The following is a 57473-nucleotide window of genomic DNA, read 5'->3' as shown; positions in this document are numbered from 1 at the left end:
ATTCGCGATGCGCTGCGAACTCGACCGGACACCCGAGGTGTGATACGCGACGGGGCCGGCCTGAGTCGCCGAATGCACAGTCGGGACACGAGGAACCGGCACCGGCGGGCGCAGCAATCCGCGGGTGTCTGGGTCGGATACCCCACCGGAATACACCGGCGCCGCGCTCCTACCGGCCGGCCCGGCTCACCCACCGGCTGCGCGCTCCTGTTGCGGCACGCGGGGCGGATCGGATCACGAGCCCCCTCCGGGGTATCGACGGGAACGACACCCGCGCGAGGAGGCCCGGCACACCGACAGACGATGGGTGCCCGGCGAAAAGGCCCATTCACAACGCGGCCGCCGGCCGCACCGGGACCGAGAGCGGGAAACACAAGGCGCTGATATGGCGATGGCTCGGACCCCATCGGTCCGAGCCATCGACGTATCAGCGCACTGTGCGCGGTGGACTCAGGCGAACACCTCGGAGAGATCGCCGTAGAGCCGCTGTTCGGTGCACTGGGTGTCCGCGTCGAAGCTGGCGTACACCGCCCCGGGGATATCCAGCTCCTTACCGCTCTTCAGCCAGTAATGGATACGGATCTCGAAGGTCACCTCGGCGGTGCCGTCCGCGGCGATCTGCGGCTCCATCCAGTGGAAGATGGTGTGCCGGATCGCGGTGGTCTGGTCGAGCACGTACTGGATGGAGGCGGCGGCGGCTTCCCGGCCGACCACGGGTTCGGCATTGGCGAAGGTCAGCTTCACGTCGTCGGTCATCAACTGCACGGCGTCGGCCAACCGGCCGGAGTCGATGTGCTCGTAGTATTCCTCCACGGCCTTCCGTACGGACGTCATCAAACCACTCCTTGCTGAGTTTCCCGAATAGGGAACGGTTTTCGATTACTGCGAGCACACAGTAACGGAAGACCACCTCGTCCGCCGGGGATCGCGAGACGCGCTGGTTCACGGTCCGGCAACGGTTTTCAGGGCCGGCGGCGCGTCTGCAGGCCCACGGATCACCGCGCCTCGGCCGGGGCCCCGAGCGAACCGGACACTGCCGCCCGGATCGCCGCGGCTTCGTGCTCCAGCAGCACATCGCCACCCTGCGTGGCGACGATCGGACTGTACGGGTCCGGCTCGTACGGGTCGCCGAGCATTTCGCGCAGCACCGCCAGCCCGCAGAACGGAACATAGTGCGGGCTGTAACCACCCTCCTGGACGAAAGCGATCCGCCCCTCGCAGAGTTCGGCCGCTACATCGAGCACACGGCGGGTGAGCTGGGCGAATCCGGCACTGGTGACCATCTGACGGGCCAGCGGATCCATCATGCTCGCGTCGAAACCGGAGGCCACCAGGATCAGCTCGGGCCGGAACTCGCGCAGTGCCGGCAGCACGACCTCGTCCATGGCGTGCACGTAGGCTGCGTCACCGCTGGCCGGTGTCAGCGGGATATTGATCGAGTAGCCCTCGCCCGCGCCGGTACCCCGTTCCTCCAGGTAGCCGGAGTTCGGCGGGAAGCACAGGTGCTGATGCAGCGAGATGGTGAGCACCGACGGGTCGCTGTACCAGATCTCCTGGGTGCCATTGCCGTGGTGCACATCCCAATCCACGACGGCCACCCGTTCCAGCCCGAGGACGTCCTTGGCGTAGGCGGCGGCTATCGAGACATTGTTGAAGATGCAGAACCCCATCCCACCGGCCCGGTACGCATGATGACCCGGCGGGTTGACCAGCGCGTAGCCGGTGTCGATGGTTCGCGCGACCACCTGATCCACGAGCTGGATCGCACCGCCGGCGGACAGCGCCGCGATCTCGTAACCGCCGCGCCCGAACGGCGAACAACCGTCACCGGCGTCGCCGCCTTTCGGCTGCAGGCTTTCTTCTTTGATCCGGGCGAGATGCTCGGCGGTATGGACGCGGAGAATATCGGCTTCGGTGGCCGGAACCGCCCGCACCGGTCGCAACCGGTCGAGCAAACCGGAGACGGCGACCAGTTCGTGGAACCGGCGTTTGGTATCGGGGTGGGCGAGATGGTGACCTATCGGCTGGAGTCCGGTGGTCGCATCGGCGGGAAACAGACTTCCCGAACCGGTGTCGGCCCATCCGAACACCGTGTTCCAGACATATCCGATTGTCATGGTCGAACTCCTTGGTATCCCGCTACCCGTTCGCACGGGTGCCGGACGGCAAACCGCGCGCAATCGATCGACAGCGCCCGCTCATCGAGCCACAACCGATCCCCGGCCGCAACCGGAACGCGATACCTGCTGCCACCGGACCCTGCCACGAGCGGTCCACCCGCGCGACCTGCGAGCACGAATCCGGTTGGTACCCATCACCAAGGGCGGCCTGTACGTTCCCATGCTCGGGATGGTTCGAGACCACCGCGGGCAGCGACGCGTCTCCTATGCGTCGCGATCAATCGAGAAAGCCGTCTCGGCTGCCGATCCGACATCAACTCCGAAGCAGGCTGTGGACGGTGGGTTCGGTTTCCGCATCCCTACAGGCCGCGGGCCGCGCAGTCGACATCGCGTTGCGCGAGGCGGCGCGGAAGAGTCGGGCAACGTATCGCTCGACCGGTGCGGAGTTGCGATCCGCGGCCGGTCGGCTACGAGATATCAATGGCCGGTCGGCGCTGAAGATCGGCGCCTTGGCTGCCGCGACCGGAACAGGTCTTGTCGTCCTTCACGGCGATGAGAAGGAGGAGTACGCAGTACCTCCTCGTCGAGGAACCGCCGAAGACGCGAAACGGATCAACAAGTGGTGGAACTCGCTCTCTTCCGCCGAGCAGGAGAAGCTCCTGCACAAAGAACCCGAGCGAATCGGCAATCTGAACGGCATCCCGGTAGCGGTCCGCAGCGAGGCGAACAAACGTGTCAGGAACGCCGATATCCAGCGGGTGGAACGAATTGCCGACGCCGAGGGCGTATCGGCCGAAGCGGTGGGATACTCTGCCGGCGCCATGGTCGTGGCGGACTCAGCGGCAGCGAGTCGATTGCAGGCCGACGATGTTGTGTTGCTCGGGCCGATCAATGCCGATCAGGCGCGAAGTGTGTCCGATTTCCACCTGGGTGATCGCGGAAACGTGTATGTCGGGCAAGCCTCCGACAACCTGAATTCCTCCGGCGGACACTTGATTTCGAATGTCGTTGCTGGTGGTTCCAATCCGCTCGACCCGAATTTCGGAGCGACCCGCATCAAAGCGGAAGCACCGGAGACCGCGCAGTACTCCTCGCCGATCGGCTACAGCGACCAGGCCCATCTGCACTACTTCACCGCCGGCAGTGAGTCACTGTATTCCACGGCGTTGATCGCGTCCGGTAATGCCGACCGCCTGGGAATGAGGGCCGATCAGATCGATGAGCGCCCATTCTGGCCGGACGACGACCCCGAAGCAGATCGGGCGTGCGAGACGATCACTATCACTCGCCCGAGTAGCCGCGCGCCCACCTGGTCCCGCCGCGGAACCATCCCATCCCCGCGGAACGACAGAACGTCGCGTGCACGAACCCGCCGGGTTCGCGGTCCGTGCCGGTCGTCGCCCCGGCGCGGCCGGGCCGCACTGTCTTCGTACGTCCCACAGCGGGGCGGCGGCCGAGTATCTCGGATTTACCGGCCGCCGCCCCGGTAGCTATCGACGAGACAGGCGGCGCGAACTCATCGGTACCGCCGAAATTCTTTCGAAAGCGGGGATCTGCCCGCCGTGGAACGGCGAGAGCAAGTCCGCGATTCTCTCGGTCGCCGGTATCTCCTACGCCTACGACGATTCCGCGGTCCCGGGTGCGAAGGTGATCGACGATTCGGTGCGGATCGGCGGGCAGGCGCTGAACGAGGTCGTGACCTACCCGGTGGCACCGATGATTTCCGGGCCGCCGGCGGGGACGGTCTCACGGTCTTCACCCGCGGCACCGATACGGCGGTCGGTCCCACCGCTCTCGACGCATTGGAGACCTACCTGCACGAGGGCCGCGCCCGAGCCCCGCCTACAGCGTCGGTGAATCGGGTATCGCACGTCGCGAAATACCGGGTGAGCGTCCTCGGCACGTGGATATCGGCAGGTAGGCGCGGCGTCTTCGGAGGCACTCGCCGACCCGACCGGCCTGCCACGGACCGCCCGCGGCTCCCCGTAGGGTCCGGAGTGCTCGATCCGCACGCGTACCACTTCCCACCCGTTCACCGAGAGAGAAGGGGTTACACATGTCGATCCGCACCACCGCCACCGCCGCGCTCGCCGCATTGGCCGTCCCCACCGCGGTCGCCCTCGCGGCTCCGGCGGCCACGGCCCAGCCCGCCGAGGGAGCCGTGGATCAGCAGGACAGTCAACCGGGACTCTTGGGTCTGCCGGGCCTGGTCGACCTCCTGGCCGGCCTCGGTCTGCAACTCCCGGAGGGCGAGGAAGGCGAGCAGGAACCCGGCGACGACCGACAGCTCCCGGGCGACACCGACCAACAGGCACCCGGTGACACCGATCGACAGCTCCCGGGTGATACCGATCAGCAGGGCTCCGGTGGCGTCGACCAACAGAGCCCCGGCGGCGTCGACCAGCAGAGCCCCGGCGGCGTCGACCAACAGGCACCGAGTATCGACCAGCAGAGCCCCGGTGGCGTCGACCAACAGGCACCGGGTATCGACCAGCAGCAGGCGCCCGCCATCGATCAGCAGGGCGCCGCGCAGTACTACGGCCCCGCGGCGTAGCGCCGGAATCGGGATCGGTTCATCAGCCGCCGCCGGGCGGGCGCGGGGCCCCGCCCGGCGGCACTACCCGCCGCGCCGGCGGTGACGACGGACCCGGGCGAGCGTGGACGATATCGACGAGGAAAGGTTCCCGCGGCGGGCCTCGCTCCTCGGTGCCTACTGGATACGGGCCCGCCCGTCCGCGCCCGCACCGACTACTCGGCCGCGACCGCCGACGAGCCGCGCGCCGGATCAAGCGACCGGCGCCGGCCTGCCGCGATCAGGTCGGTGAACCCGCCGCCGCACCCGTCGCCAGGTCCGCGCCCCAACGCTCCACGGCCGCATCGAGGTCCAGGTGGCGGGGCCGCATGTCCTCGGTATCGGGCCAGTCGGCGCGGGGCACCCGCCACATCACCTCGAACTCGTTGCCGTCCGGATCTTTCGCGTAGAACGATTTGGACATCAGATGGTCCGAGGCGCCGACGAGCGCGTCCCGGGAGCGCAGGCGGCGCCCGGCTTCGGCGAGTTCGCCCAGGGTGCCCACCTCCCAGGCCAGGTGGTAGAGGCCGACGCTGCCGGATTGCGGGCCCGGGGCGCGGTCACCGAGCGCGAACAGCCCCAGGTCGTGGTCGTTCTCGGTTTCCGGTGCCCGCAGGAAGGCGGCCCGGCCGGGGATGAGGTGAGCGACGACGAATTGCAGGGTGGAGGTGTAGAAATCGACTGCGCGGTCCACATCGCGGATGTAGAGAACGGCGTGGTTCAGCCTGCGTACGGCCATGGCGGACCCTTCTGTGCGTATCGCGGAAGTCAGAGCGCGGCGACGACGGCGTCGTGCAGGGAGGTGGCGGGCCGGCCCAGCAGCTGAGCCAGCTCGGGGGTGACGGTGGCGAGCGCGCCCTCGGCGATCCGCGTGTCGGCGTCGACGAGTAGTTCGACCAGGAAGCCGGGGAGGCCCGCACCGGTCAGTATTTCAGCGTACTGCGCGGCGGGAAGGTCGGTGTAGGTGACGTTTTTTCCGGAGACGGCCGTCGCTTCGGCGGCGAGATCGGCCGGAGTCCAGGCCGTGTCGCCGGTCAGCTCGTAGGTTCTGCCCGCCTGGTTCTCGGGCGAGGTCAGGACGATCGCGGCGGCCTCGGCCAGATCGGCGCGAGTGGCCCCGGCGATGGCACCCCGCCCCGCGGCGCCGACGAGGGTGCCGCGCCGCACCGCATCGGCGAGGGTGGCGGTGTAGTTCTCGGTGTACCAGCCGTTGCGCAACAGGACGGTGGGCAGGCCGGCCGCGGCGAGCCGGGACTCGGTGTCACGGTGGACCCGGGCCAGGGACAGCGGGTTGGTATCCGCCTCGACGATCGAGGTGTAGGCGACGAGCCCGGCCCCGGCCTGTACCGCGGCGTCGACCACGGCGGCGTGCTGGACGAGCCGGAGGTCGTCGGGACCGTTCGCCGAGACGAACAGCAGTTTGTCCGCGTCGGCGAACGCAGGAGCGAGGGTTTCGGGCCGGTCGTAGTCGGCGACGCGCACCGTCACGCCCCGCGCCGCGAGATCACCCGCCTTGGTCTCGTCGCGGACCGCCACCGCGAGTTCCGCGGCCGGTACCCCGCGCCGCAGCAGGGCCTCCACGGCGAGGCGGCCGAACTTTCCGGTGGCACCGGTGACGACGAACATGTCGAACTCCTTCAGGGGTCGGGTACGCGGATCCGCCCACCAAAGGTACACGGTGAATAGTTAGTGCAAACTATTGGTAAGTGCCCTCCGGTGGTTACCATTGCGGTATGGACGTAGCGGATCCCTCTCCCCCGGACACCTCGACCGCGGCGTTGCCCTTCGATGTCTTCGCCAAGGCGTGCCCGTCGCGGCCGGTACTCGAACACCTCACCGGACGCTGGGGCACCCTCGTGCTGGCCGGCTTGGCCGACGGCCCCCTCCGCTTCGGTGACCTGCGCCGCCGGATCGACGGCGTGAGCGAGAAGATGCTCGCGCAGACGCTGCAGCAACTGGAACGCGACGGTTTCGTCCATCGCGAGGTCCGCCGTGCCATCCCGCCCCATGTCGAGTACAGCCTCACCGGGCTGGGTGCCGAGACCGCGCCACGGCTGCTCGACCTCATCGGCTTCCTGGAAGCGCGCATGCCCGAGGTACTCGCGGCGCAACGACGCCATACCGAGGCACGCACCGACGCCGCTCCCTGACCGGCGCCACCACCGCGGAATCGCCGGGCCGGTCACGACCGGAAGACGGCGCACGCAGCGGCTCCCGGGACTTCGGGCGCCTGTGCGCGAGGCACGACGGAACCACCTTCTGGGGTGGAGTTTGCCGAGTCGGACCGTCGAGCGGGACGAGAACGCCTTCCCGCGGTTCAGGCCAGGTCGATGCGCATTTCGATCAAGCGCAACTCGGGTTCGGAGAAATGCGGCCCGGAGTCCCCGGTCGGCCGGAACCCGCTGCGCAGGTAGAGGTTCACGGCGTGCTCGTTGTTCTCTCGCACCCAGAGCGTGACCGCCGAACACTCGTGTCTCCGGGCCCATGTCAAGGTGGCCGCCATCAACTGATCGCTGATCCCACCGCCACGCGCGTCCGGGGAAACCCATACTGCCTTCATCTCCGGGACGCGGGGGTCGTCGCCGTGCAGAAGCCGGATGCGCCCCACCGGCCTCCCGTCCCGGAAGGCCACGAACGACTCGAGTCTGTCGAAGTCGGCCAGGAATTCCCTTTCGGTCTTCTTCTCCATGTCCGCACGGCGCGACGGGAAGTCGAGTCCATCATGGTCGGCCATGGCCAAGGCGATCTCCCTGTTGATCCGCCATTCGTTCGGCTCCAACCGGCGTATCGCTACCGGGTCGGCCGGTCCGGTGTCACCGGACGGGCGCGCGAGCACCGCACGACCGGATGGCTGCGGATGGTGGCCGACCCCTTTCGCGGCTTCGTCGGCCGCGTCGCCCACCTCGTCGGCCGCCTTCCGTAGCCGACCACTGAATTCCGAATTGGTCTTGCGATGCAGCTGGGCGAGACCGTCGATCGTGTTCTTCACGCCCTGGAACAACTGGGCTCTGGCCCGGGACCACCCCGACACCGGAATCCTTCCGCCGCACGAACGGTGCCTACTGTACTGGTCTGAGAGGTTGGGAACGCGGGCCGCTGGTGGGTGTCCACCGAGTGCGGTGTGGCCGCAGTGGTGGGTGGCCGGACCGAATCCGTGCTCGAACGCGTCTCCTACGACCCCGGCCGCGTCCCCATCGAACACCGCCGCTCCCTGTACCGCGGCGACCGCATGACCTTCACCGCCATCCAGACTCCCTGAAATGGTTCCGCGCGGCATCGATACACACCGATGAAGCATTGATAGCTTTCGCGCATGAAATCGAGAAGAGCATGCGGTGGCACCCTGTCACTCGTCGCCCTGATCGCCGGCCTGCTCGTCGTGTCCCATGCCGCGGCAGCGCCCGATATCGAGTTGACCGTCGCGGAGCCGGTGCGACGCGGCCCGGTACCCGTGATCGCCAACGGATTCCCCGGCGGCAGGTTCGCCCTGCGCAACGAAGAAGCCCGGCTGTGCCTGGCCAGCGAGCCCGGCCGGTACTACGAATTCGACGGCACCTGGCAGCAGCGGGAGTACACCCGGGGCAGCGACCGGGCGAGCGTCACCACCGATCCCGGCCTGGCCATGCGCGGCTGTGACGGGTCGGTGCGGCAGGGCTGGTTCTTCGACTCCAGTGGCACCACCACGTTTTCCGGCGCACACAACCAGCTCGTCAACCTCGTCGCCGAGCAGTCCCGTGGATACTTCGCCCTCTCCTACGGCAGCACCCCCTTCCACGGAGGTACCGATGCGCGGCTGGTCGGCGCCGCGTCGACTCTCGCGGTGAAATGGCAGATCGAGGACGGTTACCTCTTCGAGCAGGGATATCCGAAATCCGTACTCACCTACCTGCCCGAGACCGGGGCACTGAAGATGACTCCGCGCGGGGGTCCGTACCAGCGCTGGCAGCTACAGGCGACGCCGTAGCCCGGCCCGCCGCCGGTCGGGCCCGCAGACCGGCCGGCGCCCTCCCCGAGTAACCTCCCGCGCGCCGCGGGCCGTACTCGGGACCTACGACGCCGATCACTTCACCGTCTACCGCCCACCGGTGGTGGAGCAGATCGTCGCCGACCAGATCAGCTTTCTCACCACCTTTCTCGCACGTCCACGCACCGTGACAACTGACGAGCCCGCGGCCGGCCGTTCCACTAGAGTGCCGAACCGAGGCCGGCAGGCCGTGGCGGAAGTGCAGAGGGTGGCGTCGTGCTGATCCGGTCGGAGGAGATCACGCAGGTCCTTCGACAAGCCGCCCGGAATCTGAGCGGTTGCTTCACGAGAATGGAGGGCCCTGGTGCCATCCACGGCATCAGGCCGTTCGCCCGGCGATTCGAGATCGCGTCCGCCGAACTCTCCCGTTCCGACAGAGGTTTTCGGCCTCTCTCCGGCTCCGACGACCCCGCGCGCTCCTCGCCGGCGCGTTCGAACCGCCGGCCCGACGAGGACGCCGGCGGCGGTCCCGGTGGGGCACAGCTGCCGCGTAGTGGCTCCGCCGACCCGTATCCGAAGATCGAACTGCATGTCCATCTCGAGGGCACGATCCGGCCGGCGAGACTGCTGGACATGGCTCGTCGCAACGGGGTGGCATTGCCCGCGGACAATGTCGAGGCGCTGTCCGCACTGTATCGGTACCGCGACTTCGACCACTTCCTGGAGATGTGGCGCACCACCACCGGCGCGATGCGCACCGAGGACGACTTCCGCCGGGCCGTCCTCGATTACGCCCGCGAGGCGAAGACGCACGGCGTGCGGTACATCGAAGCCACCTTCTCACCGATCAATCGCAACAAATGGGACGGCATCCCGTATCCGGCGATGTTCGACGGTGTCACGGACGGCATCGCCGCGGCGGCCGAGCAGTACGGTGTCACCGTGCGCGCCATGCCCAGTCTGATCTGGGGAGTCGAGCGCGACCTGGCCGAAGAGTGCGCGCAATGGGCCGTGCGCTACCGGGACCGGGGCATCGTCGGGCTGGACGCCGGCGGCAATGAATCGGCGCGCGGCGACGTCTCGGAGTTCGACCGGGCGGTGGCCATCGCCCGTGCCGGCGGATTGGGAATCGTGCCGCACGCGGGGGAAGCCGGAGGGGCGCGCGCCATCCGGGATGTCCTGCGCTGGAATCCGGACGGGCTGCAGCACGGGATCGCCGCGGCCGGCGATCCCGCCCTCATGGCCGAACTCGTGGACCGGGGAACGGTACTCCGGGTGACCCCCACTTCGAACGTCGCCACCCGCGTCGTGGCGGATATCGCCGAACATCCACTCCCCCGGCTGCGCGAGGCCGGTGTCCGCTGCAGTATCGGTACCGACGACCCGGCTCTGTTCGGCACCACCCTCGGCCAGGAATACGAGCTGGCCGAGCGACTCGGTATCAGCCCCGCCGCCGCCTACCGAGCCGGCGTCGACGGATCCCTGTGCGACGACGCCGTGCGGCAGCAACTGCGCGAGGTCGGCGACACGGCGTTCGGCGATTCACCCGGCTGACCGCACAACGGATACCGGCGCCGATCAGAGACTTCCGGACATCCGCCCGTACACGATCAACAGCAGCACATCGAGAGCGGAGATGGCCAGCAGGGCCAGCCACTGCCGGGGCCGGTCCCGGCGCATCACCACGAACGACCCCGTCACACCGAGGAGGCCGGCGGCGCAGTACCCCAGTTTCCAGCCGAGGCCGTCCGAACTCAGACCCATCACGGCGATGATCGAGGACAGCACGAGAGCCGCGACCATCAGTTCATTGCGCAGCCATCCCTCGTCGAGCAGTGCGACAGCCCGCTCGATCGCGGCGCCCACACCGCCCGAACGTCTCGCGCGACGTATATCCCCCATCTACACCCCTTCCGCCTGCTGTCGCGCCTCACGCGACAGGTCTGTGTCTGCCTTCCGGTCCGGAATACGAGATATCCCCGCCCGCCGCGGCGCCCGGGCTGCCGGTCACAGCACCGGGCAGACGGAGCCGAGGTTCAGGCCGGGGCCGACCTCCACCTGCAGAGACTGTTCGCTACCGAGGTTCACGGCGTGCAGTTCGTGCGTACCGGAGACCTCCGGGGTCCATTCCGCGGTGACGGTGCCGGACGCGCCGACGCGGATGGCGCCGGGCGGATCGAACGAACCCTGCTGACTGTCGTAGAAACTGACGAACTCCCCGGGCTCGGCCGTGGCCGTCGCGGTATAGGTGCAGTGGGTGCCGTAGGGCGCGGGCGAGCTGCCCGTGCCGCTGCCCGGCGCCAATTCGAATTCGGTGATCGCGGCGGGCGCCGCGGGCGCGGTGGCCACGAACGCCACAGTCAGCGCGCCCACGGTCGACGCCGCGGCTGTCACAGTCCTGCGAAAGCGATACATCGACAACCCTTTCCAGTGCCAACGGATCGAACGAACTGCTGGTACCACCTGGTCGAGAATGCTCGGGCGGAGGGCCGAGCCGGGGTATCCCGCGCGCGTACGCGGCCCCGGAGAACGCGACCCTCACGCTACCCGTCCGCCCCCGCGACATTCGGCGCTTCCGGCCATTTCGCCACTGACGTCGTGATGTGCGGTGGCGGCGTAACCGCAGGCACCGCACTATTTCCCCGGTCCCGCGCCTTACACGGGCACCCGCGCTACCGTCTGGAGATGAGTTCTTCGCACTGGACCGCGGCCGACCTGCCCGCCTTCGACGGCCGCACCGTGATCGTCACCGGCGCCAACAGCGGCGTCGGATTCGGCACCGCCACCCTGCTGTCCCGGGCCGGCGCGCACGTGGTGCTGGCGGTCCGCGATATCGGCCGCGGTAACGAGGCCGCACGCCGGATCGGCGGCAGCAACGAGGTGCGGCGGCTCGATCTCGCCGATCTGGCATCGATCCGCGAGTTCGCCGACGAGTGGGCAGGTGAGATCGCGATCCTGGTGAACAACGCCGGGGTCGCGATGGTGCCCGAGAGCCGGACGAAAGACGGCTTCGAAATGCAGTTCGGCACCAACCATCTCGGCCATTTCGCGCTCACGAATCGGCTCCTGCCCCATATCACCGACCGCGTCGTCACCCTGGCCTCCGGGGCGCACAAGGTGGGCACCCTCGATTTCGACGACCTGGACTACGCCGAGAGCGGATACGGCGCGGTGAAGGCCTACGGCCGTTCCAAACTCGCGAACCTGCTGTTCACCCTGGAACTCGAACGCCGGCTCCGGCAGGCGGGATCCACGGTCCGCGCGATGGCGTCGCATCCCGGGTACGCGGCCACCGAACTCGGCACCGCCGACCGCAACAGATTCCTGGTCGGCATCGTGCACCTTGCGGGCCGCTATCTCGCGCAAACCCCGGAGAAGGCTGCCCTGCCCACGCTCTTCGCCGCCACCCAAGACCTGCCGGGCGCGAGCTACGTCGGACCCGACGGCCGCGGGGAAATGCACGGATACCCGACCCTGGTCGGACGGTCGGCGCAGGCCAGCGATGTGCGCACGGCGCGGCGGCTCTGGGAGGTCTCCGAGGAACTCACCGGCGTCCGCTTCGGCCTGTCCTGATCCGCTCGGGATTCTTGCCGGGGCCGGTGCGTTGCGACCCGGCCCCGGCGACCGTCCGCGACATAATCGGAATCTCGACGATCGCCGTGCGGGATCGATCAGCACGGGATCTCCGGACTCGCCACGAGGAGGTTCCCGATGTCGTTCACCGAGGAAGAGGTCGCCTACCTGCGCTCCCAGCCGCTCGCGCGGGTGGCCACGGTGGGCCCGGAGGGGCAGCCCGATGTGGCGCCGGTGGGCTACGAGTTCGACGGCACACATATCTACATCGGCGGTCACGATCCGGCGCGGACCAGGAAGTATCGCAATGTCGAACGTGGCAACACGAAGGTCGCCGTGGTGATCGACGACCTCGTGTCCGCCGACCCCTGGACCCCGCGCTACCTGCGCGTCTACGGGACCGCCGAACTCGTGCGGCGTGCGGGGCGGTTCGGGACCGCCGTGTATATGCGGATCACGCCCACGGTGTCCTGGAGTTTCAACCTGGCCGGCCGCCCGTTCGCACCCGGCGATGTCCAGGTGCGGCGCACCGTGCACACTCCGGCCTGAGCACGCCGCGGTAGCGATACCCGTTCGCCGGTCCTCGATCATCGACGGTGCCGACCGCCCCGTTCTCCGCCACGCCCGAACCGATCCGGCCGCCCGTCGGCGCCGGGCACCGTGTCGGATTCATCGCCGCCGTGGTGTCCGGCGCAGCACCGCGAGGTAAGCCGCCGCGGCCGCCCGCTGCGCCGGCACGGCCAGGGGCCCACCCAGGCGCATGAACCGGGTCGCGGGGCGGGAGAACGCGCTGACCACGCCGTACACGACATCAGTGGCCCTGTCGTACTCGACGGCGAACAGTTCCTCCCCGCTCATCGGGTGCCCCGGCAGGGTGCCGTAGGCGAACCCCATCCGGTCCGGCTCGTCCAGTACATACACCACTCGGCACGGCGCGCGCAGGCCGAACCGGCCGATACCGAGCAGGACGGTGACCGCCGTGCCCGGCTCGGCCACCGGCGTACCCGCCTCCCGGAGAATTCCCAGCCCGCGCTGTATCCGGTAGTGCAGCACCGCCGCGCCGAGCCGCCGGAATTCATCCTCGCCGGAAGCTATCCGGCGACGTACCCGCAGGTGACGATATCCCGGCGGTAGCTCACCGCGGGTCGCGCCGAGCTCGGAGTAGGTGAACGCGGGACCGCCCGACGATTCGCTCATAGCCCGATCCTCGTCGCCGCGGACCGTCGACGCGAGACCGGCACCCGAGACGCTACGGAGAGACCGGCTGCAGCACGAGCCCGCGAGCCGACCGAGCGGCCGGCTGCCGAGGCGATCGGCAACGCCACCGATCGCCCTCGACCGGCCATCGGAATGATCGACCATGAGCGCCCGCAGTCGCGTCTCGGCCTGGGGTCGGCATCCCGGCCCTGAGCCTGTATTCATCGGTGGACCCGGCCCACCGGTGCATTCACGATTCGATGATGCCTCATCGGGCGTTTTTCCTGTAGCAAATGAGGGCGGCAGCCGGTCCGGACGCCGGGAAATCCGGTACTCGGACCGCCGGACGGTGTCGTAGCGTCGGAAGGTGCCGCCCATTCCCTTTCCGGACCCCCCGCTGCGTGATGACGAGGTCGAGCTGCGCCCCTGGCTCGAAAGCGATCTCACGCAGCGGTTCCGCGCCTTCACCGACCCGCTCTGCCGCCGGTTCTCGTGGCCGCTCACCGAGCCGCTCACCGAAGCGCATGTGCGGAAACGATTCACCGCGGAAGAACCGGCGCGGCTGCGGGGCGAAGAACTGTGCCTCGCGATCACCCACGCCGCCGATCCGACGGATATCCGGGGCGGCGCCTCCGTGTACGACGCCGGTAGGTCCGAAGGGCGGATGGCGATCGGATACTGGCTGGCACCGCATGCCCGGGGGCGCGGTGTCGCCACCCGCACCCTGCGCCTGCTGGCCGGCTGGGCGTTCGACGCGCTCGCTGCCGAACGCCTCGAACTCACCTGCGGCCCGGACAACCTCGCATCCCAGCGGGTCGCGCTCCGGTGCGGGTTCGTGCGGGAGGGGCTGCTGCGCTCCCATATCCCGTTCCAGGGAGCACGGCGGGACACGGTCGTATTCGGCTTGCTCCCGGGAGAGTTGACGTAGCACAGCCCGCGCGTCAGGCGATCTCCGCGGCCACGGCCGCGAAGGCGCACGCCGCCGCGGAGTGATAGGCGGTCCGGCGGCGGAGGAGTTCCACCGTGCGGGTGGGCGGAGACGGGGTGAGCGTCACCGGATGCAGGTCGGGGTGCGCCTGGGCGATGGCGTCCGGGAGGACGGTGGCCAGCGAACCGCGGCGAACGATCTCCAGCAGAGCGCTGATCGAATTCGCCTCCACCCCGATCCGCGGTGTGATCTCGCATTCGGCGAAGTACCTGTCGATGTGCAGGCGGGTCGCGAAGTCGCCGGTGAGCAGACCGAGGGGCTCGCCGGTGAGCCGGTCGGCCGGTAGGGAACGCGAGGCGGTCGCCAGGCGGTGTCGCGAACCGACGACGAGAACGAGTTCCTCGGTGAACAGCGGTGTGTGTTCGATGCCGGCGGCATGGTCGCCCGCGAAGGCGATACCGAGGTCGATCCGGTCGGCCATCAGATCCGCCTCGATCCGGTCCTGGGTGGTTTCCCGGATATTGATCACGATCCCCGGGTGCGCGGACCGGAACCGGTGGACGAGGGGGCCGATGAGGTAGCTGGTGAAAGTGGGGGTCATCGCGATGCGCAGCCGGCCGCGGGACAGATCCCGGACATCGTGGACCGCGCGTTCGGCGGCGTCGAGATCCCGCAGCGCGAGCCGAGCGTGCTCGGTGTAGGCCTCGCCGGCATCGGTGAGCCGAACCCTGCGGCCCGAGCGGTCGAGCAGGTGCACGCCCAATGCCCGTTCGAGCTGTTTGATCTGCTGGGAGAGTGTCGGCTGCGAGATGTGCAGCGCGTCGGCCGCGCGGGTGAAGTTGCCGTGGTCGACGACCGCGAGCAGGTACCGGAGGTGCCGCAACTCCATCCAGTAACTATAGGTCACATCTATAGAGATGATGAGAACTATCTCTTGGACACTATCCCCCTGTTGGGCATTGTTGATTCGACCGACCGGCGAGGAGGAATCCATGATGCGCACCGTGCGCCCCGGCGCGGCCTTGTGCGCGGCGCTCGCCGCCCTGTCCCTCGCGGCTGCGGCGTGCACAACGGAGCGAACCTCGGCCGCCGAGTCCACCGCGGTCACCGATCCCTCCCGATCGACCCCGCAGCCGGCGCCGCGACCACCGGTCGCCGACCCGGCCCTGGACGCCCGGCTGATGTGGGCGGCCGCGAACAACGACGCCGGACAGGTGCGTGAACTCCTCGCCCGCGGAGCCGGCCTCGAGACCCGCGGGGAACAAGGCCGGACCCCGCTGGTCGCCGCCACCAAGAATCGCGCCACCGCCGCCGCGCGGGTCCTCATCGAGGCGGGCGCCGACGTCGACGCGAAGGACGACCTCCAGGACTCGGCCTTCCTGTACGCCGGAGCGGAGGGCATAGACGACATCCTCGAGCTGACACTGAGCCACGGCGCCGACCTGCGCAGCGAGAACCGCTACGGCGGCACCGCGCTCATTCCGGCCGCCGAACACGGCCATGTGACCACCGTGCGGCGACTGATCGAAGCCGGTGTGAATGTGGACCACATCAACGACTCCGGCTGGACCGCGCTGCACGAATCCATCGTGTACGGCGACGGGTCGTCGCGCTGTCAACAGGTCGTCACCGCCTTGCTCGCGGCAGGCGCGGACCCCTCGATCCCGGACAGCGCCGGTCGCACCGCACTGGACAACGCCCGGCGGCTCGGCCAGTCGGCCATCGTCGAGCTCCTGTCCGATGTCCCGACCACCGGGACGAACGACGAACAACGCTGAGCTCCCCGCGCCGGATCTCCTCCGATGCGAGAACCCCGCCCGACAGTCACCGCCTCGACCGCGGCCGGTGCCGCACTCTCCACCACTTTCCGAGAAGGACCCCCGGTTGTGACCAACCTCCGCAACCTGCTGATCCTGCTGGCCAGAGTCGGATTCGGTGTCGTGTTCCTCGCCCACGGATGGCAGAAGATCGTGACAAACGGTATCGACGCGACTCAGCGGGGATTCGAATCAATGGGCGCTCCCCTGCCCGAAATTTCGGCGATCCTGGCCGCCGCCGTCGAACTCGCCGGGGCGCGGGCCTGATACTCGGTGGCCATCACCCCGATCTGGGCGGTACTGCTCTTCGCGGATATGGTCGGCGCCTACCTGATCAAGCATATGGGCAACGGCCTCTTCGTGAACAACGGCGGCAGCGAACTGGTCATCGGACTCGGCGCGGGTGCCCTACTACTGCTGTGCACCGGCGCGGGCCGGTTCAGTGTGGACGGGTTGCTGGGGGATCGAGTGCCGTGGAACCGCATCGAGTACTGATCCGATCTCCATACGCACCACACTCCTCGGTCACCGACCTCCGCCGGGTGTCGAGCCGCACCCGGCGCTGTCGCCTTACGCGGCGGGAAGCCGACTGACCGCACTGTCGGCGAACGCCGGTACATTCGGTGCGACCTTATCGAAATGGATGATGCCGAACTGCGCGAAAACAGCTGTGCCGGAGTCGATCTGTTGCTGTATCAATTCCGCCGCGTGTGCGTCGCGGCGCATATTGCATGCCAGAGCAACCTTCTGCACGGGATTCTCGGCGATTCCGGTAACCCCCGGGTCGTTGGTTTCCTTCATGAGCCAGTCCTCATCGGTCTTTCGGAACACTCCGGAGAAACCGGTATGAGCATAGTCGCGTGCCATCAGATCGGTGAACGCCTTCCGGGCATCGGCACCCGGAGGAAGGATGTGGGCGAACATATCGAGCGCCTCGTTCAGATGCGCCGTCATATCGAGGCCGGTCCGCTCCTGAGCTGCCAGCCCTTGCGGCATCTGCCGGAGGACGTAATACCCGAAGACATCCTCGGGCCGGTGATCGGCGCGTAGGCCACGAACCTGATCGGCCAGATCTTCCTCCATCGAGATGGGCTCTACTCCTTTTTGTCGCGCTGCAAAGGCGATGGCGCCGACCTCGCCTCGATCGGACTCGAACGCTGACCTGGCATCTCCGGCCTGCGGCGGCACCCGGCCCTCGACGATAACAACGCGTTTCTTACCCTCGGTCGCCGCGAGCCAGTCCGTCAGGCGCTCGATCAACGCCCGGCTCTGCGGCAGGTCGTAGATCTTGTAGTGCACCGTCCCGACGAATACGGAATCCCCGGCGGACACCATCAGGTGCGGGCGCTCGTTCGCCGAATTACCGGCGAGCCGGAGTTGGGTTTCTCCCGCGAGCTCGTCGGTGACCTCGAGTCTTTTCTCCTGGGATCCGTCGAAAGTGTCCGCCCCCGTCCGCAATACGGTCCCGTGGTCTTCGGAGTGTCGCGACAGCGTCCGGCCGATCTGCAGCCCCGCCTCCGTCAGCCGATCCCGCGCCCGCCCGAGACTGCGGGCAACCTCGCCGAAACCTGGCACACGCACCCTTCTCACGTCGGCCGCACACCGTGCGCCGTCATACCGGAATCGGCCCGTCCTTCTCAGTTCAGCGACGAGGGGAATCCGCGCTACTGCCGGTTCCCGCGCTTCCGATGCCGTTCGACAACTGTAGAGAACAACCGTCACCGCCGCCGCCAGGGGTCCGTGCGCAGCGATCTCGAATGATCTGCGCCGGTGAGAGTTCCGAGGCTCCCGCCCCGAGCTCGCTCCGCCTCCGGTAATCGGCCTCGCTCGGCCGGCGGGCTACGCGTTCGCGGAGACCTCCTACCAGCGGCGGCGGCCTGTCCCGTGCGACGCGCTTCAGCCCCGCCCGGCTTCCAATGCTTCGTGCAAGGTGACCGCCCACTGGTGCACGATCTGTTTACGCCGGGCCGAATCATCGGTGAGGACATCGGCCAGCCCCAGCCCGCGGGCGAGGTCGAGGGTGGCCTGGACCAGGTGGTGCGCGACGGGATCGGTGTCGTCTACGCCCAGCGCCCGGACGGCGCGACGGTGCGCGCCGCGGCCGAAACGGGCTTCCAGCGGGACGATGCGTTCGCGCAGTGCCGGGTCGGCGGCGGCGTGGGTCCAGACCTGGAGGGCGGCTTTGAACAGCGTGCTGGTGTAGGACTCGACCAGCCCGGCCACCACCGCTTCGGTACGGGCCAGGCCGGGTTCGGTGACCACCGTGGATACCGCCTGGTCGGTGCGGGTGTCGAACATGTAGGTGAGGGCGGCGGTGATCAGGTCCTCGCGGGTCGGGAAATGGTGCTGGGCCGCGCCCCGGGACACCCCGGCCCGTTCGGCGACCACCGACACGGTCGCCGCTGCCCAGCCCTTCTCGGCCAAGCAGTCGATGGTCGCCTCGAGGAGCCGCTGCCGGGTGGCCCGGCTGCGGTCCTGTTTGGGTTCGTGGGGTGTCGCCATAGCGGCCTATTCTGCCGAGGGCCGCTCGGCGGCCGGGACGGCCCAGCGGGGCGGGCGGCGTTGCAGGAACGCGGTCATACCCTCGATCACTTCCTCGGTGCCGAAGAAGCTGCCCGAGCGAGCGGCCAATTCGTCGGCGGAGCGGTCGAATTCGGCCAGGATCGGCGCGGTGGTGAGCCGTTTGCTCTCCGCGAGGCCCTGTGGGGAGGCTTTGCGCAGTTCGTCCAGTAATTCGGCGGTTCGGGCGGCCGGGTCGTTCGTCGCCAGGGTGATCAGACCGATTCGCTCGGCGGTATCGGCGTCGAACTTCTCTCCGGTCAGGAAATACCGGTCGGCGGCGCGGGGGCTCATCCGAGGCAGCAGGGTGAGCGAGATGACGAAAGGGGCCAGGCCGAGCCGCGCCTCGGTGAGCGCGAAACTGCTGGACAGGCCGGCCACGGCGATATCGCAGGCCGCGAGCAGGCCCATACCGCCGGCCCGCACATTGCCGTCCACCCGCGCGATCACTGGTTTCGGGAGTTCGAGGACGGCGCGCAGCAGCCGCACCATCCATTGCGTACGGATATCGGAGGCGGCGGCGGGGTCGGCGTCCACCGCTTCCTTCAGGTCCGCTCCCGCGCAGAAGGTATTGCCGGTATGGGTGAGGACCACGGCGCGGACCTGCGGGTCGGCGGCGGCGCGGGCCAGGCCCTCCAGCAGTTCGGTCACCAGGCGTGCGGAGATGGCGTTGCGGTTGTGCGGGGAGTCGAGGGTGAGGGTGGCGAACCCGTCCTCGACGGCGTAGTCGACGACCCGGGTGTCGGTTCCGGTCACGGTGGCCCTGCCTTTCTGAGTGGGCCGGCGCCTGCGCCCCGGCCCACCGGTGTTCAGTAGGACTTCGGCAGACCCAGCGAATGCTGGGCGACGAAGTTGAGGATCATTTCTCGGCTCACCGGGGCCACCCGCGCGATCCGGGCCGCGCCGAGCATGGCGGCCAGGCCGTATTCCGAGGTCAGGCCGGAACCGCCGTGGGTCTGGATGGCCTGGTCGAGCGCCTTGATACTGGCCTCGGCGGCCGCGTATTTGGCCATGTTGGCGGCCTCTGCGGCGCCCATCTCGTCCCCGGCGTCGTAGAGGGTGGCGGCCTTGAGCATCATCAGCCGGGCCAGTTCCAGTTCGATCTTCACCTGGGCCAGCGGATGCGCGATGCCCTGATGCGCGCCGATCGGGGTCTTCCAGACGGCGCGTTCGTTGGCGTATTCGACCGCGCGGTCGAGGGCGTAGCGGCCCACGCCGACCGCCATGGCGGCGCCCATGATGCGTTCCGGGTTCAGGCCCGCGAACAGCTGCATGAGGGCGGCGTCCTCTCTACCGACCAGGGCGGTGGACGGCAGCCGGACATCGTCGAGGAACAGGGTGAACTGGTGGTCCGGTTCGATGATGTCCATGTCCTGCGGGGTCTTCTCGAACCCGGGCGCGTCGGTGGGGACGATGAACAGGGCGGGCTTGAGTTTGCCCGTCTTGTGGTCCTCAGTGCGCGCGACGATCAGCACCGCCTCGGCCTGGTCGACACCGGAGATGAAGATCTTGCGGCCGGTGAGCAGCCAGTCGTCACCGTCGCGGCGGGCGGTGGTGGTGATCTGGTGCGAATTGGAACCGGCGTCGGGTTCGGTGATACCGAAGACCATCTTGGCCGAACCGTCGGAGAGTTTGGGCAGCCATTCGGCCTTCTGCTCGTCGGTGCCGTACTCGGTGATGATGGTGCCGCAGATGGCGGGCGAGACCACCATGAGCAGCAGACCGGCGCCCTGCGCGGACAGCTCCTCCATCACCAGCGCCAGTTCGTACATACCGGCGCCGCCGCCCCCGTACTCCTCCGGCAGGTTCACCCCGAGGAAGCCCAGCTTCCCGGCCTCGGCCCACAGTTCGTCCAGCGGCTGGTTCTTCCGCGCCCGGGGCAGCACGTAATCGCGGTAGTTGTACTTGGCGGCCAGCGCGGCCACGGCGGCGCGCAGTTCTTTGCGTTCGTCGGATTCGATGAAGCTCATTGCCTACTCCTGGTCTTCGGTGGCGGGATCCACCACGGCGAGAACGGCACCCACGTCGACCTGTTGGCCGACTTCGACATTCACGGCACTGAGCACACCGTCGGCGGGCGCGGCGATGGTGTGCTCCATCTTCATGGCCTCCAGCCACAGGATCGGCTGACCGGCGGTCACGGTGCTGCCGACCTCGGCGGCCAGGCGGATCACGCTGCCCGGCATGGGCGCCAGCAGGGATCCGGTGGCCACCTGGTCGGCGGGGTCGGTGAATCGCGGCAGGCGGCGCGCCGACACCGGGCCGAGCGCGGAATCCACGCAGACCAGATCGTCGTAGCGGGCGACGGCGAACTGCCGCCGGACCGGGCCGTGCGCACCGGGTACCGCCAGTATCACCTGGTCGGGAGCGGCCGAAAGCAATTCCAGGCCGTCGTGCCCGGCGACCTCCACTCCGCTCCGGGTGAACCGGTAGTCGATATCGTGCGTACCGGTGGCGCGGCTCTCGTAGGACTTGCGCTGCGCCTGCGACGGCAGGTTGCGCCAGCCGCTCGGCACACCCGCGACCACACCGGCCCGCGCCCGGTTGGCGGCCGCCTCGGCGAACGCGGCGGCGATGATCGCAAGCTCCTCGTCGTCCGCGCCGGCCAGGGGCGCGGCCAAGGCGTCCAGGCCGTGCGTGGCGAAGAACGCGGTATCGGTATCGCCGGCCAGGAAGGCGGGGTGGCGCAGGACCCGGATAAGCAGGTCGCGGTTGGTGACCAGGCCGTGTATCCGGGCCCGGTGCAGGGCGCCGGCCAGCAGCCGGGCCGCCTCCGCCCGGGTGCGGCCGTAGGAGATGACCTTGGCGAGCATGGGGTCGTAGTGCACTCCGACCACCGAACCGTCGACCACGCCGGAATCCAGCCGGACCCCGGGTCGGTCGAGTAGGTCGAATTCCGCTGCCACCGGGGCGATCTCCAGGCGGTGCACGGTGCCGCTCTGCGGCTGCCAATCCTGCGCCGGGTCTTCGGCATAGAGCCGGACCTCGATCGAATGGCCGTGCGGCGCGGGTGGTGCCGAGGCGAGCCGAACGCCCTGTGCCACCTCCAGCTGCAACTGGACCAGGTCGAGTCCGGTGGTGCATTCGGTGACCGGATGCTCCACCTGGAGTCGGGTGTTCATCTCCAGGAAGAAGAACTCACCGGACTCGTCGGCGAGGAATTCGACCGTACCGGCACCGGTGTAGCCGATGGCGGCGGCCGCCTGGCGGGCGGCCTCGAAAAGACGGTCCCGCATACCGGGTCCCGAATCCGGTCCCCGTCCCGCGTCGATACGTTCCACCAGCGGAGACGGCGCCTCTTCGACGACCTTCTGGTGCCGGCGCTGGATCGAGCACTCGCGTTCGCCGACGGCCCAGATGGTGCCGTGCGTATCGGCCATCACCTGGACCTCGATATGACGGCCGGTCTCCAGATAGCGCTCGCAGAAGACGGTAGGGTCGCCGAACGCTGATTCGGCCTCCCGGCGGGCGCCTTCCAGCTGCCCGGGAAGTTCGGCCAGGTCGCGCACCACCCGCATACCGCGGCCGCCACCACCGGCGGATGCTTTGATCAGCACCGGGAGCTGGGCTTCGGTGACCTCCGTCGGGTCGAGTTCGGCGAGCACCGGCACCCCGGCGGCGTCCATCATCTTCTTGGACGCGACCTTGGACCCCATCTCCTCGATGGCGGCGGCGGGCGGCCCGATCCACACCAGTCCGGCCGCTTCCACCGCGCGCGCGAATTCCGCGTTCTCGGAGAGGAACCCGTAGCCGGGATGGACGGCGTCGGCACCGGTGGCCTGGGCGGCCGCGATGACGAGATCGGCGCGCAGGTAGGTCTGCGCGGGGGTGTTCCCGGGCAGCCGGACCGCGGCGTCGGCCTCGGCGACATGCGGGGATCCGGCGTCGGCGTCGGAATAGACCGCCACCGTGCCCACGCCCATCCGGCGGCAGGAGGCGAAGATCCGGCGGGCGATCTCACCGCGATTGGCGACCAGGACGCTGGTGATGGGCTGCTGCGAATTCGACACAACCGGCCTCACATTCGGAAGACGCCGAAGGATTCGGCGCCCTGGACAGGTGCAGTGTGGATGGCCGAGAGGGCCATACCGAGCACGGTGCGGGTATCGCGCGGGTCGATGACCCCGTCGTCGTAGAGCCGCCCGGACATGAACATGGCCAGCGATTCGGCCTCGATCTGCGCTTCCACCATGGCACGCATCCCGGCATCGGCCTCTTCGTCGAACGCCTGCCCGCGGGCCTCGGCAGCGGCCCGGCCGACGATGGAGATCACCCCGGCCAATTGCGCCCCGCCCATGACCGCGGATTTGGCGCTGGGCCAGGCGAAGACGAAACGCGGGTCGTAGGCGCGGCCGCACATGCCGTAGTGGCCGGCACCGTAGGAGGCGCCCATGAGCACGGAGATGTGCGGGACCTTCGAATTGGAGACCGCGTTGATCATCTGGGCACCGTGTTTGATGATGCCCTTCTGCTCGTACTCCTTGCCGACCATGTAGCCGGTGGTGTTGTGCAGGAACAACAGCGGAGTGTTGGTCTTGTTGGCCAGCTGGATGAACTGGGTGGCCTTCTGCGATTCCTCGGAGAACAGCACGCCGCGGGCATTGGCGAGGATGCCGACCGGATACCCGTGCAGTTCGGCCCACCCGGTGACCAGGCTGGACCCGTAGCGGGGCTTGAACTCGTCGAAATCGGAGCCGTCGACGATCCGGGCGATCACCTCGCGCGGACCGAAGGGGATCTTCAGGTCGGGCGGCACGATCCCCAGTAGTTCGTCCGGGTCGTACAGCGGTTCGAGCACCGAGGTGCGGGCCGCCGGTCCCTGCTTCTTCCAGTTCAGCCGTTTGACGATGCGCCGGCCGATGCGGATGGCGTCCTGCTCGTCGAGCGCGTAGTAATCGGCCAGACCCGAGACCCGGGCGTGCATATCCGCGCCGCCCAGGGATTCGTCGTCGGACTCCTCACCGGTGGCCATCTTCACCAGCGGTGGTCCGCCCAGGAACACCTTCGACCGCTCCTTGATCATCACCACGTGATCGGACATCCCGGGGATGTAGGCGCCACCCGCGGTGGAGTTGCCGAAGACCAGGGCGATGGTGGGGATACCGGCCGCCGACGCCTGGGTGAGATCGCGGAACATCCGGCCGCCGGGGACGAAGACCTCTTTCTGTGTGGGCAGATCGGCGCCGCCGGATTCCACGAGTGAGATCACCGGCAGCCGGTTCTCCCGGATGATGTCGTTGACCCGCAATGTCTTGCGCAGCGTCCACGGATTGGACGTGCCGCCGCGCACGGTGGGGTCGGGAGCGACGATCATGCATTCCACGCCCTCCACCACGCCGATACCGGCGACGGTGCTGGCGCCGACCTGGAATTCGCTGCCCCAGGCCGCGAGCGGACACAGTTCGAGAAACGGGGAGTCCTCGTCGATGAGCAGTTCGATACGTTCGCGGGCGGTCAGTTTGCCGCGTTTGCGGTGGCGGGCGAGCTTCTCGGGACCGCCGCCCGCGATGACCTTCTCGAATTCCGCCTCGACCTCGGCGAGTTTGGCGGTCATGGCCGCGGCCGCCGCGGTGTATTCGGCACTCGTGGTGTCGAGTGTGCTGCGCAGTGTCGTCAAGACTGATACCCCAATCGTTTCGCGGCCAGGCCGGTGAGGATTTCGGTGGTACCGCCGCCGATACCCAGGATCCGCATATCGCGGTACTGGCGTTCCACCTCGGATTCGCGCATGTAACCGAGTCCGCCGAACAGCTGTACGGCCTGGTTCGCCACCCATTCACCGGATTCGACCGCGGTGTTCTTGGCGAAGCAGACCTCGGCGATCAGATCGGTTTCCCCGGCCGCGGCGCGGGCGGCCACGTCCCGCGTGTAGACGCGGGCGATATCGACCCGGCGGGCCATCTCGGTGACGGTGTTCTGCACGGCCTGCCTGCTGATCAGCGGGCGGCCGAAGGTTTCCCGGTCGCGCACCCAGTCCAGGGTGAGGTCCAGGCAGCGTTGCGCGCTCGAATACGCCTGCACGGCCAGCCCGACCCGCTCGCTGACGAATGCCGCGGCGATCTGCAGGAAACCGGAATTCTCCGGCCCCACCAGGTTCGACACCGGCACCCGGACATCCTGGTAGGACAGTTCCGCGGTATCGGAAGCGCGCCAGCCCATCTTGTCCAGTTTGCGGCCCACCGTGAAACCGGGGGTGTCCTTTTCGACCACCAGCAGCGAGACCCCCGACGCCCCCGGGCCACCGGTGCGAACAGCGGTCACCACGAAATCGGCGCGGCAGCCGGAGGTGATGTAGGTCTTGGCGCCGTTGACGATGTAGTGGTCACCGTCGCGGCGGGCCGAGGTGGTCAGATGTCCCACATCGGAGCCGCCACCGGGTTCGGTGATCGCCAGCGAACCGATCTTGTCACCGGCCAGCGTCGGCCGCACCCAGCGGTCGAGCTGCGTGAGATCGCCCGCGGCGATGAGGTGGGGTACCGCGATACCGCAGGTGAACAGGGAGGCGAAGACGCCCCCGGAAACCCCGGCGTAGTGCAGTTCCTCGCAGACGACGGCGCCGTCGATGCCGCTTCCGCCCGATCCGCCCGCGGCTTCCGGGAACTGGATGCCGAGCAGGCCGAGTTCCCCGGCCTTCTTGTGCAGTTCCCGTGGAATCTCCCCGTCGCGTTCCCAGTCGTCCTGGTAGGGCAGGATCTCGCGCTCGGCGAAAGCGCGCACGGTGGCGCGGAGTTCGCGCCGCTCGGCGGTGTTCCAGACAGTACTCACGGCAGCAGCTCCAACGGTATGTCGAGATGACGGGACCGCAGCCATTCGCCGAGCCCCTTGGCCTGCGGATCGAATCGGGCCTGGTAGGCCACGCCTTCGCCGAGTAGACCGGAGATGAGGAAGTTGAGCGCCCGCAGATTCGGCAGCACATGCCGGGTGATCGTCAGGGGGGCGGTCTCGGGTAGTAGTTCACGCAGCCGCTCGACCGTGAGGGTGTGCGCCAGCCAGCGCCACTGGTCCTCGGTGCGCACCCAGACACCGATATTCGCGTCGCCACCCTTGTCGCCGCTGCGGGCCAGGACGATGGTGCCCAGCGGTACCCGTTTCGTCGGTGCGGGTGGCAGCGGTTCGGGAAGTTCGGGTTCCGGGACCTCGGCCAGTCCGAGGGTCTCCGACGGAGCACCCACCAGGACCTTGCTTCCGGCCGGCCGGTGGGCGGTATGCGCGACCTCGGCGGCGTCGACGTATCCCGGGCGGTAGACGCCGTAGGGCGAACCGTTGCCGGGTGGGGCGGTGAAACTACAACCCGGATAGCTGGCCAGCGCGAGTTCGACGGCGACACCGGAGAACGCGCGACCCACCTTGTTCGGATCGGGGTCGCGGACCACACACCGCAGCAGGGCGCTGGCCTGTTCTTCGGTATCGGCGTCGGGGCGGTCGAGCCGGGCCAGGGTCCAGTCCAGTTCGGCCGGACGCTCGGGCAGCCAGGACTCCAGCTGCCGCCGCGCGAGGTCGGCCTTCGCCTCGATATCGAGCCCGGTGAGGATGAACTCCATCTCGTTGCGGAAGCCGCCGAGAGTGTTCAGCGAAACCTTCACCGTCGGCGGTGGCGGTTCCCCCACGACGCCCCGGATCGACACCCGGTCCGGGCCGGCGGCGGCGAGTTCGACCGTATCGAGCCGGGCGGTGACATCGGGGCCCGCGTAGCGCGCGCCCTGGATCTCGTACATGAGCTGGGCGGCCACGGTGTCCACGGTGACCGCGCCGCCGGTACCCGCATGCTTGGTGATGACACTGCTCCCGTCCGCGCGGATCTCCGCGATCGGGAAGCCGGGTCGTCCGAGATCGGGCAGTTCGCGGAAGAACGCGAAGTTGCCGCCGGTGGCCTGGGTACCGCATTCGATCACATGACCGGCCACCACCGCGCCGGCCAGCCGGTCGTAATCGGTACGCTGCCAGCCGAAATGGGCGGCGGCCGGACCCACCACCACCGACGCGTCGGTGACCCGGCCGGTGACCACCACATCCGAGCCGGCGGCCAGGCATTCGGCGATACCCCACGCCCCGAGGTAGGCGTTGGCGGTGAGGGGGGAGCCGAGGCCGAGTTCGTCGGCGCGGCCGGTGAGATCGTCGCCGTCCACATATCCCACTCGGACTTCGAGGCCGAGCCGGTCCGCCAGTTCCCGCACCTTCTCCGCCAGCGCGGCGGGATTCAGGCCGCCGGCATCGGTGACGATCTGGACGTTGCGTTCCAGGGCGAGGCCGAGGCATTCCTCGAGCTGGCGCAGGAAGGTCTTGGCATAGCCGAGGCCGGGATCCTTCATCCGGTCGCGGCCCAGGATCAACATGGTGAGTTCGGCGAGATAGTCACCGGTGAGCACGTCGAGCTGCCCGCCCTCGAGCATTTCGCGCATCGCGCCGAACCGGTCGCCGTAGAACCCCGAACAGTTGCCGATCCGGATCAGCTCGGGATCGACCGCCAGACCATTCATCAGCGGTTTCGCCTCCTACCGCGGCACCGGGCGGGGTCGCCGATATGCGCCCGCGGCTGTCCGCGTACCCGCCCCAGCATCACAGGCGACCGATAAAAAATCAAGCACGCGTGCTTGTTAATATCCGGAGAGCGAGGCGCGGCCCTGAGCAGCGCCGGGAGCAGGCACAATAGGTTCCTGTGTCCACCGATGTCGCCGTAGTTCTGCTGTTCACCCTCGCCGGATTTCTCGTCGGCGGCGCCTACACCACCTGGAAGACCACCCGGCCGCTTGCGATCGCCCTGGGCGTCTGCGCCGTACTCGCGGCGCTGGGCGCGGTGCTCTGGCTGGTCTGAAGCCGGAACGGCCGCGGAACCGGCCCCACCGCCCCTGACCACCCGTTACGGGAATCGGTTCCCAGGTATGTTTCCGAGGCGCCGCCGGGGTCAACACTCAGGGCACGGCGCGTTGCGCAACAGACGGGAAGTCACGGTGAACCAGAGCCCTGGGATGCGACCGGGCTCCACCGGACACCTCCCCCTGGCACCGCCGGAACACGCGCCGGCCTGCCCCTCTGCGCCGGGCACGGCCGGCGCGCCTTCCCGTCCGGAAAAGCGACTCGGTGCCACGCGGGCGCAGCGGCGGGACCACCCGCTACAGCCGGCCCAGCAGGTTCCGCCGCCCGCACCGCTCCGGCGGCGCGTACCGGTCGAGTCCCGCCGGGCTACAGATCACCACAGACGCGCTACAGACGGGGGGTGGTTTGACAGCGCGGCGAGAATCGATCGGTCCTATATATCAGGAGGTTTCGATGCCGGAACGGAAGTCCATTCGTATCGAGGGCGACCGGGCGGGGGATGCGCTTGCCGTGCGGCGGGCGACCGTCGAGGTGCAGCGGGAGAACCCCAACGCGTTCGATTTCCAGTGGGACGGTTACACGGCGGGGAGCGGTGGCCGGAGTGGCTACCACCGGGTGAGTTGCCTGGCGTCGTAGGGCCCGGGACGTGAGAACGGCCCCGGAAGAGACCGGGGCCGTTCGATCCCCACTGGCAGGGGACACGCCGCGGGCGGTATCGGCCCGCGTCGGTAGGTGCAGCGGAATCGGTGGGAAACGAGTTCGCACGCCGGGGCAGCGCGTACTGGGTAGTCTCCGCTGCCATGGATGTAGGGGATGCAGCCGCGATGGCGAGCGCTGGTGTATCGGTTGTCGCGCTGGGGACCGCCATTTACGCCGCCACGAATGCGGTGAAGTCACTCAAGTGGGAGCAGCAGTCTGCGGAGTCGGCGCGGCGCAGTGCAGAGGCCGCTGAGCGGGCGAATCTATTGACCGAGCGAGCATTGCTCACCGGACGACCTACACCGATGGCGGCAGGTAGTACCGGTGAGACGGTGACGTGGGAAGTCGAGCATCCAGGGGGACATCGATACGTACTGCGGAATACCGGGGACGTCATGGCGGAGCATGTCTCTATCGATGCCTCGCAGATCGTGACCATTGCCCGGGGGCTGCCTACTGACGCGGTGGTGCGCCCAGGCGAAGGGTTGGACTTCATGATGGTCGCGACTTGGGGAGCTCCGCTCCCAAACCAGATCTACGTGGAATGGGGCGACCCGGACAACCCGTCACGGGTAGCTGTGCCGATCACCAGTTGATGCAGCTACGGCCTCTCACGAAGAGGTACGAGGGGCATAAGAGGTGGATCCCACCTGGGGGAAGTGTGCCGATACAACGCTACGGTGGAAACCGCCCAAACCGGATCCAACGCTCGTTCTGGGCGCGAATCCCGAATTGGTGCAAGGGCGTCCATCGCCCGACGCTATGTAATCGAGTAAGGAAGTGCAGATGATTTCTGACAAGCGCCTCGGCCGCGTGCTGGTACGCGTCGCAGTTTCGGCCTCGCTCGTCCTCGCGCCTGCCGCGGTCCTGGCGGCCCCCGCTATCGCCACTCCGCTGGTGCTCCAGCCCGCCGACGAGACCGACACGTCCACTGATCAGACCCAGATCAAGCAGGGCGACCAGATCCACCGTGGCGGTCGAGGCCACGGCCGCGGGCACGGGCATAGCGGATCCGCTGGGAGCTGCTGAGCTGTGAGAGCGACTACGGCCACCCGATGACGGGTGGCCGTAGTCGTGCCCGCACTGAGACATCATCGGTGACGGTGACGGCGACACCGATTGCGTGGTTCCGTGGATTCACCAGTCTGGCTCAATTAGTGAATCAGTAGGGCGCTCAACAGGGTCAGAGTCAGGACGACCGAGAGACTCGAAAAGCGTACAGAGATCTCTATGGCCAACCTCCAGCTGATCGAATTAAGGTTAGTGGCCACGGGGCCTTTCTTAGGCATGTTGCTAGTCCAAATCCGGGTCGATACAAATGGAATAATTAGGCGGTCTCCGTAAAGAACTTTTGCGCTTTTCGTCGGATCTTATCCAGTCGCCTCGAGGCCGTACTGTGTCCTTTATATCCCATAATCTTCGAAATTTCCCCGATGCGTGTTTCGCCGCTGTACAGAAGGACGACCAGCTCCCGTTCGCGCTCGTTGAGGATCGAAAGGAAATCGCCCAGGACGAGCTGGTCCACTACTTCGGTCTCTGGGCTTTGAACTATTACACTATCAGTCAACTCAACAAATCTGACCTTGATCCTTGAGCGCTTGCGGTAAAGTTTTCGTTCGAAATCCTCGCGAGCGTATGACCAGTGTGGTGAGAAATCTTCCTCTACTCGATTCGAGCGGATGGCATCCAGTATTCCTTTAAGCCGACCGTCTGCATTGGCTTTCTCTGCGATCTGAGCGGCCACCTTGCTGGCGCAAACTTCGCCAGCCCACACGGGGCCGGAGAGGCGAGGGCTACCAAACGATGCACCGTCCAGTGTTGAGCCGTCGATAAACCGGGCCGGACTATCGAGAAATGGACCTTCAAATAAGAGAGGGAATTCACGCAAGCGCTCTTCGATGACCTCTGTAGCTGGCGGAATCCAAAAGTCCAGGCTGTGTGAGAGTATTTTAATGGAGTCCGTGGATGAGAACCCACCCAAGGGCGTTTGAGGCATGATATAACGCCAAATAATACTCGACCATGCTCGGCTCAGTCTTTCTGAAAAATCGGAAGGAAGAAATCCTGGTGGAGTATCGTCGCGGCGGTATGGGGGCCAGGTTCCTGGTTTAAGCGAGGGTATTCCGAAACGCTCAAGCTTTGCCCGGGGGATAAGATGATACAACGGTGCGTATTCGTGATATCTGACTTCGGTTCGGGGTATGAACATGATGTTGATATCACCCCGGGAAGCTATATCGAAAATCCTCGGAGGAAGCCGATCGAGTCCCGGCGTTCGACGGCGGAATTGCGCCGCTTCCCATCGAAGGTTCCAGTATCCAATTGCCTCGATTTCTCGATCTGACTCCGCATTCCTGGATCGTGATATTGGAACCGAGACATATTCTGGCCGGGTCGGCTCACTTGCGCGGAGGACTCCGTGGTGGAGAGTGAGGGGCTGCGAGCCATGTAAGGCCGGGTGATGCTCGGATGACGCTTGTGGGTCGTCCGGGCCGAGGAGGGGATTCTGGCGGTGCCACGAGTTCAAGACAGGTCCACAGAAAGGCCCGCAGCTTAGCCTCTCGGCGTCGCTGAATACTGAGGTGTATGGCTCTGGGTTGGTGGTCATATGTCTGTTACGGCACTCCGGCTCAACCTCGTGCCCTTCAGGGATTGTGAGTCACATCACTGCTCCGTGTGTCCTGAGTTCTTGCCCAGTGGATCCATTCGGTCGTGGACAGTTCTCATCGCAAGGCTACTGCCCGCAACCCCTTCGGGGCCGAGACCATCCCGAAGGGGTTGCGCCCGAGGGGATTCGAGGTCGCGCTCCTGTCCACCGAAGAGCTGGGCACGCTTGTACCTCCGAACCGAATCGGCTCATCGAAGTAACAGCGCGCCGCCCTCACTCGCCTTGAATTCGATGGTCCGCAATACCGAAATCGAGCCGGTCGGGCTCCGGGCAGCGCGGCTCAGGCGGCCAGCAGCGCAGCCTTCAGTGCACGCGCCGCGGCCTCCGGGTCCGCGGCGGCGGTGATCGCCCGCACCACGACCACCCGTTCGGCGCCCGCCGCCAGAACTTCCGGAAGGGTCGCGCCGTCGATACCCCCGATGGCGAACCATGGCCGGGTCGGCGCCGATTCCGCGGTCACACGCACCAGATCCAATCCGGCGGGGGTACGCCCCGGTTTGGTCGGGGTCGCCCACACCGGACCGGTGCAGAAATAGTCGAGGTTCTCCTCACCCGCGGCCAGCCGGGCCTGCTCCCGGTCGTGGGTGGACCGTCCGAGCACCACATCGGGGCCGAGGATCTTGCGGGCGTACCAGGGCGGCAGATCCTGCTGGCCCAGGTGCAGCACATCGGCGCCCGCCGCCAACGCGATATCGGCGCGATCGTTGACCGCGAGCAGCGCGCCGTGACGGCGGGTCGCGGCCTTCAGTTCGGCGAGCGCCGCGAGTTCGCCCCTGGCCTCGAGCGGACCGAACTGCCGTTCCCCGGGCGAACCCTTGTCCCGGAGCTGGATGATGTCCACGCCGCCGGCGAGGGCCGCTTCCGCGAACTCGGGGAGATCCCCCTTCTCCCGGCGGGCGTCGGTGCACAGGTACAGCCGGGCGGTGGTGAGGCGGTCGCGCGGGGGCAGCGGTCGGCGAGCGGAGGACGGTTGCACAACTGCCACGGTAGCCGCGCTAACGTGGAGAAGTTGCAGGAGGTGGAACGTAGTGCGAACATGCGCGCGCTCGGCGCGGGCGGCGAGCCGGACCCGACCGGCGCGATGTAGCCCGGCGTCGATCCATCGATCCGGCCGTACCGCCGACGCGCTCCACCGCGGGCCCCGGAGGAGGTGGCGCAGGTGAGCGAACCGGCCACCGATACGACCCTCGCCGTCGTCGGCGGTGGGGTGATCGGACTGGCTGTGGCCTGGCGGGCCGCTGCGGCGGGCTGGACGGTCGGCCTGTTCGATCCGGCGGTGGGTAGCGGTGCCTCCTGGGTGGCCGGGGGGATGCTCGCGCCGCTGTCGGAGGGCTGGCCCGGCGAGGACGCGGTACTGGAGTTCGGTGCCGCCGCACTGGCCGCCTGGCCGGACTTCGCGGCCCGTCTCGAGGCCGTCACCGGCGTGGACGTCTTCGTCGCCACCGAAACCCTGACGATCGCCCAGGACGCCGCCGATGCCGCCGACCTGCGCACGGTCGCCGAATGGGTCGGCGAGCGCGGTCACGAACTCCGGATACTGGACCGGGCCGGGGTCCGGGAACTGGAACCGGCGCTGGCCCGTACGGTGCGTGCCGGGCTGCTGGCGCCCACCGAACCGGCCATCGACAACCGCCGGCTGCTGACCGCGCTGCGCAAGGCCGTGGCCGAAGCGGGGGTGACCGTACACGCCGACCGCGTCCGCGACCTCACCGAACTCGATCACCGGCAGGTGGTCCTGGCCGCGGGCGCCGCCTCGGCCGAACTGTGGCCCGGTCTGCCGGTCCGGCCGGTGAAGGGCGAGATCCTGCGCCTACGCCACCGGCCCGGCGCGCAACCGCCGCCCACCCGGGTCGTACGGGCCCGCGTGCACGGCCGACCCGTGTACTTCGTGCCCCGCGCCGACGGCCTGGTGCTCGGCGCCACCCAGTACGAGGCCGGTTTCGATACCGCGGTCACGGTCGCCGGGGTCCGCGACCTGATCGGCGACGCCGAAACGGTGCTGCCCGGTATCGGCGAATACGAACTGCTCGAAGCCGCCGCGGGCGCGCGACCCGGCAGCCCCGACAATCTTCCCCTCATCGGGCGGTTGTCCGACCGTGTGATCGCGGCCACCGGACACGGCCGTAACGGCATGCTGACCAGCGCGCTCACCGCCGAAGCGGTGGTCGCCGAGCTGAGCGGGCGACCGCTGGCCGCGGCCGCGGCGGCCGATCCGCACCGGTTCACGGCATCCACACCCTCAGGAGGTAGTCGATGACACAGTCGTCCACACAAGGCCCACCGGCGCACGGATCGCCCGTGCCGATCGGGGTCACGGTGAACGGGATCGACCACGAGTTCGCCGAACAGCTCACGGTGCGCCAATTGCTGGAACGGCTCGAACTGCCGTGCCAGGGCGTGGCGCTGGCGGTCGACGGCGCCGTGTTCCCCAAATCGCGCTGGGACGAACCGGTGGGTCGCGGTTGGGAGATCGATGTGCTCACGGCGGTCCAAGGTGGCTGACGAAGCGCTGCGCATCGCCGACCGCACCTTCGGTTCGCGGCTCATCATGGGCACCGGCGGCGCGGAGAACCTGACCGTCCTGGAGGAGGCGCTGCTGGCCTCGGGGACGGAATTGACGACGGTCGCCATGCGGCGGGTCGACGCCGCGGGCGGTACCGGCGTGCTCGACCTGCTCAAACGGCTCGATATCGCGCCGCTGCCCAATACCGCCGGCTGCCGCACCGCCGCCGAGGCGGTACTCACCGCCCGGTTGGCGGCCGAGGCGCTGGATACGAACTGGGTCAAACTCGAGGTGATCGCCGACGACCGCACCCTGCTGCCCGACGCCGTCGAACTGATCGACGCCGCCGAACAGCTGGTGGACGCCGGTTTCACCGTGCTGCCCTACACCAACGACGATCCGGCGCTGGCCCGGCGGCTCGAGGACGCGGGGTGCGCGGCGGTGATGCCGCTGGGCGCCCCGATCGGCACCGGTCTGGGTATCGGCAACCCGCACAATATCGAGATGATCGTGAGCCGGGCCCAGGTGCCGGTGATCCTGGACGCCGGTATCGGCACCGCCAGCGACGCCGCGCTCGCCATGGAACTCGGCTGCTCCGCGGTGCTGCTGGCCACCGCGGTGACCCGGGCCAAGCATCCCGCGCTGATGGCCGCCGCCATGGCCGACGCAGTGCGGGCCGGCTACCGGGCGCGGGAAGCGGGGCGGATTCCCAAGCGGTTCTGGGCCCAGGCGTCCTCACCCGGGCGGTAGAGCCCCGAGCCCGACCCCTCGCGGGTGGGTGCCAAGCCGTAGTGCGGGTCATCCTCCAGGATGGGCGGGCCCCGGCCGTTGCCTGGCTCGAGTGCTTCCCAACTGCTGCCAGCCCTGGTGGGGGACAGTGGTATCCGGGTTGCTTGACCAGATACGGAAACCTCGCGGAAACCCTCGAGCGTTCCGGTGTGGCGTCGCGTAGAAGGGCACGTAGTTACTCGTTGTCAGCATCCTGGCCGCCGCCGCAGCTCCGGTGCTGGAGCAATGATACCGGCTCTTGAAGATGCTTCAGTGCTCCGGCGGCCGCCGGGAGCACTGGCTAGCTCAACGGCGGCCTGCCTTCAGCTCCAGAGCCAGTCTGCTGATATCCGATCCGGTAGCAGTTGGCCGATCGGGTGGACAGGTCCATCGCGGACGACAGCGGATTATCAGTGACGGGGCGTGCCGTTCTCGTGTGCGACAACCGTCCTTGACCAGCACAGCGGAGATGAGGTTGTCGGTCGCTGCCATAGCGGGGAATATTGCTGCGCCGTACACCGTGTATCTGTCGAAGAACTGGTCGGAGAACCGGCGTCATCGAGTGCGAGGCTGCTGCTGGAGCGATTCACTGGCCGACGCCGCACCACGCGACGAAACCGCGCAGGCTCTCCGTGCTCCGTGCTTCCTGCCGGGCCAGCACCCGTACCGTCTCATGCACCATCGGGTGGTACCGGGTCTGTGTCGGCGCGATCTTCCGGGCCGTGTTCAGCGCATCGAGCGTCTTCGCCCGGTCGCCGTGCAGGAGAAACCCCCGTGCCAGGTCGATGTACAGGTGCCCGGCCCGGGACTTCGGGGTGTTCGCGGGAAGTATGAGGTTCTCGGCGCGTTTGATCGCCTCGGTTCCGTCAAGCATTTCCACGGCCAGCCCGACCGCCCAGATATCCGTGTTCGCCCGGCCGAAGTTCATCACCGGATCATGGAAATCGGCGGACCCAACCCGTGCGGCCACAGATCGCGCCTCGGCCAGATGAGTGTCCGCAGCGTCACGGTCACCCGACCGGGCCGCGCCCAAGCCGGATTGCAAGTGCAGGGTTCCCCACGAAATCAGGCTCTCGAGGTCCGCTCCGTCAATCGCGGACTCGAGGTCATGACGGCACTGCTCCAGATAGGCCAAGGCAGTATTCCAGTCACCGGCCGAGGTCAGCACCGATGCCCGATGGAACTGCGCGCAGGCCATCCACAACCGCGACCCGGACAGCGATGCCGCCCAGGTCATGCGCTCGACAGCCAGCGTGGCGAGGTCGGTGTAGCCGAGCTTGTGCGCCAGACTCCGTGACGACGTGTACAGCTCGCACAGCAGCAGGAAACCCTTCTCACGCTCCCGTCCCTGTGTGCTGTGGACCAGGGCGCGCACCTCGGTCAGCAGCGCGGGCAAATCACTGGACAACCGATAGAAGTTCGTTTCCCGCCGGTGCTTTCGGATCTGCGCCACATCCGCAGCGATCGCCGCAAACGGACGCGGCTTCACCCCGGCCGCCGGGAGATCGTGCGCCGCGAGCTCCACGCGGATCACTGCGATACCCGCGGCCACGTCACTCTGTTCGGTCGTGGTCCGCGGGTACGGCTGCCCCAGCAGTTCGGCCGGCGACACCTTCAGGGCGCGTGCGCACGAGGACACGAATGCTGAACTGGCCGGGGCACGCCCCTGTTCGACCGCGCGCACCAGCGACACCGAAATGTGCGCTTCCCTGGCAAGCCGCGGCTGCGACCACCCCATCAATTTCCGCATCTCCGCTACGCGTTGGCCGACGCCCACCTGTGTGCTCATCGATCCCCATCCTGTCTCAGCCCCTGACAACAGCATGACAAAAACCCTTGGTACTTCACGGGGCCCGCCAGGTTGAAGCTGAAATCAGCACCCGGCCCGGGTTGAACCCCGACGCCCGAGCCGGGTGCCTTCCAACTGTCGGGGTCGGGGGATGCAGGGGCGCGCAATGGTTGGAGAACTGCCGAGGGCAATTGCGGTGATCCGCAAGGACATCCAGGGGAACGGGGTCGACGTCTTCCGGGTCGCTGACCGACACGGCTACCGCCTCGTGTGGACAGTCCGCCTCGATACGGGCCCGCTGGCAACCGCCCTGATCATGGCCGGCGCCATCATGGAACATTGCGCGGCCGCGGTGGTCGTCCCCTCATTCGAGCACGCCGACGCGGTACGGCACGCGATCACCGAGCACGCTGCTTTGGTCACTCCGGTGTGTGTCTACCCTCGCGGGCAACGCTGGCCGGTCGTGCAGCTGTGACGGGCCACGGTCTCGCTCTGGTCCTGCTCTCTCTCGGGTTGGTCGGGTTCACCGTCGCGCTACTGCGAGGACAGTGACAACCTGTCACCTTCGCGCAATAGGGCGGACTTTTCGTCGGCCGGGGTACCGCTCTTCCGCGTACGCCCTGTCGCCCAGCTCGCCGACCTCGACAACCTTGTGGGATCCCGCACGATGGCCGGTACTCAGTGGCGAGTACCCCGGCTACGTGTCACAGGTTGTCACCATCCCGTTTATTCAGAGCCGTTCAGCACAGTTCGATAACGGGTGAATTTCCGGCGTGCGGACCTACCCGTACGGACTTGTACCCACCGGAACGGTCGTACGTCATCCTCCAGGATGAGTGCGGATGGCGACCATAGGGCGACGCGAGCCCATCGCGGATAGGGCATGCTGGTCGGCATGATCGAAGTCCGGGGCTTGACCAAGCATTACGGGCAGACCGTCGCGGTCCAGGACCTGACCTTCACCGTGCAACCCGGTCAGGTCACCGGGTTCCTGGGACCGAACGGCGCCGGTAAATCCACCACCATGCGCATGATCCTCGGTTTGGATCGCCCCACCGCGGGAAGCGCACTCATCAACGGCAGAACGTACGGGCAGCTGAAACACCCGTTACGCGAAGTCGGCGCGCTGCTGGACGCGAAATGGGTACATCCCAACCGTTCGGCGCGCGCTCACCTGGAATGGATGGCGGCCTCCAACGACCTGCCGAAGTCCCGGGTGGAGGAGGTCCTGCGACTGGTGGGCCTGTCCGAGGTGGCGGGTAAATCCGCCGGCGGATTCTCCCTGGGCATGTCGCAGCGGCTCGGCCTGGCGGGCGCCCTGCTCGGCGATCCGAAAGTCCTGCTCTTCGACGAGCCGGTCAACGGCCTGGACCCGGAGGGCATCCTCTGGATCCGGCGGTTCATGCAGCGACTGGCCGCCGAGGGCCGCACCGTCCTGGTGTCGAGCCATCTGCTCTCGGAGATGTCGCAGACCGCCGAGCACCTGGTGGTCATCGGCCGCGGCCGGCTCATCTCCGATTCCACGACCGCGGAGTTCATCGAACGCGCGTCGGAGTCGTCGGTGCGGGTGCGCAGCCCGCAGCTCGACGAGCTGCGCAGCCTGCTCACCTCGAACGGGATGACGGTGAAACAGAACGAGGGCAACGCCGACGGCGCGGCGCTCGTGGTCAGCGGGGTCACCAGCGACGCGGTCGGCGCCCTGGCGGGTGACCACAACATCACCCTCTACGAACTCGCCCCGCAGCGGGGCTCGCTGGAGGAGGCGTTCATGCGGATGACCGGCGGGGATGTCCAGTATCACGGTGAGGTCGGGCCGCAGGGTGACGTGGCGGCGGCCCCACCGGCGGCCGTCCCGGCCCAGCCGGTCGAGGCCGAGGTTCTCGGAGGTACCAAGTAATGGGTGTGATCGCCGCGGAACGCATCAAACTCACCTCGACCCGCTCGCCGTGGTGGTGCTCGCTGATCGTGGTGGGCCTGGCGGTCGGCTTCGCCGCACTGTTCGGGTTGATCGGGCGGATAGCCGCCGACGACCCGCAGGCCTCGGGCGCCCCCGCGCTGACCGTGGACACCGCGTTCCTCGGGATCAGCGGGTTCGGGGTGATGGTGCTGGCCATCATGGCCACCCTCACCGTGACCAGCGAATACCGGTTCGGGATCATCCGGACCACCTTCCAGGCCGTGCCCAACCGCATGCTGGTGATCGGCACCAAGGCGGGCCTGGTCGGGCTCTACGCGGCTGCGCTCACCACGGTGCTGGCCTTCGCCGCGTACGCGGTGGCCAAGGCGGTCGCCGGGGACGCCGGGTCCACCCTGATCCTCGAGGGCAACTGGCGTGCCCTCTACTCGATACCCGTGCTGGCCTTCCTCAACGTGGTCCTGGCCATCGCCATCGGGGTGCTGGTCCGGCAGTCGGCGGCGGCGATCTCGTTGATCGTGCTCTGGCAGCTGATCATCGAACCGCTGGTCGGCGCACTGGGTAAAGTAGGACGTGAGATCAGCGCGTTCCTGCCGTTCCAGAACGCGAGCCGGTTCGCGCTGATGGACGAGTCGATGGCGTCGGGCAACTGGCACTGGGGTGTATGGGGCAGCCTCGTCTACTTCATCGCCTTCGTCGCACTCGTCACCGGTGTCGCTCTGGTGGTGGTCAACCAGCGCGACGCCTGACCGAACCGCCCGAGCCGCTTCCCTCGCCGCTCGGGTAGTGGGTAGCGCGGCCTTGTCGGGAGGATCGCGCGCCCCGCACGCCGGCGGCCACTGCCCGGTCGTCGGAGTGCACTTACCACCGGCCCGGTGCGCGACGCATCGGGCCGGTGGTCGTGATCACGCAGTGTGGTTGTTCACCCCGATCGCCCGCGCGGACGGCCGGACTCTTCACGAGTTGCCAAATATCTGTAACCAAGCGTTCACCGACCACCCGCCGGTCGTCGCTACGATCGGGGTCAGGCACCGAACGTTTTCCATCGGCGGACCCAACGGCGTGCCGCACTCCTCCGATAGAGAGGCGACAGGTGACGATTCTCAGCGTTCCCCTCACGTCCGATTCCCTGAGATACCCTCGGGGCGTGAACGAAAAGCCCTCCGGCCGTGCCGTACCGGAGCCGGAGGTCGACAGCGCCGCCGCGCCGGGCGCCGATCACGCCACCACCGACGAGCCGGCGGTGGGGCCGGCTCCCGAGAACGGCGCCGCCGACGACGCGGTGCGCCGTGTCCATCCGCTGTCGGCCCTGATGAGCGTGGCCAACCAGCGCCCGGATGTGATCGAGGTCCTGCGCCGGGCCCGGCAGCAACTGCCCGGCGACCCCGCCTTCGGTGACCCGCTCTCGGTGACCGGGCCCGGCGGCGCCCGCGCGGTGGCCCGCGCCGCGGACCGGCTGGTGGGCGACAATCCCAGTGCGGCACGCGAGATCGGGTTCGGCGCATTACAGGTCTGGCAGGCGATGCTCGAACGCCTCGGTCGCGGTAAGGGCACCGAGGAGATGACGGTGATGTTCACCGATCTGGTGTCTTTCTCCTCCTGGTCGCTCACCGCGGGTGACGAAGCCACCCTGGAGCTGCTGCGCAAGGTGGCCAAGGCCATCGAGCCTCCCATCGCCGAACGCGGCGGCCAGGTGGTGAAACGGATGGGCGACGGCGTCATGGCGGTATTCCCCTCCGCGGACCGGGCCGTACAGGCCGCGATCGCCGCGAAACGCAATCTGGCCGAGGTGAGCGCGGGCGACTACCGGCCCCGGATGCGGATCGGCCTGCACACCGGCTCACCGCGGGAAATCGGCGGCGACTGGCTGGGGGTGGACGTCACCATCGCCGCCCGGGTGATGGAGGCCGGCGGCAACGGCAAGATGATGGTCTCCCACACCACGCTGGCCGCGCTGCAACCCGAGACCCTGGCCGAACTCGGCCAGATCGCCCGCCCCTACCGCCGCAGCTTCTTCGCCGCGCCGCTGAGCGGGGTACCGGAGGACCTGCGCATCTACCGGATCAGCTCGGCCTGAGCGACCCGGTCGTCCGTCCGCGCCGACCGGCGCGGCGTGCTCGATTTGCTCGATCTGCTGGGCACGTCGCCGGCGCCTCGTGCGTCGTGCGCGTGCCGGCCCCGCTACGGGGAGACGAACAAGAGCCGGTCGATCTCCGGGATCCAGCAGTCGCGCGCGATATCGCGGTTGTAGTTGGCGCGGAAGTAGGCGATCAGATCCGCGATACCCGGGTGCGGGTCGGTCCGGTCCCACAGCAGCGCGTGCGGGTAGGCGGGGGTCGGGTCGACGATCGGCACCCGGCGGATATGGGGGTGCCACGGGGATTCGAAACCCTCGGCGCTGAAGGTCGCGAGGGTGTCCGAATCGGCGATGTGCTCGATCACCATCGCGATCGGCGCCGGCCCGCGGCCGGGGGCGACCTCGGGGAACAGTTCGGACCGGCGGCTGCTGTCGATCACGACGCCGCAGTACCGGCTCAGTTCGCGGTAGTAGTCGGTCCACTCCGATTCCACCGAGGTTCCCGGCACCCACACCGTCACCCCGGCCAGTTCGGTGAGCGAGACCGCCGCGCGTCCGGCGAGCGGATGATCCTTGCCGACCAGCAGATGCAGCGGGTCCAGCAGGAACGGGACGGCCGCGATCCGCGCGGGCAGCGGCCGGGGCCCGCCCGCGGCGCGGGCCACGGCCGCATCCACCCGGCCCGCGACCAGGGCGTCCCGGGAGGTGACGAAGGCGTTGGTCAGCACGATCTCGGTATCGCGGTCGGGGTGGCGGCCGAGGTAGTAGCGCATGGCCCGCATTTCGGTCGCGCGCTCGCCCAGTACCGCCACCCGCAGCGGCCGCGGCCGCCGCACCACCGTGGCCACCGCTTCGTCGGCGACGGCGAGCAGTGCGCGCGCGTGCGGCAGGAACCGGGCGGCGGGTGCGGTGGGAGCCGCGCCGGTGCGTATCCGGTCGAAGAGGTCGAGGCCGAGCTGGTTCTCCAGCCGGGCGATCCGTTTGGACACCGCCTGCTGGCTGATGCCGAGCAGCGCCGCGGCCGCACTGAACCGGCCTTCGTCGGCGACGGCGACGAAGGCCCGCACCGTCGCCAGATCGAGCTCTCCCACCCCACCTCCTGATACATCCATCGGTTGTCCCCGCTGTCGTGCCGATTGTTCGACTCGGCGCTTCCGAACTGGTCATATGTAGCCGGAAGCAACCTTATCGGCCTGCCCGATCAACAACCGAATCGGTCGCGGGCCGGTTCTACGGCACGGGGTCAACGATGACGGGCGCGTCTTTCGTACATCTGCACAACCACACCGAGTACTCGATGCTCGACGGTATGGCCAAGGTCGGTCCGCTGTTCGCGGAAGCCGAGCGCCTGGGCATGCCGGCGGTCGGGATGACCGATCACGGCAATATGTACGGGGCCGCGGAGTTCTTCCGGCAGTCCCGGGATTCACCGGTGAAACCGATCATCGGTATCGAGGCGTATATCGCGCCGGAATCCAGGTTCTCCGGCACACGGGTCTTCTGGGGCGAACCCGGACAGAAGTCCGATGACGTCTCGGGGTCCGGAGCGTATCTGCACATGACGCTGTTCGCCGCGAACGCGGTGGGACTGCGTAATCTGTTCCGGTTGTCCTCGCGCGCATCGTTCGAGGGACCACTGGGGAAATGGCCGCGGATGGACGCCGAACTCGTCGCCGAACACGCCGAGGGAGTTCTCGCGACCACGGGTTGTCCGTCCGGCGAGGTCCAGACCCGCCTGCGGCTCGGGCAGTTCGACGCCGCCTACGCGGCCGCGGGCGCTGGCGCGATATCTTCGGCCCGGACAACTTCTTCCTCGAAGTGATGGACCACGGGCTGACGATCGAACGCCGGGTCCGCGACGATCTGCTCGCCGTCGGCCGCAAGGCCGGGCTCACCGCCCTGGCCACCAACGACTGTCACTACGTACTACGGCAGCAGGCGGCGGCGCACGAGGCGATGCTGTGTGTGCAGACGGGCAAGACGCTGTCGGATCCGGCGCGGTTCCGGTTCGACGGTGACACTTTCTACCTCAGATCCGCGGCCGAGATGCGCGACCTGTGGGACGTGGAACTACCCGGCGCCTGCGACGCCACCCTCGCGGTCGCCGAACGCATCGAACCGTACGACGAGGTGTGGGAATTCCGCGATCGGATGCCGGTGTTCCCGGTGCCGGAAGGTCATACCGAGGACAGCTGGCTGCGCCGCGAGGTGGACGCGGGTCTGCGCTGGCGTTTCCCCGCCGGTATCCCCGGCGGTTACCGCGACCGCGCGCGGTTCGAGCTGGACATCATCCGCGACAAGGGCTTCCCCGCCTACTTCCTGGTGGTCGGCGATCTGGTGTCACACGCGCGCCGGGTCGGTATCCGGGTCGGTCCCGGGCGTGGTTCGGCGGCGGGGTCGCTGGTGGCCTACTCGCTGGCCATCACCAATATCGACCCCATCGAGCACGGACTGCTGTTCGAACGGTTCCTCAACCCCGAACGCCCGTCGGCACCCGATATCGATATCGATTTCGACGACCGCCGCCGCGGCGAGATGATCCGCTACGCCACCGAGCGCTGGGGCGCGGACAAGGTCGCCCAGGTGATCACCTTCGGCACCATCAAGACCAAGGCGGCCATCAAGGACGCCGCCCGCGTCCAGTTCGGCCAGCCCGGGTTCGCCCTGGCCGACCGGCTCACCAAGGCGCTGCCGCCCGCGGTGGCGGCCAAGGACATCCCGGTGGCCGGTATCACCGATCCCGGCCACGAACGCTACGGCGAGGCCGCGGAGGTGCGGGCACTCATCGAGGCCGAACCGGATATGCGCCGCATCCACGACACCGCGGTCGGGCTCGAGGGGATGGTCCGCGGGGCCGGGGTGCACGCCTGCGCGGTGATCCTGTCCAGCGAACCGCTACTGGATATCGTGCCGCTGTGGAAACGCCCGCAGGACGGGGCGGTGATCACCGGCTGGGACTACCCGTCGTGTGAGGCCGTCGGCCTGCTCAAAATGGATTTCCTGGGGTTGCGCACGCTCACCGTGATCGGTGACTGCCTCGACAATATCCGCGGCAACCGCGGTATCGAGATCGACCTGGACACGCTCGCTCTGGACGACGGACCCGCCTACGACATGCTGGCGCGCGGCGACAATCTCGGGGTGTTCCAGATGGATTCGGCCGGGATGCGGGAACTGCTGCTGCGGATGGCTCCCACCGAGTTCAACGATCTGGTGGCCTCCAACGCCCTCTACCGGCCGGGGCCGATGGGTGTGGGGGCGCACTGGTCCTACGCCGACCGTAAGAACGGGCGGGAAGCGGTGACGCCGATCCATCCCGAACTCGACGAACCGCTGCGCGCGGTCCTCGCCGAGACCTACGCGCTGATCGTCTACCAGGAGCAGATCATGCAGATCGCGCAGCAGGTCGCCGGATACTCGCTGGGCCAGGCGGATCTGCTGCGCCGGGCGATGGGTAAGAAGAAACCGGAAGTGCTGGCCATGGAGTTCGAGAACTTCCGGGACGGTATGCGCGGCAACGGCTACAGCGACGCGGCGGTGACCGCGCTGTGGGAGGCGGTACTGCCGTTCGCGGGGTACGCCTACAACAAATCGCACGCCGCCGGTTACAGCCTGGTGATGTACTGGACCGCCTACCTCAAGGCCAACTACCCGGCGGAGTTCATGGCCGCCCTGCTCACCTCCGTCGGTGACGACAAGGACAAATCGGCCATCTATCTGGCCGACTGCCGCAAGCGCGGGATCCGGGTGCTACCACCGGATGTGAACCAGTCGGCGGCCACGTTCACCAGTGTCGGGTCCGATATCCGCTTCGGCCTGGGCGCGGTCCGCAATGTCGGTGAACCGGTGGTGCGAGCGGTGATCCGGGCACGCGAATCGGCCGGTGCGTTCACCTGTTTCTCCGATTACCTGACGAGAACCGACAGTGTGGCCTGCACCAAGAAGGTGGTGGAATCACTGGTCAAAGCGGGGGCTTTCGAATCCCTCGGCCATCCTCGCAAGGGCCTGTACACGATCCACAGCGAAGCGATCGACGCGGTGACGGTCACCAAGAAGGCCGCGGCGCGCGGTCAATTCGATCTCTTCTCCGGCGATACCGCCGACGCCGGGACGCACACCTCCGTGTTCGAGGTGCCGGTCCCCGACGAGGAATGGGAGACCCGCGAGCGGTTGAGCTACGAACGGGAAATGCTCGGGCTCTATGTCTCCGGTCATCCGCTCGACGAGATCGCCACCGCGCTCGCCGCCGCCGGGGATACCCCGCTCGCCGCCCTGCACGACGGTCGCGTCCCACACGGACGCCGGGTACGGCTGGCCGGCATCATCGCCGCCGTCGACCGGCGCGTCACCCGCAAGGGCGAGCCCTGGGCGGTCGTGCGCCTGGAGGATCTGGAGGCCGGTGCCGAAATACTGTTCTTCCCCGCCGCCCACGCCACCGCGGCCGGACATCTCACCGAGGACGCGATCGTGGTGATCACCGCGACGGTCAGCGTCCGCGACGGACGCCGCTCCCTGCTGGGCGATCACGTCACCACACCGGATCTCGCCGCCGGTACCGCCGGGCGGCCGCTCACCCTCACCCTCCCCGCGACGGCCTGCACCCCGCACACGGTCCGGGCCCTGCGCGAGACCCTGCAGCGGCATCCCGGTCCCACCGACCTGCGCATCGACCTGATCGGCACGCGTGGTCCCCGGCTGCTCGCCCTGGACCCCCGATTCCGGATCACCCCCTCGCCTGCGCTGATGGGCGAGCTGAAAGCGCTGTTCGGCCCGGCCTGTCTGCGGTGACGAGGCGATCAGGACAGATCGAGGTGGCGGTTGACCGCCATGGCGGCGTCGGCCAGTTCCGGGAGTTCGAGCACCCGCACCCCGTGCTCGCGCAACTTCTCCACCCCCACACAGTTCTCGACGAATGTGGACGGTTCCCGCCACGCGATCACCACCACCGGGATACCGGCGGCGAGGACGCGATCGGTACACGGTAGCCGCGTTTTCGTCGCCCGCTCCGAACAGGGCTCCAGCGTGCTGTAGAGCGTGGCCTGCCGCAACCGCGGATCGTGCGGATCCGCTTTGTCCAGCGCGGCTTCCTCGGCGTGCACCTTCGGATCGGTTTCCCGTGAGTAACCGGTGGCTATCTCGAGGCCGGCGGCGACGATCACGGCACCCACCGAGAAAGCGCCGGGCGCCCGCGGACTCCGCCGCGACAGTTCGATCGCCCGGTTCATCCAGTAGTGGTGGTCGGGTTCGGGCACCGGGCCTCCTAGGGTCGATAGCGCAACACTGCCACATCCCCGAGCCGCTCCACCTCGTCCAGACGCATCCGGTGGGTGGAACCGCCGGGGAACCGCGCGGGATGCAGGAAACGCGGGGCGGCGGGGTCGCCCACGAGCGCGGGCCCGACCGCGAGCAGCAGTTCGTCGGCCAATCCGCCGGCCAGGAACGCGGTGTGGATCCGGCCGCCGCCCTCCACCATCAACCGCCCGATGCCGCGGGCACCGAGATCGTCGAGCAACGGCTCGAATCCGAGCTCCGGGCCCAGCGCCACGATCTCGGCCGGGGCGGTCAACCGATCGCGCAGCCGCCGGGCGCCCGCGTCGGTGGTGTAGACGAGCGGGGCGTGTTCGGCGGTCCCGCAGCGCCAGAAGCGCGCGTCCGGATCCAGTTCACCGCTCGCGGTCACCGTCACCTTGCGTGGGTACTCCGCCCGGCCCGCGGCGACCCGCTGCGCGCGCCGCGACTCATCGCGTACGAGCAACCGCGGATTGTCCCGCCGCAGCGTCTCGGCACCCACGAGAATCGCATCGGACCAGGCCCGGATACCGTCCACCCGGTCGAAATCGGCATCGTTGGACAGCAGCAGGCGTTCGGGCTCCGTATCGTCGATATAGCCGTCGACACTCATCGCGACCGACAGCAGGACATACGGCCGCGCCGGCCGCGCACCTTCCTCCGTGCCCCTTCCCAACTCGGCCTCCTACCCCAGCACCGCGCTGCGCGGGATCCCCAGCACTCTGGCCTCCGTCTGCGCGGCCACACCCAGCCCGGCCCCCGGATCGTCCGCCTCGCCCGCCGGATTCGGCGATCCGCTCGGTTCCGGATTCTCCGGCGGGTACGGGGGGTTCAGCAGGACCGCACGGTCGCCGGGCCCCTCGGGTTCGGCGTGCAACCAGACGAACTCCGCACCGAGGTCGACCGTGCGCGGCAGCGTCGCGGCCAGCTCCGCCGCATCCGCCGCCGCGCACTCACCCGGATCCATCCAGGCGAAGCTGGCCCGCAACCCGGGCCAGGCATGGGCGAACCCGGCGTGCAACGGACGCTGGTCCACCTCGTCCTCCGGCACCCAGGCCAGCTCCACACTCTCCATGTTCGGCCGGACCGGTAGCGGTTTGCCCGCGTCGGCGATCACCGTCGTATAGGTCCAGCCGCTGGGGGCGGTGGCGGTCACCCGTTCGGCGCGCACCCGGATATCCGCGGCTTTGATACCGGCTTCCTCGTCGGCCTCGCGGACCGCCGCGTGCACCGCCGACTCGTCGCTGTCGCGGGCCCCGCCGGGCAGTGCCCAGGTCCCGCCCTCGTGACTCCACAGCGCGCGGTGCTGCAGCAGGACCGCCGCACCGCCGCTACCGAGCGGGGCGCGCAACAGCAAACCGGCCGCACCGAACAGGCCCCAGTGCCGCACACCACCGGGGCTTATGGACCACCCGTCACCGTCACCACGCATCTCGCACCGCCCTCGTCGACCGTCGCCTCCATCCTGCCCCACCGGTGGCGGGGGGTGCCGGGTTGTGGAGGTGGGGGCGCGCGTGTGCAGAATACCGAATACGCTCATGGCAGCGGTGTGAGCGATCTCGCGCGGCACCGGCGGAGCGATACAGCGCACACGGCGCCCAGAGTTGGAGGGTGGACATGACGCGGTTGGCGGTGGATCGGGTGGTATCCGAACCCGACCCGGCCCACCCGGAACCGGCGCCCGTCCCCGGGCGGGCGAGGCCCGTCCGCCCCCGGCTCGCGCAGGCCTGGAAGTGGCTGAATCCTGCACGTTTACGCCTGTTCGCCCAATCCTCGCCCGGGCGGCTGCTCGGGGTCGGGCTGCTGCTGATCGTGCTCTGCCTGGGCTCCGGGGTGATCACCGCGGGTGCCGTGCACGACCGTCAGAGCGACCTCGACGTCCTGCTCGCCCACACCGAACCCGATGCGAATGCGGCACATCGGCTCTACACCTCGCTCTCGGTGGCCGACGCCGCCGCGGCCACGGCGTTCATCTCCGGCGGACTGGAACCCGAGCAGGTGCGCGACCGTTACAGCCAGGCGCTGGGGGAAGCGGGCGCCGATCTGGTGACACTGTCCGGGGACGACCCCCAGGACGTTCTGCAGCGGATGGGTATCGGGTCGGGACTGCCCGTGTACTCGGGCCTGGTGGAAACCGCGCGGGCGAACAACCGGGAGGGACACCCGGTCGGGGCGGCCTATCTGAGCGAGGCGTCGTCACAGATGCAGACGGTGCTGCTGCCGACCGCCGAACAGCTCTATGTGCGGCGCGCGGCCGCGGTCGACACCGCCCAGGACCGGCACGTTCGGCCGCCATGGGCGGCCATCGCGCTGCTCGTGGTCGCGGTGATCGCGCTGGTGTGGGCGCAACGATCGCTGGCCCGGCGGTGGCACCGCACCTTCAACCCGGGCCTGCTGCTGGCCTCCGGAGCGTTGCTCACCCTGATGCTGTGGACGGTGATCGCCGGATCCGTTTCGTCGGTGGCGATGTCCAGCGGCCGGGCCGACGGGACGGTACCCGCCGCCCGGCTCACCGAGAGCCGGATCCTGGCGCAGCAGGCGCGTTCGGCGGAAACACTCAAACTGGTGCGGCGCGATACCACCGGCGACTACGACCACGCATTCGACGCCAACATCACCCGGCTCAACGAATTGCTCGCCGGGCACACGGACCGGGCGACCGTCGACGCGCGGGCGGCGCTGCTGCACTGGCTGGCGGCGCACCAGCGGATGAACGAGGCACTCAACCGCGGCGAATTCGCTCGCGCGGCCGGAATCGCCACCGCGCCGGGTGCCGAGAACGCTACGGTTCACGTGGAGGCCCTGGACAAGGCACTGGGCAATGGGATCACCGAGACCCGCAACACGCTACGCAGCAATATTTTCCACAGCGCCCGGGTACTCGACTATCTGGCACCAGGTGCGTTGATCCTCGGTTTCGCCGCGGCGGCGTATATCGCCTTCGGCATCTGGCCAAGACTGCGGGAGTATCGATGAGGTTTGCGCGAAACCCGGTCCGACCGGCGGCCCCCCGGCCGTCGCGGCGATCGTGGCCGCTGCGGGTCGGGGTGGCGTGTACCGCGCTGCTGCTGGCCGGTTGCGCCACCGGCCCGGGCCCGCACCACGAGGTGGCGCACAGCGATTACGCCGAGCCGCCACTACCCGCCCAGGCGACGGCGATGGAGGCCGACGGCCCGCTTCCGCTGCCCGACGACGGCACCAACTGCGGCGACCCCACCGCGGGCCTGCGTCCGACCGGGCCCGGGGCCACCGGCCCGGTACTGGACCGGATCCGGGCCCGCGGCCGCCTGGTCGTCGGATTGGACACCGGCAGCAACCTGTTCAGCTTCCGGGATCCGGAAAGCGGGGTGATCGTCGGCTTCGACGCCGATATCGCCCGCGAGGTGGCCCGCGACCTGTTCGGCGATCCCGACAAGATCGAATACCGCAGTCTCGGGTCCGAGGAACGGGAAGCGGCGCTGATCGAGCACCGGGTGGACATGGTGGTCAAAACCATGACCATCACCTGCGCGCGCCTGGCCAGGGTCTCCTTCTCCACCGTGTACCTGAAGGCGCACCAGCGGGTGCTCGCCGTGCAGAATTCCGGGATCCAGAGTCTGCGGGATCTGGCGAACAAGCGGGTGTGCACGATCCGCGGCACCACCTCACTCGAGCAGATCAGCCGGATCCAGCCCCAGGCATCCATTCTCACCGTCCCCACCTGGGCCGACTGTCTGGTGGTACTCCAGCAGCGGCAGGTGGACGCGGTCAGCACCGACGACGCGATCCTGGCCGGACTGGCCGAACAGGACCCGTACACCGAACTGGTCGGGCCGAGTATCAGCGAGGAGCCGTACGGAATCGGCATCCCCAAGGGCGACGACGACCTGGTGCGCTTCGTCAACGGCACCCTCGACCGTATCCGCGCGGACGGCACCTGGAACCGCCTCTACAACCAGTGGCTCTCGGCCCTCGGGCCCTCCCCCGGACCCCCACCACCGACCTATCGGGACTGATCGCCGTGACGACGGACGAGTCGGGTATCCGGTCCGGCTCCGGAGACTTTCCGGAGCCGCCCCCGACCCGTGCCGTCGAATCCACCCGCCTCGAGGCGCCGGACGGGCAACCCAGCGCGGCCACCCGGCTCGGGGCGGGCCGAGTACGGGGCGATCGAAACCCTTCCGGCACCGGTGTGGGCCCGGGAGCCACCGCCACAGCGGGTACCGCCGGCCCGGGAACCGCGGGCGTCGCGAATGCGGCCGCACCACCGGAAACCGCTGCGGGGGCGGCCGAATACCCGGAAACCGGTGCGGACATGGGACCGGGCGGTTCACCAGAAACTGCCACCGACACAGGCACGGGCGATTCACCAGAAACTGCCACCGACACAGGCACGGGCGATTCACCAGAAACTGCCACCGACACAGGCACGGGCGATTCACCAGAAACTGCCACCGACACAGGCACGGGCGATTCCCCGGAAACTGCCACCGGCACGGGGACGGGCGGTTCCCTCGAACCCGCTGCCGTAGCGGGTGCAGGAGGCTGTTCCGACACCGCTGCCGGCGCAGGAGCCGCCGTGCATTCCGGAACCGGGAACGTCACGGATACGGCCGCACCTCCGGAAGCCGGTCCGGAAGCGGGTGCGGGAGACCATCCGGAAACCGCCGCTCCCGAGCCCGACGCGAACCCGGGAACCGCCGCCATCGGCGGTACGGCCGCATACGCGGAAACCGCTGCCGCCGCGGGTACGGCCGGCCGCCCGGGCACCGCCGTCGTCGCAGGTTCCGCCGCGCACCCCGAAACCGTTGCCGCCGATACCGCCGCCTCCCCGGAAACCGCCGCAGTCGCCGGAACCGCCGCGTACCCGGGCACCGTGGCGTCCACCGGCACCGGCGACCGGGCGAGTTCGGGGGCCACCGGAGTTTCCGGGCGCGGTAGCGGTTCCCAGCTGCGTACCGGCCGCAGCACCCGCACCGTGCGTTCCCGGCCCACGGTGCGCACCCTCGTCGCCGGGCTGGTCGAGATACCGCCGGTCGAAGCCGCCGACCCGGTCGCCGCGGTCCTGACCGACCCGGTGGTCGCGGAGGGCAAACGGTTCTGCTGGCGGTGCGGCAAACCGGTGGGCCGGACGAGCGCGAGCGGACCGGCCACCACGCGCGGCATCTGCCCGAATTGCGGCGCCGCCTTCGATTTCCGCCCGACACTGGGCCCCGGGGATATGGTGGCCGGGCAGTACGAGGTCCAGGGCTGTCTCGCGCACGGCGGGCTGGGCTGGATCTACCTCGCCGTGGACCGCAATGTCAGCGACCGCTGGGTGGTGCTGAAGGGGCTGCTGCACGCCGACGATATCGAGGCGCAGGCGGTGGCCGTGGCGGAGCGGGAGTTCCTGGCCGAGGTCGCGCATCCGGGCATCGTGAAGATCCACAATTTCGTCGAGCACCTGCCGCCCGGCGGTGAGCCGATCGGGTTCATCGTGATGGAGTACGTGGGCGGCCGGTCGCTGCGCAGCATGCTCGACGACCACAAGCGGCCCGAGCGGATCCCGGTGGCGCAGGCCATCGCCTACATCCTGGAGGTGCTGCCCGCGCTGGACTATCTGCACGCGACCGGGCTCACCTACAACGACCTCAAACCCGACAACATCATGGTGACCGAGGACCAGGTCAAACTGCTCGACCTGGGCGCGGTCGCACCGATCGATGCCTACGGGAACCTGTACGGCACCCGCGGTTTCCAGGCGCCCGAAATCGCCCGCACCGGGCCGACGGTCGCCTCCGACATCTACACGGTGGGTCGCACGCTGGCCGTGCTCACCCTGAACATGCCGACCGAACACGGTGCCTACCGCGACGGTCTGCCCGACCCGGAGGACGACCCGGTCCTGGCCCGGTACGAGTCGTTCCACCGGTTGCTGCTGTGCGCCACCGATACCGACCCCGACCGGCGATTCCCCTCGGCCGGGGCCATGGCCGATCAGTTGTCCGGGGTGTTGCGGGAGATCCTGGCCCTCGATACCGGCGTGGAGCGGCCGCACCGGTCCACGGTTTTCGGTAAACAGCGCAGCGCGTTCGGCACCGAGGAATTGATCGGCCAGACCGACGCCTACGCCGACGGGATCGCGCGCGACACCCTGCTCTCGGCCACCGATATCGCCGCCGCGCTACCGATCCCGCTGCTGCCCCGTACCGACCCGGTCGCCGCTCGACTGACCGACACCCTGCAATCCGATCCGGACCAGGCGTTCGCCGCGCTGCACGAGGCCCGCGAGCGACTCGCCGAGGACCCGGCCGCGGCGCCGGAGAACCTGGAACGCGAACTGCGCCTGGCCGAGGCCCGCATCCTGCTGGATCTGGACCGCGTCGCCGATGCCACCGATCTGCTCGACGCCATACCGCGTACGGGCCGACGGGATTGGCGGATCGACTGGTACACGGGCATGGCCGGACTACGCGAGAAGGATTACGAGAAAGCTTATTCCGCGTTCGACGCGGTATTACGTGTCCTGCCGGGCGAGCTGGCGCCGAAACTGGCCCTGGCCGCCACCGCCGAACTCGTGCTCCAGCACTGGGCACCGGACGAGACCCGCGCCTGGCGCGACTACGCCGAGAATTTCTACGCCACCACCTGGCGTACCGATCACGGGTTGGTGAGCGCCGCTTTCGGTTCGGCCCGCTTGCTCACCGCCGCCGGTCGCCACCGGGAGGCCGTCACCGCCCTGGACGAGGTGCCGGCTTCCTCGCGCTATTTCACCATCGCCCGGATGACCGTGGTCCTGCTGCTGCTCACCAGCGCGCCGGTGGCGGAACTGCCGGAGGACACCCTGCGGGAGGCGGCGGCCCGCGTGGAGGCCCTGCCGCCCGACGAACGCCGGGCCGTCCAACTGCGGGTGATGGTGCTGGGCAGCGCACTGGCCTGGTTGCAGGCCGGTAATACGCCGCGGCGGCCCCGGCCACCGCTCATGGGCGTGGCGTTCACCGAGCACGCGCTGCGCGACGGCACCGAAGCCGGGCTGCGCACACTGGCCCGCTTCGCGCCCGGGCGCCGCCACCGCTACGCGCTGGTGGATCTGGCCAATTACATCCGGCCCAACACCTGGTTCTGAACCTCCGCGCCCGCGTTCTCCCGGATACGCGCCCGGGGCCCGCACCACTGGATCGGGCCGGCGGCCGCGCTCGACCGAGACGGCGGGCCGGTGCGAACCGGCCCGCCCGCGGAATTCAGTCCGCCCAGACGGTGTCGATCGGGGTCGCCTCGGTGGGCGGCGGGGTGGGCACACCGTTGGGGGTGCGGGAGAAACGCGGCGCCGGGGCGTGCTGAGTGACATTGTCGATTTCGATGAGCGACCCGCGCGCGGCGATGTGTTCGTTCTCGCTCGCCTCGTCGAAGGTGAGCACCGGGCTCACACAGGCGTCGGTGCCGGTGAAGATCGCGGCCCATTCGTCGCGGGTCTTGCTGCGGAACTTCTCGGTGAACAGCTTCTCGAGCGTGTCCTGCCCGGCCGGGTCCATCTGGAACGGCAGGCCCTCGGGGTCGATCTCCAGACCGGCCAGCAGCTGGGCGTAGAACTGGGGCTCGATCGCGCCGACGGCCATGTACTTGCCATCGGAGGTCTCGTAGGTGTCATAGAAGGACATACCGGTGTCGAGGAGGTTGGTGCCGCGTTCGGAGGACCAGGCCCCGGTACCGCGGAAGGCCCAGATCATATTCGACAGCGCCAGCGTCCCGTCGACCATCGCGGCATCGATGACCTGGCCTTCACCGGAGTTCTGACGTTCCACCAGGGCGGCCAGGATACCGAACACCAGGAACATGGAGCCGCCGCCGAAATCGCCGACCATGTTCAGCGGCGGTACCGGCCGTTCGCCCTTGCGGCCGATGGCGTGCAGGACGCCGGTGAGGCTGATGTAGTTGATGTCGTGGCCGGCCCGGTCCGACAGCGGACCTTCCTGGCCCCAGCCGGTCATCCGGCCGTAGACCAGCCGCGGGTTGCGGGCGAGCAGGTCGTCGGGCCCCAGTCCCATCCGTTCGGTGACGCCGGGCCGGAACCCCTCGATGAAGACGTCGGCCTTGTCCACCAGCCCGAGAACCTTCTCGATATCCGCCGGGTCCTTCAAGTTGGCCTCCACGACCGTGCGGCCCCGCAGCTGCGGCCGGTCGGCCCCACCGGGCAGCTGGCCGGCGCGCTGGATCCGCACCACATCGGCGCCGAGATCGGCCAGCAGCAACGCGGCATGCGGCCCGGGCCCGATCCCGGCCAGTTCGATCACGCGAATGCCCGCGAGCGGGCCCTGCTTGGTGGCGGTGGATGGTGTACTCACGCCCTACCTCGGTTCGTCGTCGATCCAGTGTCTACCCCACGGGGCATATTGACAGTATGACAACAGCGGCCCGTAGTCACGGGTCCGGTGCGATCCGCCCCGGGGCCGATGAGTGTCGGTGGGCACCCGCAGACTGTCGGTATGCCGGACAGTGCGGTCGCGCCCCTGGAAACGACGGATTTCGACACCGCGATCGGCCGCTGCGCCATCGCCTGGCGGGCGGACGCCGTGGCCCGTTTCTCCCTCCCCCGCTACGAGCCCGGCGCCGGATTCCGCGGCCGCGGTGAGACCCGTCCCGTCCCCGAGCCCACCACGGGCCCGCGTGCCGAGGCGCTCACCCGTATCCGCGCCCACCTCGACGGCGATCTCGACGACCTGCGCTGGATCCCGCTCGACCTCACCCGATCCCCGGAATTCCACCGCGCGGTGTACGCGGTCACCCGGGCCATCGACCCCGGACACACCCTCAGTTACGGAGAGGTCGCGCGCCGCTGCGGCGCGGCCGGGGCCGCGCAGGCGGTGGGTCAGGCGCTGGGCAGCAATCCCATTCCGCTCATCGTGCCCTGCCACCGCGTCCTGGCCGCCGACCATTCCCTGCACGGCTTCTCCGCGCCGGGCGGTATCGATACGAAATCGACACTGCTGGCGATCGAACGCACCCCCGGCTTCGGCGAACCGACTCTGTTCTGAACGGACGCGGGCCGGGAGCCCGCCGAACGCGTCATCTCCGGCCGAGAAGTCACCGCCGCCGAGATCGCGGCCGAACTGGAAGTTTCGGTGGCGACCGCGCGCCGTGACCTGGAGGCGCGCTCCACCGCCGGTGTCCCGGTGTATCCACAGCCCGGCCGCGGTGGTGGCTGGCAACTGGTCGGCGGGGCGCGCACCGATCTGAGTGGCTTGACCGCAGGCGAGGCGCGGGCGTTGTTCCTGCTCACCGGTCCGTCCGCGGGGGCGGTGCCGGAGGCGCGCGCGGCGCTGCGCAAACTGTTGCGCGCCCTCCCGTCGACTTTCCGCGGCGAGGCCGAGGCCGCCGCCGACGCGGTGGTGATCGATCCGTCCGGTTGGGGCCACACCGAACGCGAACTCCCCGAGACAGTGCGACTGCTGCAACAGGCGGTGGTACAGCGCCGCCGGGTGGCGCTGCGGTACCGGGGCCGCGCCGGGACCGACACCGATCGGGTGGTCGATCCGTGGGGCCTGGTCGACAAGGACGCCGTCTGGTATCTGCTCGCCGGAACCGAGCACGGCCGCCGAACCTTCCGGGTGGACCGGATCTCGCGGGCCGAGCCCACCGATCAGGAGGCCCACCGGCCCGCCGACCTCGATCTGCCGGCACTCTGGGCAGAGGTCGTCGAACAGATGGAACAACGCCGCGCGACCACCTCCGCCACCGTTCTCCTCGGCGAACGGCTGCTTCCGGTTTTCCGCGATCGGCACGGCAGGCACTGCGAGGTCGCCGGGCCCACATCCGAGGGTCGCGTCCGGGTCCGGTTCACCGCGCACACACCGCGCGCGATCGCCGAACAACTCGCCGGCTGGGGAGCGACCGTGGAAGTCGTGGAACCGGACTCGGTGCGCCGCGAGCTCGCCGCGCTGGGCGTGGAACTGGTCGAACGCTACGGCGGCCCCCGGAAATAAGTGCTCGATCGGTGCGCACTTATCGCTGGATGATCGGAACAGACCGCCACACCGTCAGCCGGAAGAGGCCTATATGCCCACACGCGCCCGTCGAGTCGGCGAAGGCAGACGGGCGCCGGCCGGAGAAGGCCCGTCGACCGCGGCACGTCCGGCCCGGACGGTTGCCGTGACCGCGATATCACCTCCGGTGCGATCCCGTCCGATTCCGGCGACGTCCGCCCGCCGTCACGACCGATCGGTACGAGATCAGCGACGATTCCGCGCCTCAGGAGACCGGCTGTTCGCGGGCGGGTGTCCCCGTCCGCCCGCGCGGGACCTGTCCGCCGACGTCCGCTCCCGCGCCCCATGCGCTCCGGTCGTCCACCGGCGCCCGGCGGAGCGGACGCGGTCCGCGGCCACCACCCACCGCAGACCCGGCACCCTGTGCGCGGCCCTGATCGCACCGCATACGCCCGCCGAGACCGCCGCCAGCAACACCAGCCCCAGCAGATACGGTGCCAGGCCGTGCAGAGGCCGCGATGACGCGGCGTCGGCCACCGCTCGTGTCTCCGGTGGTGTTCCGGCCCCGACGGCGACACTGCGGATATCCGGCTCGGGAGCAGGCGGAGCCGGCGCCGGCTGTTGCGGCGCCGGCGCGGGGTCGGGAGCGGCCGGGGCGGCCGGCGCCGGTCGCGCCGGGGACGGTTCGGGCATGCGGTTGGTGGCGAGGTCTTCGGCGACCGCGGTGAACCATCTCAGCACCAGGTCGGCGGCGGGCCGGCCGTCGGCGGTGTACCCGGCGTGGAAGTAGTCGCCGTGTTTGCGGACTGTATCCGCGTAGCGCAGCCACAGCCCGGGGTCGAGGAGTTCGGCGTTCTCGGCACTCAATCGGCCGAGCGCATCGAACGTCTTACTGACCAGGTTGAATACGGTGCGACGCGGGATCGGGCGGCGCGCGGCGGCGACGAGCGCGTCGGTGGCGCGTTCGAGACCGGTCAGGGGGTCGGGGGCGGTGGCGATACCGGCGACTTCGGCGGGTTCGAAAGCGACACCGATGATCGCCAGCAGCGTGTTGAGCGCACTGGTACCCAGTTTCAGCAGTGCCTCGCGGGCTTCGGGTTCGCTGCCCGATCGCGGGTCGGCGGCTTCGGCCAGCCGTACGCCCAGCGGCTTCTCCGGTGTCAACGACAATGTGCCCAGGGAGTATCCACGCAGATCGTGGGTGACGACCGCGGTCGCGGTGCGCGCGAGCGTCGAGGAGAAACCGTCGCCGATCGAGGCCAGCGCTGCCACCGGGTCCGACGGCAGCAGTTCGGCCTGCCCGAGGATATTGACCACCATATGCAGTAGCGGGGCATCGGTGGGAGCGTCGCAGGCGAGGTCACCGGGTAGGCACAGCGAGGCGACCCGTCCGGTGAGTTCCCCGAAGTCGGGCGCGATATCGCGCAGCGGCCCGATACCGCCGCCCGGTGCGGGGTGCCGCGGGAATTCCTGCAACGCGCCCAGTTGCGCGCCGGTGGTACCGGGCGCGGGCTCCGGGCGCCCCGCGTCCGGTAGCCCGGGGAACACCGCGGCCCCGGGAGCGCGGGTGGGGTCGGCCAGCAGCGCGACCGCCGCGACCCGGTCGGCCGGTACCACCCCCGCACCGGCGCCCACCTCGCGCGCGAACATCGACACCACGTGCGCGCCTTGCGAGTAACCGATCAATCCCAGCTGGGAACCCGGGCACCGCCCGGTGACCTCGGCGGCCATATCGCGCAACCGCCCCAGCCCCGCACCCGCCGAGACGGAGTAGGGCGCCGTGGTGGCACCGGGTAGCGCGCCGCCGAACCCGGCCAGGTAGGGAACATAGGCGCGGCCCACCGCCGGCCCGCTCAACATCTCGGTCAGCGGACCCAGTACCAGTGACAGCAGACCGGCGTCCGCGGCCACCGGAGAAGTCGGGGTGGACTCACCGGTTCCCTGCACTCCGAGAACGAAAAGGCCCGGGCAACCCCCGGCCTCCGCCAGCGCCAGTTCGACACCGTCCTGGGCCCGGGCGACCGCGGGTGGTCCGGTCGGGAGCGCGACGACCGAGACGGCCACCGCCCCGGCGACGGCGCAGACCGCTCGTTCGAACACGGTGCGGGCGCGGCTCATCCAGACCTCCGAATTGATCAGAACGGCGCGGCCCCGGATAGAGCCGTGCGGTGATCGCTCTCACGCCCCCGCTAGACGAGTAAGTCCGAAGTCCCGTCGATGCCCGGACATGGGCGGAGGGCGTCTATGACCAGTGTGTGACCAATGATCTCGACGCCCTCCTGA

The 57473-nt window shown here is 68.7% G+C and carries 51 protein-coding genes and 3 pseudogenes; 28 read left to right on the top strand and 26 right to left on the bottom strand.

The annotated features are described in order from the left end of the window. Positions 1-450 precede the first annotated feature (450 nt). Together ABZV91_RS19010 and ABZV91_RS19005 are read right to left on the bottom strand one after the other, a co-directional pair. The gene (locus ABZV91_RS19010) at positions 451-834 is read right to left on the bottom strand and encodes a nuclear transport factor 2 family protein (RefSeq protein ID WP_355243103.1); all 384 of its coding nucleotides are present in this window, start codon (positions 832-834) and stop codon (positions 451-453) included. 161 nt (positions 835-995) lie between these two features. Continuing rightward, entirely contained in the window at positions 996-2117 is a 1122-nt protein-coding gene (locus tag ABZV91_RS19005; RefSeq protein ID WP_355243100.1) for a class II histone deacetylase, read from the bottom strand. 341 nt (positions 2118-2458) lie between these two features. Here ABZV91_RS19005 and ABZV91_RS19000 point away from each other — a divergent pair, with 341 nt between their 5' ends. After that, the gene (locus tag ABZV91_RS19000; protein WP_355243097.1) at positions 2459-3610 is read left to right on the top strand and encodes a hypothetical protein; all 1152 of its coding nucleotides are present in this window, start codon (positions 2459-2461) and stop codon (positions 3608-3610) included. Between the two features lie 566 nt (positions 3611-4176). Then, positions 4177-4674, top strand: coding sequence for a hypothetical protein (locus ABZV91_RS18995; RefSeq protein ID WP_355243094.1), 498 nt, complete (start codon positions 4177-4179; stop codon positions 4672-4674). A 259-nt stretch (positions 4675-4933) separates the two neighbouring features. Here the strand turns inward: ABZV91_RS18995 and ABZV91_RS18990 are convergent, their stop codons facing one another. Both ABZV91_RS18990 and ABZV91_RS18985 read right to left on the bottom strand, forming a co-directional pair. Beyond that, positions 4934-5431 (bottom strand): VOC family protein, encoded by a 498-nt coding sequence (locus ABZV91_RS18990; RefSeq protein WP_355243091.1) that lies wholly within the window; start codon positions 5429-5431, stop codon positions 4934-4936. Positions 5432-5460: 29 nt separating this feature from the next. Further along, positions 5461-6318 carry an NAD(P)H-binding protein gene (locus ABZV91_RS18985; RefSeq protein ID WP_355243088.1) on the bottom strand — a complete coding sequence of 286 codons (858 nt, stop codon included), beginning with the start codon at positions 6316-6318 and terminating at the stop codon, positions 5461-5463. Positions 6319-6425: 107 nt separating this feature from the next. Between ABZV91_RS18985 and ABZV91_RS18980 the strand changes: the two genes are divergently transcribed. Next, positions 6426-6842, top strand: coding sequence for a helix-turn-helix domain-containing protein (locus tag ABZV91_RS18980; RefSeq protein WP_355243085.1), 417 nt, complete (start codon positions 6426-6428; stop codon positions 6840-6842). A gap of 167 nt (positions 6843-7009) precedes the next feature. Here the strand turns inward: ABZV91_RS18980 and ABZV91_RS18975 are convergent, their stop codons facing one another. After that, positions 7010-7723 (bottom strand): GNAT family N-acetyltransferase, encoded by a 714-nt coding sequence (locus ABZV91_RS18975; RefSeq protein WP_355243121.1) that lies wholly within the window; start codon positions 7721-7723, stop codon positions 7010-7012. Between the two features lie 123 nt (positions 7724-7846). Between ABZV91_RS18975 and ABZV91_RS18970 the strand changes: the two are divergent. The 3 genes and pseudogenes from ABZV91_RS18970 to add form a co-directional block, all read left to right on the top strand. After that, positions 7847-7951 (top strand): annotated as a pseudogene (locus tag ABZV91_RS18970) (GntR family transcriptional regulator); the annotation flags it as partial. A 54-nt stretch (positions 7952-8005) separates the two neighbouring features. After that, the gene (locus ABZV91_RS18965; RefSeq protein ID WP_355243082.1) at positions 8006-8656 is read left to right on the top strand and encodes a hypothetical protein; all 651 of its coding nucleotides are present in this window, start codon (positions 8006-8008) and stop codon (positions 8654-8656) included. 351 nt (positions 8657-9007) lie between these two features. Further along, positions 9008-10210, top strand: coding sequence for an adenosine deaminase (add, locus tag ABZV91_RS18960; protein ID WP_355243079.1), 1203 nt, complete (start codon positions 9008-9010; stop codon positions 10208-10210). Between the two features lie 24 nt (positions 10211-10234). Here add and ABZV91_RS18955 read toward each other — a convergent pair whose 3' ends face one another. Together ABZV91_RS18955 and ABZV91_RS18950 are read right to left on the bottom strand one after the other, a co-directional pair. Then, complete coding sequence (locus ABZV91_RS18955) at positions 10235-10558, bottom strand: hypothetical protein (protein WP_355243076.1); 324 nt, start codon at positions 10556-10558, stop codon at positions 10235-10237. A gap of 105 nt (positions 10559-10663) precedes the next feature. Beyond that, the gene (locus ABZV91_RS18950) at positions 10664-11029 is read right to left on the bottom strand and encodes a hypothetical protein (RefSeq protein ID WP_355243074.1); all 366 of its coding nucleotides are present in this window, start codon (positions 11027-11029) and stop codon (positions 10664-10666) included. 306 nt (positions 11030-11335) lie between these two features. Here ABZV91_RS18950 and ABZV91_RS18945 point away from each other — a divergent pair, with 306 nt between their 5' ends. Next, positions 11336-12229 (top strand): oxidoreductase, encoded by an 894-nt coding sequence (locus ABZV91_RS18945; RefSeq protein ID WP_355243118.1) that lies wholly within the window; start codon positions 11336-11338, stop codon positions 12227-12229. 138 nt (positions 12230-12367) lie between these two features. Then, positions 12368-12778, top strand: coding sequence for a PPOX class F420-dependent oxidoreductase (locus ABZV91_RS18940; RefSeq protein WP_355243071.1), 411 nt, complete (start codon positions 12368-12370; stop codon positions 12776-12778). A gap of 120 nt (positions 12779-12898) precedes the next feature. Here the strand turns inward: ABZV91_RS18940 and ABZV91_RS18935 are convergent, their stop codons facing one another. Next, the gene (locus ABZV91_RS18935; RefSeq protein WP_355243068.1) at positions 12899-13426 is read right to left on the bottom strand and encodes a DUF1990 domain-containing protein; all 528 of its coding nucleotides are present in this window, start codon (positions 13424-13426) and stop codon (positions 12899-12901) included. Positions 13427-13793: 367 nt separating this feature from the next. Between ABZV91_RS18935 and ABZV91_RS18930 the strand changes: the two genes are divergently transcribed. Next, a complete protein-coding gene (locus ABZV91_RS18930) occupies positions 13794-14354 on the top strand; it encodes a GNAT family protein (RefSeq protein ID WP_355243065.1) in 561 nt (186 codons plus the stop codon). A gap of 13 nt (positions 14355-14367) precedes the next feature. Here ABZV91_RS18930 and cynR read toward each other — a convergent pair whose 3' ends face one another. Beyond that, entirely contained in the window at positions 14368-15243 is an 876-nt protein-coding gene (gene cynR / locus ABZV91_RS18925; RefSeq protein ID WP_355243062.1) for a transcriptional regulator CynR, read from the bottom strand. A 103-nt stretch (positions 15244-15346) separates the two neighbouring features. Here cynR and ABZV91_RS18920 point away from each other — a divergent pair, with 103 nt between their 5' ends. Both ABZV91_RS18920 and ABZV91_RS18915 read left to right on the top strand, forming a co-directional pair. Beyond that, on the top strand, positions 15347-16132 hold the full coding sequence (locus ABZV91_RS18920) for an ankyrin repeat domain-containing protein (protein WP_355243059.1): 786 nt from the start codon (positions 15347-15349) through the stop codon (positions 16130-16132). 108 nt (positions 16133-16240) lie between these two features. Beyond that, positions 16241-16666 (top strand): annotated as a pseudogene (locus tag ABZV91_RS18915) (DoxX family protein). Positions 16667-16741: 75 nt separating this feature from the next. Here the strand turns inward: ABZV91_RS18915 and ABZV91_RS18910 are convergent. The 8 genes from ABZV91_RS18910 to ABZV91_RS18875 all read right to left on the bottom strand — a co-directional run bounded on the left by ABZV91_RS18910 (position 16742) and on the right by ABZV91_RS18875 (position 27207). Continuing rightward, the gene (locus ABZV91_RS18910) at positions 16742-17893 is read right to left on the bottom strand and encodes a hypothetical protein (protein WP_355243056.1); all 1152 of its coding nucleotides are present in this window, start codon (positions 17891-17893) and stop codon (positions 16742-16744) included. 174 nt (positions 17894-18067) lie between these two features. Beyond that, positions 18068-18673: a TetR/AcrR family transcriptional regulator gene (locus ABZV91_RS18905; protein WP_355243053.1), complete on the bottom strand. Its 606-nt coding sequence runs from the start codon at positions 18671-18673 to the stop codon at positions 18068-18070. A 6-nt stretch (positions 18674-18679) separates the two neighbouring features. After that, positions 18680-19486 carry an enoyl-CoA hydratase family protein gene (locus ABZV91_RS18900; RefSeq protein WP_355243050.1) on the bottom strand — a complete coding sequence of 269 codons (807 nt, stop codon included), beginning with the start codon at positions 19484-19486 and terminating at the stop codon, positions 18680-18682. 53 nt (positions 19487-19539) lie between these two features. After that, complete coding sequence (locus ABZV91_RS18895) at positions 19540-20700, bottom strand: acyl-CoA dehydrogenase family protein (RefSeq protein WP_355243047.1); 1161 nt, start codon at positions 20698-20700, stop codon at positions 19540-19542. 3 nt (positions 20701-20703) lie between these two features. Continuing rightward, complete coding sequence (locus ABZV91_RS18890) at positions 20704-22740, bottom strand: biotin carboxylase N-terminal domain-containing protein (RefSeq protein ID WP_355243046.1); 2037 nt, start codon at positions 22738-22740, stop codon at positions 20704-20706. Positions 22741-22748: 8 nt separating this feature from the next. Next, on the bottom strand, positions 22749-24347 hold the full coding sequence (locus ABZV91_RS18885; RefSeq protein WP_355243044.1) for a carboxyl transferase domain-containing protein: 1599 nt from the start codon (positions 24345-24347) through the stop codon (positions 22749-22751). After that, positions 24344-25540: an acyl-CoA dehydrogenase family protein gene (locus ABZV91_RS18880; protein ID WP_355243041.1), complete on the bottom strand. Its 1197-nt coding sequence runs from the start codon at positions 25538-25540 to the stop codon at positions 24344-24346. Before ABZV91_RS18880 ends, ABZV91_RS18885 begins: the two co-directional genes overlap by 4 nt. Further along, positions 25492-27207 carry an acyclic terpene utilization AtuA family protein gene (locus ABZV91_RS18875; RefSeq protein WP_355243038.1) on the bottom strand — a complete coding sequence of 572 codons (1716 nt, stop codon included), beginning with the start codon at positions 27205-27207 and terminating at the stop codon, positions 25492-25494. Before ABZV91_RS18875 ends, ABZV91_RS18880 begins: the two co-directional genes overlap by 49 nt. Positions 27208-27386: 179 nt before the next feature. Between ABZV91_RS18875 and ABZV91_RS18870 the strand changes: the two genes are divergently transcribed. The 4 genes from ABZV91_RS18870 (at position 27387) to ABZV91_RS18855 (ending at position 29272) form a co-directional block, all read left to right on the top strand. Beyond that, positions 27387-27542 (top strand): hypothetical protein, encoded by a 156-nt coding sequence (locus ABZV91_RS18870; RefSeq protein WP_355243035.1) that lies wholly within the window; start codon positions 27387-27389, stop codon positions 27540-27542. Between the two features lie 455 nt (positions 27543-27997). Continuing rightward, positions 27998-28180: a hypothetical protein gene (locus ABZV91_RS18865; RefSeq protein ID WP_355243032.1), complete on the top strand. Its 183-nt coding sequence runs from the start codon at positions 27998-28000 to the stop codon at positions 28178-28180. A 164-nt stretch (positions 28181-28344) separates the two neighbouring features. After that, positions 28345-28839 carry a hypothetical protein gene (locus ABZV91_RS18860; RefSeq protein WP_355243030.1) on the top strand — a complete coding sequence of 165 codons (495 nt, stop codon included), beginning with the start codon at positions 28345-28347 and terminating at the stop codon, positions 28837-28839. A 190-nt stretch (positions 28840-29029) separates the two neighbouring features. After that, positions 29030-29272 carry a hypothetical protein gene (locus ABZV91_RS18855; protein WP_355243027.1) on the top strand — a complete coding sequence of 81 codons (243 nt, stop codon included), beginning with the start codon at positions 29030-29032 and terminating at the stop codon, positions 29270-29272. A 298-nt stretch (positions 29273-29570) separates the two neighbouring features. Here the strand turns inward: ABZV91_RS18855 and ABZV91_RS18850 are convergent, their stop codons facing one another. Both ABZV91_RS18850 and thiE read right to left on the bottom strand, forming a co-directional pair. After that, on the bottom strand, positions 29571-30452 hold the full coding sequence (locus ABZV91_RS18850; protein WP_355243024.1) for a hypothetical protein: 882 nt from the start codon (positions 30450-30452) through the stop codon (positions 29571-29573). A gap of 739 nt (positions 30453-31191) precedes the next feature. Beyond that, complete coding sequence (gene thiE / locus ABZV91_RS18845; protein ID WP_355243115.1) at positions 31192-31887, bottom strand: thiamine phosphate synthase; 696 nt, start codon at positions 31885-31887, stop codon at positions 31192-31194. A gap of 183 nt (positions 31888-32070) precedes the next feature. Between thiE and thiO the strand changes: the two genes are divergently transcribed. The 3 genes from thiO to ABZV91_RS18830 are packed head-to-tail and all read left to right on the top strand — an operon-like array spanning position 32071 to position 34164. Then, positions 32071-33168, top strand: a complete 1098-nt coding sequence (gene thiO, locus ABZV91_RS18840) for a glycine oxidase ThiO (protein ID WP_355243021.1) — start codon at positions 32071-32073, stop codon at positions 33166-33168. Next, the gene (thiS, locus tag ABZV91_RS18835) at positions 33165-33413 is read left to right on the top strand and encodes a sulfur carrier protein ThiS (RefSeq protein ID WP_355243018.1); all 249 of its coding nucleotides are present in this window, start codon (positions 33165-33167) and stop codon (positions 33411-33413) included. Before thiO ends, thiS begins: the two co-directional genes overlap by 4 nt. Further along, complete coding sequence (locus tag ABZV91_RS18830; protein ID WP_355243015.1) at positions 33385-34164, top strand: thiazole synthase; 780 nt, start codon at positions 33385-33387, stop codon at positions 34162-34164. The genes thiS and ABZV91_RS18830 overlap by 29 nt, the downstream gene beginning before the upstream one ends. A 604-nt stretch (positions 34165-34768) precedes the next feature. Here ABZV91_RS18830 and ABZV91_RS18825 read toward each other — a convergent pair. Beyond that, complete coding sequence (locus ABZV91_RS18825) at positions 34769-36007, bottom strand: helix-turn-helix transcriptional regulator (protein ID WP_355243012.1); 1239 nt, start codon at positions 36005-36007, stop codon at positions 34769-34771. Between the two features lie 130 nt (positions 36008-36137). Between ABZV91_RS18825 and ABZV91_RS18820 the strand changes: the two genes are divergently transcribed. The 4 genes from ABZV91_RS18820 to ABZV91_RS18805 all read left to right on the top strand — a co-directional run bounded on the left by ABZV91_RS18820 (position 36138) and on the right by ABZV91_RS18805 (position 39963). Beyond that, a complete protein-coding gene (locus ABZV91_RS18820; protein ID WP_355243009.1) occupies positions 36138-36446 on the top strand; it encodes a hypothetical protein in 309 nt (102 codons plus the stop codon). 420 nt (positions 36447-36866) lie between these two features. Further along, positions 36867-37868 carry an ATP-binding cassette domain-containing protein gene (locus tag ABZV91_RS18815; RefSeq protein ID WP_355243006.1) on the top strand — a complete coding sequence of 334 codons (1002 nt, stop codon included), beginning with the start codon at positions 36867-36869 and terminating at the stop codon, positions 37866-37868. Then, positions 37868-38635: an ABC transporter permease gene (locus ABZV91_RS18810; RefSeq protein WP_355243004.1), complete on the top strand. Its 768-nt coding sequence runs from the start codon at positions 37868-37870 to the stop codon at positions 38633-38635. The genes ABZV91_RS18815 and ABZV91_RS18810 overlap by 1 nt, the downstream gene beginning before the upstream one ends. Before the next feature lie 563 nt (positions 38636-39198). Further along, complete coding sequence (locus ABZV91_RS18805) at positions 39199-39963, top strand: adenylate/guanylate cyclase domain-containing protein (RefSeq protein ID WP_355243112.1); 765 nt, start codon at positions 39199-39201, stop codon at positions 39961-39963. 104 nt (positions 39964-40067) lie between these two features. On the opposite strand, the gene ABZV91_RS18800 is transcribed toward ABZV91_RS18805, so the two are convergent. Continuing rightward, the gene (locus ABZV91_RS18800) at positions 40068-41054 is read right to left on the bottom strand and encodes a LysR family transcriptional regulator (protein ID WP_355243001.1); all 987 of its coding nucleotides are present in this window, start codon (positions 41052-41054) and stop codon (positions 40068-40070) included. A 158-nt stretch (positions 41055-41212) separates the two neighbouring features. Between ABZV91_RS18800 and dnaE the strand changes: the two are divergent. Beyond that, positions 41213-44751, top strand: a pseudogene (dnaE, locus tag ABZV91_RS18795) (DNA polymerase III subunit alpha). Between the two features lie 8 nt (positions 44752-44759). On the opposite strand, the gene ABZV91_RS18790 reads toward dnaE, so the two are convergent. Genes ABZV91_RS18790 through ABZV91_RS18780 form a run of 3 tightly spaced genes read right to left on the bottom strand, consistent with a single transcriptional unit; the run spans position 44760 to position 46684 of the window. Next, entirely contained in the window at positions 44760-45215 is a 456-nt protein-coding gene (locus ABZV91_RS18790; RefSeq protein WP_355242999.1) for a deaminase, read from the bottom strand. Positions 45216-45223: 8 nt separating this feature from the next. After that, positions 45224-45928, bottom strand: coding sequence for a RibD family protein (locus tag ABZV91_RS18785; protein WP_355242996.1), 705 nt, complete (start codon positions 45926-45928; stop codon positions 45224-45226). A 9-nt stretch (positions 45929-45937) separates the two neighbouring features. After that, on the bottom strand, positions 45938-46684 hold the full coding sequence (locus ABZV91_RS18780) for an NUDIX hydrolase (protein ID WP_355242993.1): 747 nt from the start codon (positions 46682-46684) through the stop codon (positions 45938-45940). Positions 46685-46869: 185 nt separating this feature from the next. Here ABZV91_RS18780 and ABZV91_RS18775 point away from each other — a divergent pair, with 185 nt between their 5' ends. The 3 genes from ABZV91_RS18775 to ABZV91_RS18765 all read left to right on the top strand — a co-directional run bounded on the left by ABZV91_RS18775 (position 46870) and on the right by ABZV91_RS18765 (position 52336). Continuing rightward, on the top strand, positions 46870-48228 hold the full coding sequence (locus tag ABZV91_RS18775) for a hypothetical protein (RefSeq protein WP_355242990.1): 1359 nt from the start codon (positions 46870-46872) through the stop codon (positions 48226-48228). Further along, positions 48225-49247, top strand: a complete 1023-nt coding sequence (locus ABZV91_RS18770) for a glutamate ABC transporter substrate-binding protein (RefSeq protein WP_355242987.1) — start codon at positions 48225-48227, stop codon at positions 49245-49247. The genes ABZV91_RS18775 and ABZV91_RS18770 overlap by 4 nt, the downstream gene beginning before the upstream one ends. 563 nt (positions 49248-49810) lie before the next feature. After that, positions 49811-52336 carry a tetratricopeptide repeat protein gene (locus tag ABZV91_RS18765; protein ID WP_355242984.1) on the top strand — a complete coding sequence of 842 codons (2526 nt, stop codon included), beginning with the start codon at positions 49811-49813 and terminating at the stop codon, positions 52334-52336. A 115-nt stretch (positions 52337-52451) separates the two neighbouring features. On the opposite strand, the gene ABZV91_RS18760 is transcribed toward ABZV91_RS18765, so the two are convergent. After that, positions 52452-53552 (bottom strand): CaiB/BaiF CoA-transferase family protein, encoded by a 1101-nt coding sequence (locus ABZV91_RS18760; protein WP_355242981.1) that lies wholly within the window; start codon positions 53550-53552, stop codon positions 52452-52454. 141 nt (positions 53553-53693) lie between these two features. On the opposite strand from ABZV91_RS18760, the gene ABZV91_RS18755 reads away from it, so the two are divergent. Continuing rightward, entirely contained in the window at positions 53694-54242 is a 549-nt protein-coding gene (locus ABZV91_RS18755) for a methylated-DNA--[protein]-cysteine S-methyltransferase (protein ID WP_355242978.1), read from the top strand. A gap of 33 nt (positions 54243-54275) precedes the next feature. Next, complete coding sequence (locus ABZV91_RS18750) at positions 54276-55190, top strand: YafY family protein (RefSeq protein WP_355243109.1); 915 nt, start codon at positions 54276-54278, stop codon at positions 55188-55190. A gap of 246 nt (positions 55191-55436) precedes the next feature. On the opposite strand, the gene ABZV91_RS18745 is transcribed toward ABZV91_RS18750, so the two are convergent. Next, a complete protein-coding gene (locus ABZV91_RS18745; protein ID WP_355242975.1) occupies positions 55437-57308 on the bottom strand; it encodes a cutinase family protein in 1872 nt (623 codons plus the stop codon). Positions 57309-57473: the final 165 nt, after the last annotated feature.

Source organism: Nocardia sp. NPDC004568, from assembly GCF_040609955.1.
Classification (GTDB): domain Bacteria; phylum Actinomycetota; class Actinomycetes; order Mycobacteriales; family Mycobacteriaceae; genus Nocardia.
This window is presented reverse-complemented; position numbering and strand designations above follow the sequence as displayed.

Coding starts and splice junctions, on each gene's coding strand:
- cynR (WP_355243062.1), bottom strand. CDS start 15,243: ATGGAGTTGCGGCACCTCCGGTACCTGCTCGCGGTCGTCGACCACGGC.
- ABZV91_RS18805 (WP_355243112.1), top strand. CDS start 39,199: ATGAGCGTGGCCAACCAGCGCCCGGATGTGATCGAGGTCCTGCGCCGG.
- ABZV91_RS18955 (WP_355243076.1), bottom strand. CDS start 10,558: ATGGGGGATATACGTCGCGCGAGACGTTCGGGCGGTGTGGGCGCCGCG.
- ABZV91_RS18985 (WP_355243088.1), bottom strand. CDS start 6,318: ATGTTCGTCGTCACCGGTGCCACCGGAAAGTTCGGCCGCCTCGCCGTG.
- thiS (WP_355243018.1), top strand. CDS start 33,165: ATGACACAGTCGTCCACACAAGGCCCACCGGCGCACGGATCGCCCGTG.
- ABZV91_RS18865 (WP_355243032.1), top strand. CDS start 27,998: ATGCCGGAACGGAAGTCCATTCGTATCGAGGGCGACCGGGCGGGGGAT.
- ABZV91_RS18755 (WP_355242978.1), top strand. CDS start 53,694: ATGCCGGACAGTGCGGTCGCGCCCCTGGAAACGACGGATTTCGACACC.
- ABZV91_RS18775 (WP_355242990.1), top strand. CDS start 46,870: ATGACGCGGTTGGCGGTGGATCGGGTGGTATCCGAACCCGACCCGGCC.
- ABZV91_RS18770 (WP_355242987.1), top strand. CDS start 48,225: ATGAGGTTTGCGCGAAACCCGGTCCGACCGGCGGCCCCCCGGCCGTCG.
- ABZV91_RS18860 (WP_355243030.1), top strand. CDS start 28,345: ATGGATGTAGGGGATGCAGCCGCGATGGCGAGCGCTGGTGTATCGGTT.
- ABZV91_RS18935 (WP_355243068.1), bottom strand. CDS start 13,426: ATGAGCGAATCGTCGGGCGGTCCCGCGTTCACCTACTCCGAGCTCGGC.
- ABZV91_RS18745 (WP_355242975.1), bottom strand. CDS start 57,308: ATGAGCCGCGCCCGCACCGTGTTCGAACGAGCGGTCTGCGCCGTCGCC.
- ABZV91_RS19005 (WP_355243100.1), bottom strand. CDS start 2,117: ATGACAATCGGATATGTCTGGAACACGGTGTTCGGATGGGCCGACACC.
- add (WP_355243079.1), top strand. CDS start 9,008: ATGGAGGGCCCTGGTGCCATCCACGGCATCAGGCCGTTCGCCCGGCGA.
- ABZV91_RS19010 (WP_355243103.1), bottom strand. CDS start 834: ATGACGTCCGTACGGAAGGCCGTGGAGGAATACTACGAGCACATCGAC.
- ABZV91_RS18825 (WP_355243012.1), bottom strand. CDS start 36,007: ATGCTGTTGTCAGGGGCTGAGACAGGATGGGGATCGATGAGCACACAG.
- ABZV91_RS18855 (WP_355243027.1), top strand. CDS start 29,030: ATGATTTCTGACAAGCGCCTCGGCCGCGTGCTGGTACGCGTCGCAGTT.
- ABZV91_RS18980 (WP_355243085.1), top strand. CDS start 6,426: ATGGACGTAGCGGATCCCTCTCCCCCGGACACCTCGACCGCGGCGTTG.
- ABZV91_RS18820 (WP_355243009.1), top strand. CDS start 36,138: ATGGTTGGAGAACTGCCGAGGGCAATTGCGGTGATCCGCAAGGACATC.
- ABZV91_RS18990 (WP_355243091.1), bottom strand. CDS start 5,431: ATGGCCGTACGCAGGCTGAACCACGCCGTTCTCTACATCCGCGATGTG.
- ABZV91_RS18920 (WP_355243059.1), top strand. CDS start 15,347: ATGATGCGCACCGTGCGCCCCGGCGCGGCCTTGTGCGCGGCGCTCGCC.
- ABZV91_RS18875 (WP_355243038.1), bottom strand. CDS start 27,207: ATGAATGGTCTGGCGGTCGATCCCGAGCTGATCCGGATCGGCAACTGT.
- ABZV91_RS18995 (WP_355243094.1), top strand. CDS start 4,177: ATGTCGATCCGCACCACCGCCACCGCCGCGCTCGCCGCATTGGCCGTC.
- ABZV91_RS18850 (WP_355243024.1), bottom strand. CDS start 30,452: ATGTTCATACCCCGAACCGAAGTCAGATATCACGAATACGCACCGTTG.
- ABZV91_RS18905 (WP_355243053.1), bottom strand. CDS start 18,673: ATGGCGACACCCCACGAACCCAAACAGGACCGCAGCCGGGCCACCCGG.
- ABZV91_RS18940 (WP_355243071.1), top strand. CDS start 12,368: ATGTCGTTCACCGAGGAAGAGGTCGCCTACCTGCGCTCCCAGCCGCTC.
- ABZV91_RS18830 (WP_355243015.1), top strand. CDS start 33,385: ATGTGCTCACGGCGGTCCAAGGTGGCTGACGAAGCGCTGCGCATCGCC.
- ABZV91_RS18780 (WP_355242993.1), bottom strand. CDS start 46,684: ATGCGTGGTGACGGTGACGGGTGGTCCATAAGCCCCGGTGGTGTGCGG.
- ABZV91_RS18965 (WP_355243082.1), top strand. CDS start 8,006: ATGAAATCGAGAAGAGCATGCGGTGGCACCCTGTCACTCGTCGCCCTG.
- ABZV91_RS18880 (WP_355243041.1), bottom strand. CDS start 25,540: ATGGCTGCGGTCCCGTCATCTCGACATACCGTTGGAGCTGCTGCCGTG.
- ABZV91_RS18815 (WP_355243006.1), top strand. CDS start 36,867: ATGATCGAAGTCCGGGGCTTGACCAAGCATTACGGGCAGACCGTCGCG.
- ABZV91_RS18895 (WP_355243047.1), bottom strand. CDS start 20,700: ATGAGCTTCATCGAATCCGACGAACGCAAAGAACTGCGCGCCGCCGTG.
- ABZV91_RS18810 (WP_355243004.1), top strand. CDS start 37,868: ATGGGTGTGATCGCCGCGGAACGCATCAAACTCACCTCGACCCGCTCG.